Here is a 57671-nt window from a genome sequence, read left to right as displayed (position 1 = left end):
CCCTGGTTAATCAGCTTTTTAAAAGGCTCTTCCTGGTTAATGAAACCACGGTCTTTAAGGAACTTGTTCCAGAAACGGCTGTACAGCAGGTGGCCTGTAGCGTGCTCGCTACCGCCTATATAAAGGTCAACGTTCTGCCAGTATTCCTCTGCTTTGTCTGATACAAATTCATCGTCATTAAACGGATCCATATAGCGCAGCCAGTACCATGAGCTTCCGGCCCAACCCGGCATGGTGTTCAGCTCCAGCGCAAATACGGTTACGTCGTCTATCTTATCGGTGCTTACTACGGTGTTGGTGGTAGTGTCCCAGGCCCATTCGGTAGCGTTGCCCAGTGGCGGCTGCCCGTCTTCGGTTGGCAAATATTTCTCCACATCCGGCAGGCGTAACGGCAGGTGCTCGGTAGGTATAATTTGCGGCAGGCCGTTTACATAATACACCGGGAACGGCTCACCCCAATACCTCTGGCGGCTGAAAACAGCATCGCGCAGGCGGTAATTGGTCTTGCCTTTACCCTGTTCCATTTCCTCAAGGGCAGCAATGGCCTCCTTGGTAGCTTCCTTATAGTTAAGCCCGTTCAGGAAATCAGAGTTGATCAGCTTTACGTTGTCTTTGCTCGCATAAGCCTCCTCCGAAAGATTGGCGCCTTCAAAAATATTAGGTATTTCAATGCCAAAATGTTTGGCAAAATCATAATCGCGCTGGTCGCCCGCAGGTACCGCCATAACGGCGCCTGTACCATAGCCGGCAAGCACGTAGTCGCCTATCCATATCTGTACCGGCTCCTTGGTAAACGGATGCTCGGCATAAGCCCCTGTAAACACACCCGAAATGGTTTTTACATCGGCCATACGGTCGCGCTCGCTGCGTTTTGCAGTAGCTTCCACGTAGGCATCCACGGCAGCTTTTTGTGCAGGGGTGGTTATTTTGGCTACCAGGTCATGCTCCGGTGCAAGGGTCATGAAGGTAACCCCAAAAATAGTATCAGGGCGGGTGGTAAACACCTCTATATATTCGGCATTTTCAAGCGGCGAAGTAAGGTCAGATATAAACTCGCTAAGGTCGTTGCCGTCAGCGTCTATTTCTTCCTGGTCCATAATACGGAACTTCACACTGGCCCCAACCGACTTGCCTATCCAGTTGCGCTGGCTTTCCTTAAGCGATTCTGTCCAGTCGATTGTGTCAAGCCCCTGTAGCAACCTTTCGGCATAAGCCGAAATACGCATGCTCCACTGGGTCATCTTCTTACGGATAACCGGGTGGCCACCGCGCTCGCTTACGCCGTTTACAATTTCGTCGTTGGCAAGTACCGTGCCCAGGGCAGGGCACCAGTTTACCTCCGTTTCAGCGAGGAATGTAAGGCGGTATTTCAGCAGTATGCGTTCTTTTTCTTCTTTGGCCCAACTGTTCCAGTCTTCGGCGGTAAAGGCAGCAATATTATCATCGCTTACGGCATTAACGCCTGCGTTTCCGTTGGCCTCAAACTTCGCGATAAGCGTAGCTACGTCTTCGGCCTTGTCGGTATCTTTATTATACCACGAGTTAAACAGCTGTATAAAAATCCACTGCGTCCACTTGTAGTACTCGGGGTTGCTGGTACGCACTTCCCTGTCCCAGTCGAAAGAGAAGCCTATTTTGTCCAGCTGCTCACGGTAGCGGTTAATGTTGGTTTCGGTAGTTACCGCAGGGTGCTGCCCGGTTTGTATGGCGTACTGTTCTGCCGGAAGGCCGAAACTGTCGTACCCCTGCGGGTGCAGCACATTAAAGCCCTGGTGGCGTTTGTATCGGGCATAGATGTCGCTGGCTATGTAGCCCAGCGGGTGGCCTACGTGCAGCCCCGCACCGCTTGGGTAAGGGAACATGTCCAGTACGTAGTACTTAGGTTTATCTGATGTGTTTTCGGCACGGAAGGTACCGTCTTCTGCCCAGAATTTCTGCCAGCGGGCCTCAATTTCTCTGTGGTTGTATTTCATTTCTTCTTAGTTTCTGAGTTGCTTAGCTCCTGAGCCACTTAGCTTTTTTTGGCGCATTAGTGAAGGCCTGGTTAAGCCTGTGAAGGTTTGGCAACTTCCCGCAAATTTAGTGTTTTTTTTGAAAAAGCTTCTGAGCTTCTGAGCCGCTTAGCTACTTAGCTTTTTTTGCTCAGAAGCTAAGAGACTCAGAAGCTTTGTTAAGGCTTCTTCTTTTGGCTAAGCTCTTTAAATTCTTGTTCGGTTACCAATTTATCTTTGAAATAGTAGGTAACGGTTTTTTCATTGGTAACGGCATTATACTCCGTCCTTGGACCGTGCTTTACTTCACCGTCAAAGCTGGCCTCTATGTAACCTTTGTTATCAGGGCCGGTGTATATAAGCGTTTTTGTATGTTTGCCGCTGTTATCATACGTAATAACGTTACTTATTTTGTACGAGTTACCGTCTAACATTATAAGCTTGTGCTCGCCTACAGGCATACCTTTTTCGTTGTATTTCGCTTCGTGTATCATATTCCCTTGCGGGTCATAGAATTTTTTCGACGACGGCTTGCCCGGGGCGGCAGTGTAGGTTTCTATAACCTTTCCGTTAGGGTAATAGCTTTTATAGCTTTCCACTTCGTCATTCTTGTAGTTTTTTTCTGATTTCAGCCCGCCCGTAGTTTTATCATAGGTAACAGACTTACCCTCCTTTTTGCCGTTTACATAGTTGGTCTCCTCGGTCAGCACACCCTTGTAATAGCTTTTATAGGTCCCGTTCAGTTTCCCGGCTTTATATTGCATCTCCCTTTCCGGCTTGCCCGATTTATCGTAGTAGACCCACTGCCCCGTCCTGGCTCCGGTATCATCATAAAAACCTTCCTGCACGGTGGTGCCGTCTTCTAGTTTCAGTGTGTATTTCCCTATGTATTCGCCATCTTTGTAGTTGTTGCTGTAAAGCAATGTACCATCGGTTTTATAATACTCGGTAAGGCCATGGCGTTTGCCATCCTTAAACCTGAAGATACTTTTTAGCTTACCATCCTTTGTAAATTCTTTCTGTTCGCCATCGCGCTGTTCTTCGGCAATAATGGAAATTTCGGCAACTTTTATATCCTTAAAAAACAGCTCCACTACCCCGTGTTTCATATCGGGCGGATAGTAATACACAACACCGCGTGCATCACGCACCGTAATCTTCCCTGTAACCTTTCCGTTGTCAAAATTACCCTCAATACCACCTCCACGATGGGCATATATTTTCCGCAACCCGTGGAACTTATTGTTTTTATAAGTTGTTTCCGCTTTTAAAAAATCATCATCGTCATAGGCTTTGCCCACGCCATCGGCCATGCCGTTTACATAGGGGATTTCCTGGCGCAATTTCCCGTTGGTATGGTACAGCGTAGCTACCCCATCGGGGATGCCCTTTTGGTTGAAGGACTGTTTCAGCACCAGCTTATCGTTCTTGTAATGTTTGGCAATTATGTGGCCGTCCTGCACTTCTTCCACTAACCTGTAGCTTTTGCCTGTAGGCATCTTTTTAATGTCTTCCAGCTTTATGGAAAGGTCTTCAGGGAGCACCTCATCCCGGAATTTGAAAAAATTATCCATTTTGTCAAAGTCGGGCAAATCAATAGGGCGTGGCGGCTGTTGCTCCTGCGCCAATACATTAGCCGAGCAAAACAGCACTGCTGCCGCAACAGCCATTGGCCTTATAAAAACCTGAAAAGCAGTGGAGAAAGATGTATGCATACCGGGAATATTTGGGTGTTGGTTACTATCGTGAGCATCAAATTTAGTGTTTTTTTTGAGAAAGCTTCCGGGCTGCTCAGCTTCTAAGCCACTGAGCAATTTTGTCATAGAAAATACGTTGAATTAGTAGCTTGGCAGCTAAATTGCTAAGAAGCTTAGCAGCTAAGTTTCTCAGCAGCTAAGCAGCTTATTAAAAAATACTTTCTTATTTTTACGCCTAAATTCCGAAACACTATATGGCATCATCTTTTGAAAAGTTCCAGAGGCGCAGGGTTATATCATCATATTTCTCTGTGGTACTGTGTATTTTCATAGTGCTTACCCTGCTGGGGGCGCTTGGCCTTTTTGTAATCAATACCGATAAAATTTCGGGCTACGTTAAGGAAAACATCCCTATGGTGGTGTATTTTAAGCGTGAGGCAAACGATACCGTTACCAAGGCTTTTGGCGAACGCCTTAAAAACAGTGCCTATATTAAGGACTATAAATACGTAAGCAAGGAAGATGCTGTAAAGAACAGCCCCGACCTTATGGAAGGTTCTGAATTTTTGGAAGGCGAAAACCCGCTGCTGGATAATTACGAAATCCACCTGAAGAGCGCTTATGTAGATAAAAAGCACATAAAGGATATAGAAATAGAACTGCGCAGCGACCCTAATGTGGGCGATGTAAGCTATGACAATGTACTGGTAGACAAGGCGAATGAAAACATCAGCGCCATATCGTACTGGATACTGGTAATAAGCGGGGTGCTTGCCGTGGTAGCCATGCTGCTTATAAACAGCGCACTGAGGCTGAGCATCTATTCGCACCGCTTTACCATAAAGACGATGCAGCTGGTGGGTGCTACCAAGACATTCATCCGCCGCCCGTTTATATGGAAAGGCATACAGCTGGGGCTATTGGGATCGTTATTTAGCATGATAGCCGTAGTGTGCCTGGCCTATTGGCTGGACGGGGTATTCCCTGAACTGCACCTGTGGGCCGACTGGATCCCTACTGCCATAGTACTGGCGGGCGTATTAGCCACCGGGATAATAATTGCAGCCATAAGCACGTTCTTTGCCACACAAAGGTTCCTGAACCTGAGGACGGACGATCTTTATTAAGGCATCTTGGATTGTTGGATTTTTAGATTGTTAGTAAAGACGGCAAGATGACAGATAAAAGATAATAGACTGTCGGTTCTATTTTAAATTTTGAATGATGAATTTTAAATTATTTGGAAGAACGCTTTCAGATAATATGTATAAATAAATGATATGTGTTTGAGTGTTTCCGGTGCAAAACCTGACACGAGACGTTAGGCGAACTGGCGAAGCAAACCTGAAACTTTAAACCTGAAACAAAATAACAAATGGAAAACAACCCCTTAAAAACCGAGTTCCTTTTTGAAAGGGTAAACTACAAGATATTACTTATCGGCCTGGCTGTTGTGGCGGTGGGCTACCTGCTTATGAGCGGTGGCGGCAGCAACGACCCTAAGGTTTTTAGCGAAGATATTTTCAGCTGGAGGAGGATACGCCTGGCACCTACCGTGGTGCTTATAGGCTATGGTATTACCATTTATGCCATCCTTAAAAACCCTAAAAAGGGCGCTGAAACATTCCCTGAAGACCAACCGATAAAAACCAAGAAGTAATCCATGGATTTAATACAAGCCATTGTCCTTGCCATTATTGAAGGCCTTACCGAGTACCTGCCTATTTCATCGACTGCGCACATGATTTTTGCCAGTTCGGCTTACGGCATACAGGAAGATGCTTTTGTAAAACTGTTCCAGACTGCCATACAGTTTGGGGCCATACTTGCAGTAGTGGCACTGTACTGGAGGAAGTTTTTCGACCTAAGCCGTATTAACTTCTACATAAAACTGGCTTGTGCCGTAATCCCTGCCCTGGTACTGGGCAAGCTTTTTGACGATATGATAGACGATGTACTGGGCAAACCCATTCCTATAGCCATAATGCTTATAGTGGGTGGCGTAGTGCTGCTGTTCATCGATAAGTTTTTCCACAGCCCCGAGATTGTAAAGGAAGAAGATATTACTATAAAGAAAGCGTTTACCATAGGTATTTGGCAATGCCTTGCCATGATGCCGGGCACCAGCCGTGCCGCAGCCTCTATTATTGGCGGTATGCAACAAAAGCTTACCCGCGAGGTAGCTGCTGAGTTCTCATTTTTCCTTGCTGTGCCTACCATGCTGGCTGTAACCGTGTATTCTATCGTGCTTAAAAAGTACGAGGTAGCCGGTGCAGAAGTAAAAGGTTACGAAATGCTAAGCCAGGGCGATAACATGAAGGTATTCCTGCTGGGTAATGTCATTGCTTTTGTAGTGGCTATTATTGCCATAAAAGGCTTTATCGGCGTTATCAAAAAATACGGTTTTAAGCCGTGGGGCATTTACCGCATTGTAGCCGGCATACTGCTGCTGGTGTATTTTACTTATTTTAAATAATTACCATTGGCCTTACCCGAAGATTTTACCGAAGGCAAAGTACTGCTTATAGACAAGCCGCTTACATGGAGTTCGTTCCAGGCGGTTAACAAAATAAAATGGGCGCTGAAAAAGCACCTTGGCCTTAAAAAGCTTAAAGTAGGCCACGCCGGTACACTCGACCCGCTGGCTACCGGTTTGCTTATCATCTGCACCGGTAAGTTTACCAAACGCATCCCTGAACTGCAAGGTATGGTGAAGGAATACACCGGTACGTTCCACATAGGGGCTACTACGCCGAGTTATGACCTTGAAACCGAAGTAAACGAAACCTTCCCTACAGGGCATATTACTGAAGAGTTGCTACAGCAAACCATATCGCAGTTTTTGGGCGAAATTGACCAGAAACCACCGGTGTTCTCTGCCATTAAAAAAGACGGCAAGCGCCTGTATGAACACGCACGCAAAGGTGAGGAAGTAGAAATAGAAGCCCGCAAGACTACCATATACGAGTTTGAGCTGACCCGCATAGCCCTGCCCGAAGTAGATTTCAGGGTGGTGTGCAGCAAGGGCACCTACATCCGTTCGCTTGCGTATGATTATGGTGTTGCACTGAATAGCGGTGCGCACCTTACGGCACTGCGACGTACTAAGATTGGCGATTTTGATGTGGTAAATTCGGTTTCTCCTAACGATTTTGAAGACTCCATAACAACTGCCGAATAATGAAAAAATTGGCCTGTATACTCCTGTTGTTTCCCTGCCTGTTATTGGCACAGGTAACCCCGCAGGCGTTGCAGGACGGTGATTTTATTTTCCAGGATATGGACTGCGGCCCGCTGTGCGATGCCATAGAAGCCGTAACCGAAGGCTATCAGGGTAATGATTACAGCCATATGGGTATGGTATTCCACCGGAATGATACACTATATGTGGTAGAAGCTGCCGGTAGTGCTGTACGCCTTACCCCGCTAACCAAGTTTGCCAAAAACACCACCAAGCCCATGCTGGTGGCACGCCTTAAAAAGAAGTATACCAAACTGATACCGTCTGCGCTTGATTTTTCCCTGAAACAATTGGGTGTTCCCTACGACGATGAATACATTTACGATAACGGCTCGTACTACTGCTCTGAGCTGATATACGATGCCTTTAAGCATGCCAACGGCGGTAAGCCTTTCTTTGAGTTGACCCCCATGACGTATAAGCAGCCGGGTACTAACACATTTTTCCCGGCGTGGACAGACTACTACAAAACACTGGGCAAGCCCATACCCGAAGGCCTGCCGGGCTGTAACCCGGGCGGATTATCACTCAGTAATAAAATTGAGGTATTGGGCACGCTGGTTTTGTAAAATCGCCTCTAAAAAGGATTCTCCAGAATTATATCAAAAGCTATATAGCTGGCATCGGTAACTTCATGGCCGGTACCCATAAGGTCGTTCATATAACCGAGGTCAAACACCACGGGCAGCTGCTTTGGCTTCAGGGTGTAATACAGGCAAAAGCGGCTTTCGGTATATTCATAACTACCCCATTCCCCATCAGCGTCATATGGTACCGAAAACAAGGCTTCGGCACTGGCGGTTATGCTGTTGGTTTTGTCATTATCTATAGCGGCGTTAAGCTGCGTCTTCAGGCGGGTACGCAGTTGCAGGCTGTTTTCTATATCGCCAAATTCAGGGTTAAAAAACTTCCTCACCTCCTGCCTCAGGGTATTCTTCCACTTAAAACCCCCGAACGTAAGGCTGTATGATAATCTTCCATACGCACGGTATTCCTGGTGTACCTCGGTGTTGTGCACGGCATTGTCGTCGTAAGAATAGTGCAGCTGCCTGCGGTAGCTCAGGGCATAGCTGTATTGCCAGTTATGGCTCAGGCTGTGGTAAATTTCCTCATTCACTACAAATATCGATGGCTTGTCTATGGGATTTTCCGCATTAGGTCGACTGATGCGCCCGCTGCCAATGTAGGTAAGCGAAGTGTTTTTTGTGTCGAGTTTCTGGCTCACCCCCGCCGCGCTCCAGTAGGCCGAGTGGGTTTCACCAAGGCCGGGCGGGCTTATTTGGGCTGTGGCCTGTGCAGTAATAAAGATGCAGGTAATGCAGGTTAATAATTTCATCGTCATATTTTTCAGCAAATATTACCCCCGATTCCGGAAACATCCTGTAACAGCAAAAAATGTGTTGCAAAAAAAATCCCGCTCACTGAGCGGGATTTCCTGTATATAAGAGTAATGTTATTTTGCCTTATTTGCTTCTGCTATATATTTTTCAAGTGCCATGGTCATACTCGGTGTGCCCGGTGCAGGCGCCATAATATCTACACGAAGGCCGTGGTCCAGCGCTTCTTTTTGTGTAGTGGTGCCAAACACCGCTATGCGTGTGTTGTTCTGCTGAAAATCAGGGAAGTTTTTAAACAGCGATTTTATACCGGTAGGGCTAAAAAACGCCAGTACATCATAGTACACGTCTTTAAGGTCGCTAAGGTCGCTCATTACGGTTTTGTAAAAAGTGCCCGGTGTCCAGTCTACCTTCAGGGTGTTCAGTACCTGTGGTACGTCGTCGTTAAGCTGGTCAGACGATGGCAGTAAAAACTTCTCGTCTTTATATTTTTTAATCAGCGGAGACAGTTCGGCAAAATCCTTCTGTCCCACATATATTTTCCTTTTGCGGTACACTACATACTTTTGCAGGTAAAAGGCCACGGCCTCGCTTTGGCAAAAATATTTAAGTGTTTCAGGGACTTTGTATCGCATTTCTTCGGCTACGCGGAAAAAGTGGTCTACAGAGTTTTTGCTGGTAAGAATGATGGCGGTGTAGTTGTTAAGGTCTATCTTCTGTGCCCTTACATCCTTGGCGCTAACACCTTCTACATGTATAAAAGGCCTGAAGTCTACTTTAACCTTCAGTTTGTTCTGAATTTCAAAGTACGGTGAATTTTCTACTTTAGGTTCCGGCTGCGAAACCAAAATTGTTTTCACTTTCATAAATTATATTATTAACTAGCGATTGGTAAACCAATAATACAGGAAAAAATAGGGCGCTATTTCGAGTGCGCAAAGATACAAAATAAAGTAAAACAATTTACTGAGTATCAATTTTTGATAAATCCTCAACGAAATAAGATAAGAGAGGATACTGCCCGCTGCTATAAGCCCTAAAATTATGTATAGTACAAATGCTTTTGGGGCCAGGTTGTAAAACAGCACCACGTTAACCGGCAGCAGCAGCATACCGATATATGCGCGGTAGTTCACCTTGTGCAGGTTAAACTGCTCGTTAAACTCCTCTATATCAAAAGCGGTGGCTATAATTTTTTCTATCAGGTATTTTGCCAAAACAAAACTGCTTATCAGCGTAAGCAGCTGTATAAACTTCAGGAAGCCGCCCTGCAGCTCTTCGCCATAGGAATATACCAGTATAAATTGCAGTAAAAACGTATACGATATTACCTGCACAATGAAGAATGAAATGGTAAACCAGCTTTGCAGGTTGCTGCTATCCTTGTATATTTTCATATACTTATCAGACCACGCCAGTTTGGCAAACTCGGCAAAGCGCACCTCAAAAACCGTACGGTTTACGGCGATTATGGCAAAGCAAAGCACAAAGAGGTATGTGGCCCAGTCGTGTGCCCCCGTAATGCGTTCGTGCAGTGTAAAATTGTCCATTGCGCAAAATTAGTATTTTTTATTCGCGCGTTCGTTAATTCTCATTTAATTGTTTTTTAAGCGTTAATAAATGCCTATTTTTGCACAAAATTTTAACCGGGAACATGAACGACGGAATCGTAATAATCCCTACATATAACGAAATAGAGAACATAGAAGCTATTGTACGGGCGGTATTTGCCCAGCCGGTAGCCTTTGATGTAATCGTGGTCGACGACAATTCGCCCGACGGCACCGCTGCAAAAGTGCAAGAGCTACAGGCCGAATATCCCGCGCTGCACCTTGAGGTAAGGGCAGGGAAATCAGGGCTGGGCACAGCATACGTGCACGGCTTTAAATGGGCAATAAAAAACAAGTACGAATACATCTTTGAGATGGATGCCGACTTTTCGCACAACCCGGCCGACCTTGCGCGGTTGTACGAAGCCTGCCACAAAGGCGCCGACCTGGCCATAGGGTCGCGCTACGTAACCGGGGTAAATGTGGTAAACTGGCCGCTAAGCCGCGTACTTATGAGCTACTACGCCAGCAGCTATGTACGTGCCATTACCGGAATGACCATCCGCGATGCCACTGCCGGTTTTATCTGCTACAAACGAAAGGTGCTGGAAAGCATCAACCTTGACCGCATAAAATTTGTGGGCTACGCGTTCCAGATAGAAATGAAATACCGCACTTATGCTAACGGCTTCAATATTGTAGAAGTGCCGATTATTTTTACCGACCGTACAAAAGGCGAAAGTAAAATGAGCTCGGCCATATTTAAAGAAGCTATATTTGGCGTAATACGCCTGCGATGGAAAAAAATGCTGAACAGATTATAATAAAACCAATCAATGAACAGGATACTTATAAGGAATGCCAAAATTGTAAATGAGGGTACAATTTTTGAAGGCGACCTTTATATAGAGGACAAGTATATTAAGGAAATTGCCGATTACATAAGCCCGAAATCTGCCGATGTGAAAATCATCGATGCTGAGGGTAGCTTCGTTATCCCAGGGGCCATAGACGACCAGGTACACTTCCGCGAACCCGGCCTTACCCATAAAGGCGACATCGAGTCGGAATCGCGTGCTGCCGTGGCCGGTGGGGTTACTTCCTTTATAGAACAGCCAAACACAGTACCCAATGCGGTAACCCAGGAAATCCTTGAGGAAAAATACCAAAGGGCTTCTGAGGTTTCGTATGCCAACTACTCATTTATGCTGGGCGGTACCAACGATAACATAGAGGAGATAATGAAAACCAATCCACGTAATGTGGCGGGTATCAAACTCTTTTTGGGCTCATCTACCGGTAACATGCTGGTGGACGACGAGCAGGTGCTTGAAAAAATCTTCAGCAGTACCAGCATGCTTATTGCGGCACACTGCGAAGATGAAACTACCATCCGCGAAAACCTTGAAAAATACAAAGCCGAATACGGCGACGATATCCCGGTGAAATGCCACCCGGAAATCCGCAGTGCCCAGGCGTGTTATATATCATCGTCGCGCGCTATAGCACTGGCGAAGAAAACCGGTGCCAGGCTGCATGTATTCCATGTGTCTACAGCTATAGAAACCGATTTGTTTACCAATAAAATCCCCCTTGAGGAGAAAAAGATAACGGCCGAGGTATGCGTACACCACCTGTGGTTTAGCGATGCCGACTATGCAACTAAAGGGTCGCTTATAAAGTGGAACCCTGCCGTAAAAACCGCTGCCGACCGCGATGCGCTGTGGAAAGCCCTGCTGGACGACCGCATAGACGTAATAGCTACAGACCACGCACCCCACACGCTGGAAGAGAAGAAGAAACCCTATACTTCTTCGCCAAGCGGAGGCCCACTGGTACAGCACAGCGTGGTAGCCATGTTTGAGGCCTACCACCAAAAGAAAATATCGGTAGAGAAAATCGTGGAGAAAATGTGCCACAACCCGGCAAAATTATTCCAGATAGAAAAGCGCGGCTTTATCCGCGAAGGGTATTATGCCGACCTGGTTATCATCAATCCGGGGCTGCCGTGGAACGTAAAAAAAGAGAACATCCTGTACAAGTGCGGCTGGTCGCCATTTGAGGGGATTAACTTTAAATCGCGCATTACACATACTTTTGTAAACGGCCAGCTCGTTTATAATAACTTTAAGGTGAAAGACATCCGCTGCGGCGAAAGGCTGCTTTTTGACCGCGGGTAAAAAATAAGCCACGGATTACACCGATTTTGCTAATTTTAAATTACAAAGTTGGTGTAATTTTTGGCTAAACACCCTGAACCGAAATAAAGTATACATTTGCCCTATGAAAAAACTGGCTGTACTGATACTGGCGCTTATGGCAATAGCCTGCAAGGACGAGGTAGTACCCGAACCGAAGCATGTTATAGCTGAAAATGAAATGGTAGACATATTGTATGATATGGCGCTGATGCAGGCGGTAAAATCATACAAGGCTTCGGCACTGGACAGCAATGCCGTAGACCCAAAGACCTACATTTACAAAAAGTACAAAATAGACAGCCTTACCCTGGTACAAAACCACACCTGGTATGCTACAGACCTTGAGAAGTACGAGAAGATGCAGCGCAAGGTTACAAAACGCATAGAGCGCGAACAGGCAAAACTGGGCGTAAAGAAAAAGCCTGAGGCTAATGTAGCCGACCCGGCAAACCCATCTAACCCTGCAAACCCTAACCGTTTTGACAACCCTGCTTCAAGCGGCGGCGGCACCCCACCAGCGGGCAATCCTGCCGCAGTACCGGGAAACAGGCAGCTGCCACAGTAGTGAGTAAAAATCTGATTATATAATGTATCCCAATATACAGTGAGGCTGAGCATGCCGAAGCCGATTGTATATTGGGATAATTTTTTTATAAACTAAGCAACAGAAATGAATTATCATTTTCAGTATTCCGTAAGTTATTAAACTTCATTAAATTTGGTTGTGCCCTAAAAGCAAATCAAAATCAACCAAATTATGAAACCAGTACTTAAACATCTCCTTTGGGTCGTTCCGTTAGCCGCCCTTATATTTTTTATATCATCGTTAACGTCTATGACGGCAGACCTTATTGGCAAGGTTAATAATACAAAATATACACTTACCGATACAAAGTTCAAACTCGTAAAGACAGACGGTACAGATACAATTGTGGATTTAAAAGGCGACAGGGCAAAGTTCTTTCATTTTTGGGGGACTTTTTGCAAACCCTGTATCGCCGAAATGGATTCCATAGAAAAGTACAGGAAGCATTTTGGTGCGGTAGACTTTTATATGGTTTCCCCTGAAAGCCCTGAAAAGGTGCGGAAATTTATGGAAAGCAGGAAATTAAACATACCGGTGTATTGTGCCGATACCACCCAGTTTCCGTTTAAGGAAAAAGGCATCCGTTTTTTCCCTACTTCAGTTGTCATCCAGCATGACTCTGTAGCCGAAACTGCTGTAGGCCCGATGGAATGGCGTGCTGTAAAATTTTAATTGACACAACAACATAAGCTCCGCAATTGCGGAGCTTTTTAATTTTATGTACTTGAGATTTCTCGACTACACTGCGTTCCGCTCGGCTCAAGGGCTTGCCCGAACTGGCGAAGCACATGGAAGAGGAATCAATGCTTTATATATTCAGTAGCGAGTTGCTCCAGGTAGGGTTTCATATCTGTAAACGTATAGCCCAGCGCCTGTTTTATTTTGGTATTATCAAAGGGTTCGGTAGTATAGGCAGTATGCGCCATGTGCTTTGTAAGCATGCGTTTACGCATCAGTAGTTTACCCAAAAGCCAGTCAAACCGCCATGCAAAAGCCATCATCAGCTTGGTGGCAAACATTACCGGGCCGGTTTTGCCCATGCCTTTTGCTATGGTGTCCAGCATTTGCTTAAAGGTTATGTTTTTGGCTACGAGGGTGTAACGCTCGCCACTTAGCGGACTTTCCATGAGTTGCACCATGATATTTACCACATCTTCCACGGCTACTATACCACAATTACCCAGCGTATAAAAGTACTGCCCGCGCTTTACAGCCTTAAACACCGCACCGCTGCCCTGTTCCCAATAGCCTTCGCCAAAAATAAGCCCGGGGTTTACAATTATCATATTAAGCCCTTCCTGCCAGCCACGCCATACTTCCATTTCGGCGCCGTACTTGGTTATCTGGTAGTCGCTGTGGTAGGCTTCGGGGTTCCATTCGGTTGCCTCGGTAATGGTGCTGCCGGGTATAGTGGGGTCGCCCAGCGCCGCTATAGAGCTTACATGGCAAAACTTCTGCACGCCATAAGCCAGTGAAAAGTTTACCATATTGGCCGTGCCCTCTATGTTTATCTTGCGCAGCGCTTCCTCATCCTTCGGGTCGAAAGAAACATTGGCGGCGCAGTGGTACACGTGGGTTACGCCTGTAAAGGCTTCCTCCAGCGCGGGGATATCGTTAATATCGGCCTGCAGCCATTCTATCCCGGCAAACAATTCCTGTTTGCTGTAACGTGAAAAAAGCTGCCGTGTTTTGTCTATATTTTGCTTGTTGCGGTATATGGCGCGCAGGGGTGTGCTGCCCCCGGCAAGCTTCAGCAGCAGGTGGCCGCCTACTAATCCTGTTCCGCCGGTAATTAGTATCATGGTAACAAATATAAACATTTTGTGTAGTAAGGCAGCAGCCGGGCGGAGGCTTAACATAAAAGGAAGGCTAAATTATTGCCGAAAAATATTCAGTAAAGTTGATTAGCCTTTGTATTTTTGCAACCGCATTAAAATCACTAATATGAAAAATTTTGTAGCCGAATTACAATGGAGGGGCATGGTGCACGACATTATGCCGGGAACGGAAGACGAACTTCTTAAAGGTATGACGACTGCGTATATTGGGTTTGACCCAACGTCGGACAGCCTACACATAGGCAGCCTTGTGCCTATAATCATATTAGTGCATTTGTATCGCAGCGGGCACAAACCCATTGCCCTTGTGGGCGGCGCTACCGGTATGATAGGCGACCCGTCGGGCAAATCAGACGAGCGTAACCTGCTGGATGAAGCCACTCTTGAAAAGAACGTAAACGGTATTAAAGGCGTGCTGTCGCGCTTCCTTGATTTCGATTCGAAAGAAGCTAATGCGCCTATACTGGTAAATAACTACGACTGGATTAAGGAGTTTTCGTTCATCAGCTTCGCACGCGACGTGGGCAAGCGTATTACCGTAAACTACATGATGTCTAAAGACTCTGTAAAGAAACGCCTTAGCGGTGAAGCAGGTTCGGGTATGTCATTTACCGAGTTCACCTACCAGCTGATACAGGGGTACGATTTTTACCACCTGCATAAAACCTACGGTGCCAAGCTTCAGCTGGGCGGCAGCGACCAGTGGGGTAACATTACTACGGGTACCGAGCTTATCCGCCGTATGAACACCGAGGAGAGCCTGAAGGAAGCTTATGCCATGACCTGCCCGCTTATTACCAAGGCAGACGGCAGCAAGTTCGGTAAATCTGAAGGGGGTAACGTATGGCTTACCGCCGATAAAACATCGCCATACAAGTTTTACCAGTTTTGGGTAAAAACTACCGATGTGGATGCCGAAAAGTACATTAAGATATTCACCTTCCTTGGGGAAGAAGAAATAAACACGCTGATTGAAGCGCATAAAGAGGCGCCACACCTTAGGCTGCTGCAAAAGAGGCTTGCCGAGGAAGTAACTACTTTTGTGCATGGTAAGGAACAGTATGAAGAAGCGCTGCGCCGCAGTGAGTTTGTATTCTCTAAATACAACTACGAGCAGCTGAACGCGGTAAGTGAGGATTTCTTTACCGATATTTTTGGGGAGTTCTTTTATGCAGACATAACCAAAGAAAACCTAAACGAGGAGCAAGATCTTGTAGAACTGCTTTCAGATGTCACTAAAATATTCCCATCAAGAGGCGAAGCAAGAAAAGGTATTGCTGCAAACGCAGTAGCGGTTAATAAAGAAAAAATCACTGCTGATTACAAAATATCTGAAAAAGACCTGATTCTAGGAAAGTACATACTGATAGGGTTTGGTAAAAACAAATCGTTTGTACTGACACTGAAATAAGAAAAGAGGCTTAGGCCTCTTTTTTGTTGCTTAGTAGTGTTGTATGTCGTCCGGTCCTTGCGAGGAATGAAGCAATCCCACAAGGCAATTCGTCTATCAATGATGAGACTGCTTCGTTCCTCGCAGTGACGGCGTGTAAAGAATCTATGCCCGCAATAAAGAAGACACACCCCCAACCCCTATAACTCCAAATGATATTTTGTTTTTGAGTCGTTGAATCTCCGATTTCGGAGAGGGGAGCAGCTTCACTCGTATCCATTATACTGGACTACGGGTTCAGCACCTTAAAGCGCTCCTTTATTACTTCAGGGCCTCCGGTAGCCATATCCACTGCGTGCAGGTAGGCGATTTCGTCGTTGCCGGCTTTAAGTTCTTCAATCACATGGTCGGCAAAACCCGAAACCGGCGGGAAGTTGTTGTGCAGGCCAATGCCGCCAAGGTCGGTATTCAGTGCAGGCGGTATCAGTTCTATCACTTCGATGCCCTGCTTACCCAAAAGGTAACGGCTGCTCAACGTAAACGAGTGGAAGAATGCCTTGGTAGCGCTGTACACCGCAATAGCCGAAGCCGGGACAAATGCCAGGCCACTGGTAACGTTTACCAATGTTTTTATCGACGGTAGTTGCGCAAACAGGTTAGTAAGGTGAATGGGAGCCTCAATGTTTGTTATAATTTCAGCTTTGGCACGGGTAAGGAAGTCGACATCGGTAATGTGCATCCAGTTTTGTATGCCCGCGTTGTTTATAAATGTGGCAAGGTCGGCATGGTTTTCAGCCACCCAGTTGTACAGGGCCACGCGCTGCTCCTCTTTAGACAGGTCGCACACCTTAGTAATAATGTTCGGGTTGTTAGCGGCGGCTTCGGTCAATATGCTCTCGCGCCTTCCGCTTATAATAACGGTATTGCCCATAGCGGCAAAGCGTTCGGCAAGGGCCAGGCCTATACCGCTGCCCCCGCCTGTAATCAGGATTTTACTGTTTGATAGTTGCATAATAGTGTATCATTTTGTTGATACAAAGTTGGCACAAAACAACGCCTGCACGTTTGCAAACATCAATCCAATAGTTGCGAAAATCAAATCTGCGCTATAACCTGTAGGCAGCCGGGGATACCGTCGTTTCCTTTTTAAAGAAATTAGAAAAATGCGCCACTTCCTCAAACCCCAGCGAATAGGCTATCTCACTAATGTTCCAGTCGGTTTGGCGCAGCAGTATTTTGGCTTCCTGCAAAAAGCGGCTTTTAATGAGCGCCGTGGTAGTATGTCCGGTCTGTTCCTTAAGCACCTTGTTCAGGTGGTTTACGTGCACGGCAAGCCTGTCGGCAAAGTCAGATGCAGTGCGCAGGGCTATCTTTTGCCCCGGCGCTGCTATGGGGAACTGCCGTTCCAACAGCTCGGTAAAAATAGATGCTACACGTGTGCCGGGCGTGTTCCCGGTATAGAGTGCGGTATCGGGTTGCAGCTTTTGTCCGTAGTGGATCAGTTCCAAAAGGTAGTTGCGCAGCAGGTCGTATTTAAAGGCATAATCGCCCGAAAGTTCGTTGTACATTTTGCTGAACAGTTGCTCTACCTCAGCGGCCTGCGCATCGGTAAGGTTAAATACGGGGTAACCGCCCGGGGTGAATATGGGCAGTTCATCCAGTACCAATCCGGTTTTGCCTTTGGCCAGAAACTCATCGGTAAATATGCAGAAAAAGCCGTCCTGGTTTTCGTCCAGCGGCAGCCAGTGGTACGGCACGCGCGGAGTGGCAAACAGCAGTGTATACTTACCCAGCTCTATCTGCTTGTCGGCATACTCGGCACGGTTGCGCCCCTTTATAAAGCTGATCTTAAAATACAGCCTGCGGTTATAAGGCATAATGGGCTTTTCGCGGTAGCGCGCTACCATTTCGCCAATGTTGAATACATTAAAATGGCCGATGTCCTTGCTGATGCCTTCGGGCAACAGGCCGCCTCCTGCCCCACCGCCTTTGTATATTTCCTTATCGTAAAACTGTTCGAGTGTTGTGGTTTCCATAACGGATATATTTGCAAAAATCAAAGGTAGGTGTTTTTTTTGGTGATGCGGTTATTTGTTAATTCGTGTATTTGGTTGTTGGTTGTCAGTTGTTGGTTGTTGGGAGCATCACTCTTGGAATTAGTTTTAAGGTACTTCCATGTCGACCGAAGCGTAGCGGAGTGGAGACATCTCTCACTTTGCGTCTTAGCGACTTTGCGTGGAATTGTAACACAGAGTTTCACGGAGGAGTCACAGAGACACACAGAGAAGCTATTATCCAAAGTTTTTCATTCATAATATTGAAGAACACAGAGCATTCCTGCGGAATGAAGAGAAGCACGCAGAGTTTTCAATCACATTTTCTGGCTCTTCCATGTCGACCGAAGCGCAGCGACACGAGGGCTTTGCCCGAACTGGCGAAGCAAATGGAGACATCTCTCGCTTTGCGCCTTAGCGGCTTTGCGTGGAATTGTTACACAGAGCCCACGGAGAAGTCACAGAGCTGCACATAGAAAGCTATTACCCAAAGTTTTTCATTCATAGTATTGAAGAACGCAAAACATTCCTGCGGAATGGAGAGAAGGACACGGAGTTAATAGGCTACTATGGCTGAAAGCTGACCGCTGATAGCTAATCGCTAACAGCTTCCTTAAGATTCGCTTCAGAAAAGTTTAAACAGAAAAATCGGCATGCTTTCTGTTTTTAACACCGTGAAACACCTTACTGATGAAAACACTGTTTAAAAAATACCTGTTGGCCAAAGCGCCCTTTACCGAAAGCGAACTGCAAACCCTGCTAAGCGCCGTACAGGTAAAACGTTATGCTAAAGGCGAAACCATTTTTGCGCAGGGCAGCTACTGGAACTTTAACGGATTTATGTGCCGCGGCCTGGCCTGTACCCTGCAAAATGAAAACGGGCTTAACAACGTGGTTTCCTTTGCGCCGGAAAACCACTGGATAGGCGACCGCCACAGCCTCCTTACCGGCAAGGCGATGCCCTGTACTTCCGTAGCCTTAGAGCCGACTACCGTACTGCTGATAGCCGAAGATGATTTTGAACGCCTGCGTGTACTGGTACCCACCTTTAACGACATGATGTACGCCCTGATACAAAGCACGCTGCTGGCTACCCAAAAGCACATTTACCAGGACGCCATACTAAGCGATGCCGACAGGTTTAAGAACTTTGATACGCAACGCCCGGGACTGGCACAACGCCTGCCTGCCCCACTGCTGGCATCATACCTTAAAATGAGTGTGGCACGGCTGAAGGATATTATGGGTGGTGACTTTCCGTTGTTTCGGTTGCGCAACGGTGTGAGGGTTTCTGCGTAACGGGATATGGTTTAAATATCTCCCATAAACCAGTCAAACCCAAAAATGTTGCGATACTCGGCAGGCGGTTCTTTTAAAAGAACAGGCTTGTGCTTATTTTCAGGATAACGCTGAAGGATGTATTGCTTACTTATAGTATCTATAGAAACCGTCTCTACAGTATCTAAAGCCATTCCGTTAAAGCGGTATTTGTACATAGGCGTTAGCCCTGCATAGCCATAATAAACCCCACGCACTACTTTCTCGGATGGGGAAAACGTTGGGTTTTCAACCCGATAAGGCTCTGCGAAACCGGAGCCATCGGGCTTGTACAGGTACAATTCGCAAAAAGCTTTAAGGCAACACCCCGAACTGCCGTAGGTATGTATAAGCAGGTCGTTATACCCGTCGTTGTTTACATCTTTAAGCGTATCGCCGGTATGCTCCAGTGCAGAAATTTCGTAATTGACCAATTGCTTATACCCGGTTTTACCTTTTTGCAATATTTTTATATTCACGCCATTCCATGAAATTTGCCTGATAAAAACATGCCGCCCGGTTTTATGGAATATTGGCCCCGCATTTATATACGTCTGTATATGCCCTATTACAGACCCCGGAATTTCAAGGCTGTCTGTAAAAACAGCACTCCCTGATCTTGCATCATATTTTGCCAGTAGCTTATCCACTTCAGCATTTAGGAGGCTGTCCTGGTCTACATTTGCGTAACTATCAATAGTGTCGTTATTGTTAGCTGCCACAGCTGTATCGGCCCACACCGGTTTAGTTGTTGTTACGGCCTTGTTATGGCAACTTGTGGTAAGTGCCAAAAGCAGTATAATAGAGAATAAAAGCGGTTTCATAAAACAGCTGGTTTATGGAGTGAAGGTAGCAGATTTTTAGCTGCAATTCACACCTGCCTTTTAAAATCTTTCAGGAGTGATGATGCTAAAAACACCACGCATAGCATATCGATTAAAAACAGGTAAAAGCCGTATTTTATTTGCCACCAATATTCCAGCAAGCCGCAAGAATAATGCAGCGCTACCGAAAGCAGCAACAGGCCAATGTTTACCAAAGCGAGTTTCCTTAACGCCCTGTATTTTGATTTGAATGCTTTTACCGCCATGCTTACCGACAGCATCATTATGAAGAAATAGGAAAGATAAATGTACGTCCAGGCATCTAAGAGTTTTGGCTTGCTAAAAACACAACACGCAATCAGATAAGCACTTAAACTTTCTTTAGTATAGAATATAGATTGCCGGTCTGCGTCACTCACTGATTCAATTGCTGCCGCTTCTGTGGAAATATCCTGCAAAGCCATCGTATCTATAACCATAGCATTACCTGTTGTAGGTTCAGCAACTTCTGTCTCAGGGTAACGCATAGAATGGCTGCACATCTGCACAAAGGGCAGCATAAAAATCAGGAAGCTTGCCAGGGTAAGGACACGGATAAGGGTTGATTTCATATACAGTTGGGTTAGGGTTGTATATGAAAGACTGCTGTTTGTAACGAATGTTACAGTCAATCACCCCGCCCTGTGGGCACCCCTCCAAAGGATGGGAATAGCTTCACTCATACCTTAAACCAAATACACAAATTAACACATCAACGAATCACCACATAACCTCTTAATCCCTCTCCTCCAGCACTTTTATCATCCGGAAGGATTTCAGCAGGTGGATAAGCCCAGGGATAATCAGCGCGCCGCCTATGATAAGGCTGATGCCCAAAACATCCATAACACGCCCGGGCGCTACGTGGTCCAGCAGGCTGATGGGGCCTTGCTTGGTAATGATAAGGTTAGGGAAGTGCGTACCAATGGCAGCAAACAATATCAGCAGCACCTGAAGCCCGGCAAGGAACCTGCTCCAGATAACGCGCCCTATGCGGATTACCTTCCATAGCGGGTACAGTAAGACTCCCGATAACGCCACAGCGCCTATCGCCAGCGGGTTCGATATAAATTCTTTGGTAAACTCATTGCCCTGCACATAACCTATAAGTATCGTGGCAAAGCCTATCACCACCACGGCAATAATGGCCACGGCGGCCTTTCGCATGTACATACGCTTTTCGTAGTCCTTTGCTTCGCCAATAAGGAACGTCGCGGCAAGGAACACACACAGCGTACTGAAAAAGAACCCCGTGAATATAGGGAATGGCTGTAGCCAGGGTTCTATGTAGAGTTGGGTAAAGGAAGCATTCGGAGCCTGTTCAAGCGTTTGTACATCACCGTTGAGCAACGCGCCGAAGGTCATCCCCAGGAAAATGGGCGTAACCAGGCAGCTGAATTCAAACATGCGGTCGTACAGGTTTTGGGTATGGTCTTTTATGGCATCGTAATGGCGGAACACAAACGCCACACCACGCAGGGTAATGCCCAGCAGTATCAGCGTAAGCGGTATGTGCATGTACACGATAATGATGTTATAAAACCCCGGGAAGCCTATCCACAGCACTACGATGAGGATGATGATCCAGATGTGGTTTGCCTCCCACACCGGCCCCATAACACTGTACACGGTTTTCTTGATACTCTTTTTATGGTCGGGTCCCGAAAAGAGTTCGAGTGTACCTGCGCCAAAATCGGCACCGCCCAGCAGCACGTATAAAAAGAACGAAAGGACTACAAATAACAATACTACGTAAAGCATATTAATAGGTTATAATTTTTAATACCTACAAGGTCTTGGAGACCTTGCAGGAGATTCAGGCACTAATCCGGTTATGCAACCTGCAAGGTTTTAAAAACCTTGTAGGTTTGGGCGAGCCTTAATCGTGGCTCACAGTGTTCAACACTTTAATCTGGCGGCCCATAAGCCAGGCCACCGCTACGGTAAGCACGGCATACAGCACTATGTACATATAAAAACTGTACACCATGCCCGGCATGGGCGTTACGGCTTCTTTGGTACGCATAACGTTGTGGATAATCCACGGCTGGCGACCCACTTCGGTGACTATCCAACCCGCTTCGAGGGCAAGGAAACCTACGGGAGCCATCAGGCTAAAGAACAGCCAGTAGCGCGCGTTGCCCTGCCACGATTTCTTTTTCAGGCTGATGAGGAAGACAACGGCGGCCAGTGCCAGCAACCCTCCCAAACTCACCATCACCTGGAAGGCATAGTGTGTTATGGCTACAGGTGGGTGGTCTTCTTCAGGGAAATCATTCAGCCCCTTTACTTCTGCATCAAAATCGCCAAAAGCCAGGAACGACAGCATTTTTGGCAAGGCTATTTTATGGGTAACGGTCTTGGTTTTTTCGTCGACAATACCGCCTATGTACAGCGGCGCACCCTTTTCGGTTTCGTAATGCGCCTCAAGGGCAGCAAGCTTTACAGGTTGGCGGTGGGCAATATCCTTGGCGGAAAGGTCGCCACTCAGCGGTTGCAGCAGCGCGGCTACCGCCCCGAATACTATGGCGATGTTAAACGCTGTTTTGTGCACCAGCGTGTTGCGCCCGCGGTATATTTGCCATGCGTGGATGCCCGCCACGGCAAAAGAGGTGGCGGCAAAGGCGGCGAGCGTCATGTGCAGCGCCTGGCTGAACCACGCATCGTTCATAAAGGCTTTTACAGGGTCTATGTTAAGAAACTGCCCATTTACGTAGTCGAACCCCGCGGGGCTGTTCATCCAGCTGTTGGCCGACACCACCAGTATGCCCGAGGCAATGCCCGAAAGCCCCACGATAATACCGGTAATGAGGTGGAAACGCTCGGGTATCTTGTTCCACCCGTAGAGGTAAAAGCCCAGGGCCACGGCCTCTATAAAAAATGCGGCGCCCTCCAGTGAAAACGGCATGCCGATGATGGGCCCGGCGTACTTCATAAAGCCCGGCCACAGCAGCCCCAGCTCAAACGACAGTGCGGTGCCCGATACGGCGCCGGTTACAAAAAATATGGCTACGCCCTTTTGCCACGCCTTGGTAAGGGTAAGGTATTCGGGGCGGCGGGTGCGGAGGTATTTGGCATGGCTGAGTACCATAAAAAAGGGCATTACCATACCGATACAGGCAAATACAATGTGGAAGATGAGGGTGAATGCCATTTGCATCCGTGCGGCATCTAAATTATCCATTTTTAACAGGGTTTAATTTAAGGCAGCATAAAGGTAGGGTACAAAACGATGCGATAAAAGTTTTGTTTAAAGTTTAAGGTTTAAAGTTTAGCTTCACTCTTGTGGTACAGGGGATGTGGATATGCACGAGGGGCGTTGCCCCACGCTAATATACGTGACCCCCGTGGGGTCGATGATACGGAATGTGCAGAAAACATCCCAATCCGGCACGTCATCGCGAGCTGAGGTACGGAGCGTGGCAATCTTGGTGTTTGTAATGATAGATAGAGTTGTCAATGCTTATTATAAACCTACCTACTTATAGGTATTTTTTACTTTTCGACAACCTTAATTTACAATCAGAAAAATTAAATATTAACTTTAACCCAACCAGCAAACATAAATCATGGAAATAAGACTTAAAGCCTCAAGCTATACATTTAAATTAAGTGGTAAAGATCTAATCAAGAACTTTTTTGATTTCAATTTAGGCACAGCGATTACTGACATCGTAACTGCCGAGAATGATTTAGAGATGATAGCATTTTCACTGCTATACAATACTGCTATAAAAACTAACATCGATTTAGCAAAAAAGCTTGACCAAGCGAAAGTAAATACAAATAGTAGTTTTGTTCTAAATGCTGATATTGCTGAAGACGTTAAAGAGTTTCTTGAACAGGATATTATAATTCGAAAAGAATTTTTTGAAGACATTATTACTCATTCACCAGCCTATTTAACCAAAGCGTACATACTGTTTAAGAAATTTATTAAATTATTACAAATCGTTATTCCTGAAGATTTTGAATACACATATTACAAGACCTATAGGGATAACCTTAACTTAGAATATTCATCTAATCGGGAAAAATATGAAAAGTTAGTTAATCATTTTGACAATGTGATTTTTACGCAATCTGAAGCCATAGATAAACTTTTAACTTATTATCTAAAGATAAAAAGTCACTTCACAAATCTTTTACAACCTAACAGGACAGAGTGTAAAGAATCCTTGAAAGATTTATATGTAGAGCCATACTTCCAAGTCTTAAGCCGGAATTTACAAGACTCTACGGATTATCATTACTTTGTAAAGCTTAAACAGCAAATTACTTTACATGATTTCTTAAATGATTTCTTCTTCCAAGACAAAAAGTTATCTGTATTTAGAGAAAAATACAACATGATATTTATACTAGGGCAACCTGGGCAGGGAAAAACATCTTTTTGTTATAAAACAATATATGATTTATTACATATACACCAAGGCTTACCACCTTATGAACTTTGTTTCGTTAAAATCCGAGATTTAGTCGCTACAGATTTTATAAGAGCCCCCTTTGATGAAATCAACAAATTACTCAAACTTAATTGCGATTTTTCAAACTCAAAAATAGTTCTAATATTAGATGGTTTAGATGAAGCCTATATGGGAGGAGGGATTAGCGATAATGATTTAAGGATATTGTATGAGCGTTTAAATAAAGCATGTAGAAGTAATAACAATTTAAAAATCATACTTACGTCAAGGGCAAATTATCTAAATGTAAATGAACCTTGCATTGATGGAACACTAGTAGTGGAACTTCAACCTTTTGATGACAAAAAAATATTAGAATATGTATCTAATTTCAAAAAATTTTATCCAAAAAATAAGTTCGCAAAAAAAATCAAAACCATTTTAAATCAGAAAGAATATAAACATATAAAGGAACTTTTACAGCAGGCAGTTGTAATTTATTTTATATCAATAGCTGACATTAATGTTCAAAAAGGAGACTCTAAATCAATAATATACAGTAAGTTATTTTCAATTTTATCAAAAAGAGCTTGGGATGAAAATGGGCAATTAGATTATATCAACCCAAAAATTAAAGATAGTCATTCATCGTACGAAAAATATTTACGCGAATACATTAGAAATATTGCATTTGAAATATATCAGTCACCTAATCTATTTATAACTTTAGAAAACTTGCTTGAATTAGAATCAACCAAAAATTTTGTTAAAAAATGTTTTAGTCCTGACATACTTAGTTCACCTGAAAAAATCAAAGAAATAAGCAAATATTTGCTTATAAGCTTCTATTTTCAAGAATCAAAAAATGATAATGCAAAAGACACTGCAATTGAATTTTTTCATAACTCATTATGGGAATATTTGACTGCTGAATATATGTGGGAAGAAAACAAAAAAATTCTTCTTAAAAGAGATGAAGATAATGACTTGGTATATATAAACAAAGAGACGTATTTTGATTTACTATATAGATTAATCGGCACTCAAGAATTTAGCTACTCTGTGTTTAAAAACCTCCAAGAAATAATTTTAAATGAACCTTCATCTATTAAATTGGATATAGTCAATCAATCTAAAAGTATTTTCTATAGTCTTTCAAAAGATGAATATTTAATTTATTATAATAGAGACTCAAAAATTACACCGTTTAAAAAAGCAGTTTCAATTTTTGAACTTTTCTGGATTTTTTACTCAACATCAAATTTAGTTACGGGTGAACTTCTTGAAGTCACAGAAGAAGTTGAATTATTTCTATTTAAATTATCAACTATGTTTAATATAGATGGAACATTTGCTAATCTTAACTTCAATAGTTACAATTCTCATTTATATTTAATTGACTCTAACAGCTTTACAAATATTCTAATTCAAGAAGAAATAGTTAATTGCACTATTAATGGGAATAGTTTTATCGATTGTTCATTTAATATCGACTTTACAAATTCAATAATTATAAATAACAATTTTTGGGGTTCAAATTTTCATTCTTGTTCATCCTATGAGAGCGTTATTTGGAAAAATAATAAGTTTGAAAAATATAATATTACATCATTAAAGTTTTCAAATGAAGAGAATTTGAAAACTTTTTTAAAAGACAACAGCTTTGACGTACCTATATCTGAAAATCACAAAATAGAAAAAAGACTTGAAATAATGTATAATAAAGTAAAAAGAGAAAACTTTTTTATTGTTAGTAAGAATACTTAAACTTTTCTATTCTACTAAAAATTTCCACCCCAAAAATTGTGGAATATCTCCCTGATAATCCACAACCCTAAAAAACTAAAACACTGTTTTACAAAATATTACAAAAAAGATATTCCACAGCATTTTGTATAAAAACGTACAAAAAGTGGATTATTCGGCATGCCATAGGGTGGTTTTGGTACTGTGGGAGGTATTTCGTATCTTTATAAATAGTGCCTGTAGCACAGCCTGCCAAAGTTACCCCAACATACCGCTGTAGCTCGCTACGGCTGGGGCTTCAGGGGTAAAAGGCCGGGTGTAAGGTGCTACCCCGTTTTTGTTTGCAGTACCCGCTGCAAAGTAGGGCACCACCCAAAAAACCAGTTTTGCACCCCCGCTACGGTGTGGAATATTCGAGGTAGTTTTCAGTAATTTTTCGCCACAAGGCACAAAAAAAGCCACCGGCTTCCCGATGGCTTTACTATAAAAGTGTAATACGTTCTTTACTCTACTGTAACAGATTTGGCAAGGTTACGCGGCTGGTCTACGTTGCAACCACGCATCACCGCAATGTGGTAGCTTAGCAGCTGTAGCGGTATGGTGGCCACAAGCGGACTAAGCGCATCGCTGGTTTCTGGGATTTCTATAACGTGGTCGGCAAGGCTTTTCACCTGGGTGTCGCCTTTGGTTACCACGGCTATAATCTTGCCGCTGCGGGCTTTAATCTCCTGTATATTGCTCACAATTTTGTCGTAATGCTCCTGCTTCGGCGCTATGATAACCACCGGCATTTTGTCGTCAATCAGTGCTATAGGCCCGTGCTTCATTTCGGCGGCAGGGTAACCCTCAGCATGGATGTAGCTGATTTCCTTAAGCTTCAGCGCACCTTCCAGCGCCACCGGGAAGTTAAATCCACGGCCCAGGTACAGGCAGTTTGGCGCATCTTTATAGATAGACGCTATCGTCTGAATCTCAAGGTTGGTTTGCAGGGTTTGCTCTACCAGTTGCGGTATACGCTCCAGCTCCTGCAGGTAACGGAAGTAATCGGCACGTGCCATGGTACCTTTAGCCCTTGCTATACGCAGCGCCATAAGGGTAAGCACGGTAATCTGCGTGGTGAATGCCTTGGTAGAAGCCACACCAATCTCAGGGCCGGCGTGGGTATATGCCCCACTGTGTGTTTCGCGGGAGATAGACGAACCCACCACGTTACACACCCCGAATACAAAGGCGCCGTGTTCTTTAGCCAACTTAATAGCGGCAAGGGTATCGGCAGTTTCACCCGATTGTGATATGGCTATAACCACATCATCCGGGCGGATAACCGGGTTACGGTAACGGAACTCGCTGGCGTACTCTACCTCTACAGGGATACGGGCAAATTCTTCAAATATATATTCCGCTACAAGGCCTGCGTGCCATGAGGTACCACAGGCTATGATAAGGATACGGTTTGCATTGATAAACTTCGGCAGGTTGTCTTCCACACCGCTGATTTTCACGATACCCTCCTCTACCCTTATCCTTCCGCGGAAGGTGTCTTTAATAGCATTAGGCTGCTCGTAGATTTCCTTTAGCATAAAGTGGTCAAAACCGCCTTTTTCTATCTGCTCCAGGCTCATTTGCAGCTCGTGGATGTAGGGTTCTACCAGCGTATCGTCTTTTATTTTGCGCACCCTTACGTCTTTGCCAAGGCTTATGATGGCAAGCTCGCCATCTTCCAGGTACAAGGCATTCGGGGTATATTCTATAAACGGCGAAGCATCTGAAGCAATGAACAGTTCGCCCTCGCCCACACCTATAGCCAGCGGGCTGCCCAGGCGGGCCGCAACAAGCTCATCGGGGTTGTTTTTATCAAAAACGGCTATGGCATATGCGCCCACCACATTGTTCAGGGCTATCTGTACAGCCTTGCCCAGCTTAATGCCTTCCTGCTTTTGCACCTCTTCTATAAGGTTTACAAGTACTTCGGTATCGGTATCGCTCTTAAAGGTATAGCCACGTTTTATAAGTTCTTTCTTTATAGGCTCATAGTTTTCTATGATGCCGTTGTGCACTATAACCAGGTTACCCGAGTTAGAAACATGCGGGTGGCTGTTTACGTCATTCGGCACACCATGCGTAGCCCAGCGTGTGTGGCCTATGCCTATGGTAGCGCTTTTATCTAGTTCGGCATCGGCTTTGGCTTCAAGGTCGCTTACCTTGCCTTTTGTTTTGCACAGGTGCAGTTCGTTGTTGTTATACAGTACCACACCGGCGCTGTCGTACCCACGGTACTCCAGCCTTTTAAGCCCTTTTATTATTACGGGATAGGCCTCCCTGTGGCCTATGTATCCTACAATTCCACACATAATTAATCTTTTTTAGTGTAAAAAATCTCCAGTCGCATGCGCTTGTTGTAATCAGGATCGCCTGCCGGAATGTTGCTGCCGTACAGCACCACACCCTGTGGGTGGCTTATGTGCGCTGTAGGCACGGTTTTTACCGTAAATTCCGGAATGTCAGGATTTCCTAAAATAGCCGGAAGTGTAAACGGTGTACGTAGCATAGCGTTTGAAATAACCGTTATATCATTGGTTAATACAAGGCCAAGCCTGATATTTGTAGAGTCCTTGCGGACAAGGTTATTAATATGGTTTGTAAGGCTGATGCGGTAATATGGTGCAGAAGAATCTTTAAGTATACCATTATACACATACTTACTTGCCCTTGTATTTGCAGAGGTAGTAGCATCCAGGTAATAATCATACAGCGGCCTTTTATTGGTAAGGTCGTACAGGTAGATACGCGGCGGCAATGACGATAGTGGCATATTCTGCCTGTCTACATAAATTTTAAGGCTGGCCTGGTTTATCAGTGCCCTTACACTATCACTGTCACTTTCACTAAGGTCTTTTAACGCATCTATATCGGCCTGGTTTATATTTACAGTGGCCATACTGCCCGCTCCACCTTTTAGGTACAGCCTGTCATCGCCATTGGTTTCGTCAGATGAGTTTACCGCATTAAGGTACTGGTCGCCATTTTCGTTTTGCAGCACATTTACATGCGTACCCGTAAGGTTAATAGTAAGGCTAAGGTGTTCGCGCTTTATGTTGCCGTTTTCGTATTGCAGGTTACCGTCTTTGTCCAGGTCGTCCTGGTCATACGTTATTTTTATATAACCGCTGGTAAACTTAGGGGCTATAATGCGGCTGTTAGTGCCTATTTGCTCGGCAGTAAAAGACACGCCACGGAAATAATCCTTAAAAACATTGTTGTTAACCAGCTGACCCTGCCCTGCCGGCCCCAGTAATATTTCCTGGAAACGCTGTGGGCTAAGGTACTGGAATATACCCGGCGCAAGTGTTTCTACCGTATCTACCGTTGCTGTAGTGTCGTCGCCGTGCACGTATGTGGCAAGGCGGCGTATTTCCTTATCGCTGATTTTTGCTTCTACATCAGCAGCATCGTTAGCCAGCAGGCTTATACCCTGGTTAGCCAATAATGTATTGTCATCAGAATAGTAATATTGCGTTTCGCTACCGCCCGATGAAGCATCGTTACTGCGCAGGTAAACATTATTGCGGCGTATTTTCAGCCTGTACGACTGGTTTTCATCCTCGCTGCCATAACAGTCTACTAATGAGTAATGGGTTTCCCTTATGCTGTTATTGTTTGTAACACTATCTGTAACGGCATTGTAGGGCACATATACCCATACCGAATCTATTACCGGGTTGCTGGTAAAAGAAGGGTTTGTAATGGCCAACTGCGCCTGCGTAATATAGCTGGCAGTAGTCTTGCCAAATACATCGCTGTTCAGCACGCCCAGGTAGTTTACGTCAAGCCCGTTTACCTGCACGGCACCCAGTGGGCGGTCATAGGCCACCAGCTGTGCATAGGTACGGTTAAGGGAGTTATGTATATCGCCGTCTACCACATCGCTGCCCAGCTCGCTGTACTCGTCATCACACGCTACAACTGCCGCTACGGCTGCAAAAGCAAAAAGCAGGTTTTTCAGGAACGAAAAGTTTTTCATTTACAATTTTTTATACGGTTTTGCTATAAAACCTCATTTTTATAGAAATTAGTATACGCAGCCGCAAAATTATCTTTATCCACGTACGGAAGGAACGGTTTGCCCGAAGCCTCAGTATAGGCTATAAGGCCTTCAGACACGTTTGGCGACGCTATAATGGTAGCATCGCTGTGGCTTATGGCCGCCTTCATTATATTTTCATAATCAGGCGTGGCAAGCATGTTTACAGATGCCTCCGGAACCTGGTCAAACAATACTTTGCCCAGCATGTTCTGGTCCAGCGTACCTTCAAAGCCCGGTCCGTATACCGATGTAACTATTTTAGTATCGGCAAAAAGCGCCTCATTTTTGTAGTAATGCTTCATGTACACCGGCAGCAGGCTAGCCAGCCAGCCGTGCACGTGGATAATATCGGGTACCCAGTTCAGCTTCTTTACGGTTTCCACTACGCCTTTTGCAAAGAAAATGGCGCGTTCGTCATTATCAGGGTACAGGGTACCATCTTCGTCGGTAAACGTAGCCTTGCGCTTAAAGTATTCGTCATTATCTATAAAGTACACCTGTATACGCTCTTTCGGTATACTGGCCACCTTTATAATAAGCGGCATATCCATATCGTTTACCACAAGGTTCATCCCGCTAAGGCGGATAACTTCGTGCAACTGGTGCCTGCGCTCGTTAATGTTGCCATAGCGTGGCATAAAAATGCGTATCTGCCCGCCCTGGTCGTTAATCATTTTCGGCACGTCAAATGACATTAAAGAAACTTCATTTTCAGCCAGGTAAGGCACTACCTCAGACGATACGTATAATATCCTCTTATCCTCCATCGTTGTTTTTTGAATTAGTTCCGGTAAAAAAACCATGCAAAATTAAACATTTTTGCGCAGTTTATAACTATATATTAATTTTGCGGGGTTTTAAATAGCGTATCAATGCTCATTTTCAGTAAAAAAGACCAGCTACAGGCGCATTTGGCACCGTACTGGCACACCGCAAAAACCGTTGGTTTTGTACCTACCATGGGGGCGCTGCACAGCGGCCACCTCAGCCTTATGCAGCAATCGCTTGCCGCAAACAGCATTACTGTGGTAAGTATTTTTGTAAACCCCACCCAGTTTAACAACCCCGAAGACCTGGAGAAATACCCGCGCACCCTGGAGGCCGATGCCGCCAAGATAGCAGCACTTAACCCCGGTATTATCATCTTTGCCCCGGAGGTAGACGAAATGTACCAGGGCCAAACCCAAAGCGTGCATTATAACTTCGACGGGCTGGAAAACCAGATGGAAGGCGCACACCGCCCCGGCCATTTTGACGGTGTGGGCACCATAGTGAAAAAACTGTTTGAAGCCGTAAAGCCTACCAATGCCTATTTTGGCGAAAAGGACTTCCAGCAGTTGCAGATTGTAAAGAAACTGGTAGAGAAAGAGCATATGGCTATAAACATAGTGGGCTGCCCCATAAGCCGTGAAGACAGCGGCCTGGCTATGAGCTCGCGCAATGAGCGCCTTACCAGCACAGAACGCCACGATGCCGCCCTGATATACCAGATATTACAGGAAGCCCGCCAGCGCTTTCAGCACGAAACCATAGACGGGGTGAAAAGCTATGTACAGCACGCCTTTGAAGGCCATCCGGAGTTTAAGCCGGAGTACTTTGAAATAGCCGATGAAGACACGCTGCTGCCTGCCACGTTAAAAGAAAACAGGAAATACAGGGCTTTCATTGCAGTTTTTTTAGGCAACGTTAGGTTAATAGACAATATTTCATTAAATTGATTACCTTTGCGCCATGCAAATTCAAGTTGTAAAATCCAAGATTCACCGTGTAGTGGTGACCGGGGCCGATCTTAATTATATTGGGAGCATTACCATAGACGAAGCGCTTATGGAAGCTGCGAATATTATTGAAGGTGAAAAAGTTTCGATAGTGAACATCAATAACGGTGAACGCCTTGAAACTTATGCGATAAAAGGAAACCGCAACAGCGGCGATATTACCCTTAATGGGCCTGCCGCACGAAAAGTGCAGCGCGGCGACATTATTATAATAATCTCTTACGGCATACTCGATTTTGAGGAAGCCAAGCAGTTTAAGCCCACTATAGTGTTCCCTAACGAAAAAGACAACACGCTCACCTAAAGGGCAATGAAACAAAAAATAATAAAAATATTAAGTATACTACTCCCGCTCGCTGTGGGAGTTTTTTTAATTATATACACCTATAACAAGCTTAGCCCCGAAGAACGCCCCGAAGTAGAACATAGTTTTACTTCGGCAAATTACTGGTATGTGGCCCTGGCATTGTTTGCCGGCATTACAGGTTTCTGGGCGCGTACCTACCGCTGGAAGTATACCCTGCAGCACATGGGCTATACCGCACCGTTTTTTGTGCGCTTTACCGCCGTGTGCGCTACTTATATAATGAACATGCTTATACCCCGCAGTGGCGAGGTGGCACGCGCAGGGGTAATAAACCGCTACGCCGATGTGCCTTTTGACAAGTCACTGGGCACCATAATAAGCGAACGGGTGGTAGACCTTATACTGCTTATATTGTGTACCAGCCTTACCATAGCCCTTAAATTTGGCGAACTGAAAGATTACCTGGTAACCGTACCGTATGAAAAGCTGCTGCTATACGGCAGTATAGTACTCATATTAGGCATATGCGGGTTGTTATACTATATATATGGTAAGGCGAAATGGCTTACCAAATTAAAAGGTAAGCTAAGCGGTATTACCGAAGGCGCACTGAGTGTTTTTAAAATGCCAAACAAGTGGCCGTTCCTGCTGCTGTCTATATACATATGGTGTACGTATGTACTTATGTTTTATATTTCCACCTTTGCCATACCACAAACAGCGGGGCTTAGCTTCGGCACCATACTGGTTGCATTTGTAGTAGGCAGCCTCGCCATAACGTTTACAAACGGTGGTGTGGGGTCGTTTCCTTTAGCGGTAGCTAACGTACTGATAGCCTACAATATACCCTTTACTTCGGGTATTGCTTTCGGTTATATCGTTTGGGGTTCGCAAACATTACTGACTATTATTTTAGGAACTTTCTCATTTTTAGCACTTTCGCTGTTCCATCGTAAAAAATAATCCGTATCTTGTCCTGCATTTTTATCCCCTTAAAAACTGTAGAACATGAAATACGTGTCACTACTGCTACTGTTTTTTGCCTCGATCCCCCTCGGTGCACAAGTAAAAACAGAGGAGTTGACCAGCAAAATACTGGGCGCTCCGCGATCGATACGGGTAGTAACGCCCCCGTATTATGAGGCTGACAAAGAAAAAAAATATCCGCTGCTGTTATTGCTGGACGGAGAGTATATGCTTGAGCCTTTTTCAGGCGACCTTTCTTATGCCTATTACTGGGATGAACTGCCAGAAACCATTATTGTGGCCATAAACCACATAGACCCAAAACAGCGCGCTGCCGATACCGAAATAGATGAAACTACCGGCCTGCCCGTAGGTACCGGCGATAAATTTTTTCAGTTTGTAGCCGATGAACTACTACCCTACCTGGACAAGAACTACCGTATTTCGCCTTTCCGTATTATAGCCGGGCATGACGTTACTGCGCGGGCAGCTAATTTTTTTCTGTACAAAGAACCCACACCGTTTAGGGGGTATATAAACTTCAGTCCCGAAATAGCGCCCGATATGGAAAACCGCATATTCGAGGTGCTAAAAAACACCAAGCAGAATATTTTTTACTACGTATGCAGTGCCGATGGTGATATACCCCGCCTTAAAAAGAAAATAAAAGAGCTGGATACTAACCTTAAAACCATACAAAACCCAAGCCTTAAGTACCTGTATGAAGAATATACCCAAGGCAGCCACTATTCGCTTATACCCTTTGGGGTGCCGGGTGCGCTGTACGGTATATTTGCATCGTACAGGCCCATATCTCCTATAGAATACCAGGAAAAGATTGCCACCCTGCCGTCGGGTTACGTAAAATACCTTACCGATAAGTACGACATTATAAAGCAGGACCTGGGCACCGATATGCCCGTGCGCCTTACCGATTTTAAGGCCATAGAAGCCGCCATAATGAAAAACAGCGCATACAACGAACTGAAAGACCTGGCCGATGTAGCCCGCAAAAGCTACCCGAAAAAGACCATAGGCGAATACTACGAAGCGATGTACTACGAAATGATAGGCGAATATGCCAAAGCCAAAAGGGTGTACCTCAACTCTTATTCGCTGGATCCGGTGGGTGAATACACTAAGGATTTTATGATACAGCGCGCTGAAAAACTTTAATTAGTTTACAGTTATAGTTGCACACTCTGTTCTGAATGAATGAAAACTTCGGGAAACTTCGCGCCTCCTTTAAGGGACTTTGGGCAATAACTTTCTCCGAGTATCTCTGTGAAACTCCGTGTTACAAACCCTCAATAATAACACACCCCTAACCCCTCTCGGAGAAGGGAACAGCTTCACTCATGCCGAATCGCTCCGTGATCTTCTCTTCATTCCGCAGGAATGCTCTGTGTTCTTCAATATTATGAATGAAAAACTTTGGGTAATAACTTTCTCCGTGTATCTCTGTGACTTCTCTGTGAAACTCCGTGTTACAAACTTCTCAATGAAAATAACACACCCCCGGCCCCTCTCCAAGAGGGGAGCAGCTTCACTTATACCAACATTGAGTGAAGCTTCCGGCAACCAACAACTAATAACCAACAACTAATAACCAACAACCAAATACACAAATTAACACATCCACGAATTAACAAATAACCAAATCACCGCATAACCCAAAAAATCCTACCTTTACAGACTATTATCCCATTATTAGGAAATGGCCAAAGTAAAAACCGCATTTTATTGCCAAAACTGTGGTACCCAGTATGCCAAATGGCAGGGGCAGTGCAATGCCTGCCGCGAATGGAACACCATAGTAGAGGAACTCATAGTTAAGGAAGACAAACCGGGCTGGAAAGCACCCACAGGCGAGGCCAAAAAAGCCCCCAAGCCGTTACGCATTACCGAGATAGACAGCGCTACCGAAATACGGATGGATACCGGCGACGGCGAACTGAACCGTGTGCTGGGCGGCGGGTTGGTCCCTGGGTCGCTGACGCTATTGGGTGGCGAACCGGGTATTGGTAAAAGTACGCTGTTGCTACAAATATCGCTGAAGCTGCCGTTCCGCACCTTATACGTAAGCGGTGAGGAAAGCCAGAAGCAGATAAAAATGCGTGCCGAACGCATTACCGCACAGGCCGATAATTGCTTTATCCTTACCGAAACCAAAACGCAAAACATCTTCAGGCAGATAGAGGCCATAGACCCTGAAGTGGTGATTATCGACTCCATACAAACACTACATTCAGATTATATAGAAAGTAGTGCGGGCAGCATCAGCCAGATACGCGAAACCACCGCCGAGCTGATAAAATTTGCCAAAGAAAGCAACGTACCCGTAATACTGATAGGCCACATTACCAAAGACGGCGCCATAGCGGGGCCGAAGATTTTAGAACACATGGTAGATACCGTACTTCAGTTTGAAGGCGACCGCAACCACGTGTACCGCATACTGCGCGCGCTTAAAAACCGTTTCGGCTCTACCGCCGAACTGGGCATCTACGAAATGCTGGGCAACGGCCTGCGAGAGGTGGCCAACCCAAGTGAGATACTGATTTCGCATAAGGAAGAAGAACTGAGCGGCACCGCCATAGCCACCACCATGGAAGGCATGCGCCCGCTTATGGTAGAAATACAGGCGCTTGTAAGCACCGCAGTATACGGCACACCGCAGCGCAGCACCACAGGCTACAACGCCAAAAGGCTGAACATGCTGCTGGCCGTACTGGAAAAACGTGCCGGTTTCCGCCTTGGGGCGAAGGACGTTTTCCTGAACATTACAGGGGGCATTAACGTAGACGACCCCGCCATAGACCTGGCCGTAGTAGCTGCCATACTCAGCAGTAACGAAGACATCCCGGTGGGCAAAGGCTACTGTTTTGCAGGCGAAATAGGCCTTAGCGGAGAGGTACGCCCGGTAAACCGTGTGGAACAACGCATACTGGAAGCCGAGAAGTTAGGTTTTTCTACTATTTTTGTATCGAAATACAGCAAGGTTTCGTTAAAAAACACTTTGATTGACATAAAACAGGTGGCACGAATTGAAGATGTGGCAGGCCACCTTTTCGGATAACGGATGAGAAGGAAACTCAATTATAAAAAAATAGCCCGCAGGCTGCTTATCACCCTGGCAATACTGCTGGCACTCTTTACCATACTGTTCTTCGCCTTCAGGAATATGGCGTTGCAGAAGGTAATTACCCGCGTTAAGGACAAAGCCGCCGAGCGCAATGCTACCTTTGAGGTACGCGAAGCCTCGTTTGACGGCATTACCGGCGTGAGACTTAAAAACGTAAGCCTTACGCCGAATGGCCAGCCTGCGTTTATGAGCGTGGAAGAAATAAATACCAGCATAAGCCTGGGCCACCTGCTTGTGGGCGATGTGCAGTTGGGCACACTCCACATGAAAAACGGCTATGTGCAAATGGTGCGCGACAGCCTGGGGTGGAACTTCCGTAGCCTGCTGCATTCTAAAAAAGAGGTAAAAGAGGAAACCGATAACGATACCGATTATGCCGACCGCGCCTACAGCCTGATAAACCGTGTGCTGAACCTTATCCCTACCGATATGGAGCTGCACAACCTGGAACTGCGCGTAGACGACCTGGGGCATAAGCTGAACCTGAAGCTGGACAATACCCGCCTGGCCGATAACCAACTGGAGAGTACCCTGCGTGTTACCGAAGATACCATAGTGCAAACCTGGAAGGTAAGCGGTATGGCCGACCCGCGTGGGCACCAGTGCGACCTGAAATTCTTTAATGCCGATACGGGCCGTATTGTGATTCCGTATGTGGCAAGGCGTTTCCACTTGAAAAGCGGGTTTGATGCCATTAACCTGAAGGTGGATAAGATAGACATGGACGGCGGCGAACTGCACGTAGACGGCTACGCTTCCATCAAAAACTTTATGGTAAACAACCGCCGTATAGCAAGTAAAGACGTGGTGATAAACAACGCCCGCTTTGACTACCACTTCCGCTTTGGCGGCGAATACATAGAGCTGGACAGTACCAGTACCGTTCAGCTTAATAAAGTAAAACTACATCCTTTTGCACGCTATAGTGTAGAGGGCGATACCATATACCAGTTTAAGACAAACATCCCGAAAATGCAGGCGCAGGACTTCATTACCTCGCTGCCTACGGGCTTGTTTACCAACTTTGAGGGTATGGAAGCCAAAGGCAACTTCAGCTACAGGCTCGATTTCTTATTCAACAAAAACAAGCCGAACGCACTGGTGTTCGACAGTAAAATGGATAAGGAAGGCCTGGAAATCATTAAGTACGGTGCCGCCGACCTTGCCAAGCTGAACGGCCCTTTTACGTACCGCGCCATGGAAGACGGCCGTGCACAGCGCGCCATTACCGTGGGCACTTCAAACCCGTACTATACCCCGATTACCGATATTTCGCCATTTTTGCGTAAGGCTGTACTTACCAGCGAAGACCCTTCGTTTTTCCGCCACCGTGGTTTCATTACCGAAGCGTTCCGACAGAGCCTTATTGCCAATATAAAAACCAAGAAGTTTAGCCGTGGCGGCAGTACCATAAGCATGCAGCTGGTAAAGAACGTGTTCCTTACCCGCGAAAAAACCCTGTCGCGCAAGCTGGAGGAAATACTGCTGGTATACGTACTGGAAAACCAGCGTGTGGCCGGTAAGGAGCGTATGCTTGAGGTGTACTTCAATATTATAGAATGGGGTCCGGATGTGTACGGTATCGGTGAGGCGTCGCGCTATTACTTCGACAAGCACCCTAGCGAGCTTACACTGGACGAATGCGTGTACCTGGCGAGCATTATCCCAAGCCCTAAAAAGTTCATGTACAAGTTTGACGGCACGGGTAACCTGAAAGGCTTTGCCTTAAAACACGACAACTACATTAAAAATATAATGCTGCGCCGCGGCCTTATTACCGCCGAAGATACCATAGCCCAAAACGGCCACATCAACGTTATAGGCCGCGCCCGTAACCGACTGCCGCTAAGCCGTGAGCACATCTTTGCCAACGACTCTATAAACGTAGACGAGTTCTTTGAGAACCTTGGCAAACTGGCGTACTAAAGGGTTATTCGGTGATGTGGTTATTTGGTTATTCGGAAAAAAACAGCAGCCACAAATTCTACTAATTTTCACTAATGCATTGGTGGCAATTCGTGTAATTCGTGGCTAAAACAATCAGAAAAATGGAATTTGCAAAAGTTATACTCAATAAAGGAAAAGAAAAATCAGTACAGCGAAACCACCCGTGGATTTTCAGCGGGGCGGTATACGGCGTAAGCGAGGAGCTTACCGACGGCCAGATGGTACACGTTACCGACCACCAGGGCAGCCTGCTGGCTACGGGCTTTTACAGCGACAAGGGCAGCATAGCCGTACGCGTGCTTACCTTTGCCAATGAAACCTTTGACGGCACCTTTTGGGCAAAGCGCTTTAAGGCGGCGTGGGAACTGCGTACCAAACTTTTTTCTATTGAGGAAACCAACGCATTCCGCCTGATACACGGTGAGGGCGATGGCATTCCCGGGCTTATCATTGATTATTACAACGGGCACTTTGTGGTGCAGGCGCACTCTACCGGTATTTACCTTAAAATACAGGAAATAGCCGATGCACTTAAAGCAACCTTCCCGGAGTATTGCCAGACGGTGTACTGCAAAAGTGCGCAGACTCTGCCTAAAACGGGTACCGACTTCCATGTATACGGCACTGCCAATGATACTGTAGCTAAGGAAAACAACATACAATTCCACGTAAACTGGGTGGAAGGCCAAAAAACGGGCTTCTTCCTGGACCAGCGCGATAACCGTAACCTGCTTAAGAAATATTCGGCGGGAAAAAAGGTGCTGAACACGTTTTGCTATACCGGCGGTTTCTCTATTTATGCAATGAGCGCGGGTGCCGAACTGGTTACGTCAGTTGATATTTCAGAGAAAGCGGTAAAGCTTGCCGACGAGAATATGCAGCTGAACTTCCCGGGCAGCAACCACCAGGCCGTAGCTTCGGATGTGTTTGACTACCTGAAAGAAAATAAAAACCTGTACGACGTTATTGTACTGGACCCACCTGCTTTTGCCAAGAACATAAAAAGCAAGCATACCGCCACACAGGCCTACAAGCGCCTGAACATAGCCGGGCTTAAAACCATTACCCAGGGCGGCTTCCTGTTTACATTCAGCTGTTCGCAGGTTATAGACGATGTATTGTTTTACAACACCGTATCGGCAGCAGCCATAGAGGCCGGGCGCAAGGTACGCGTACTGCACAAGCTTTCGCAGGGCCCGGACCACCCGGTAAACATCTTCCACCCAGAAGGTTCGTACCTTAAAGGGCTGGTGCTGTATGTGGAGGAATAGTTTTTTTGGTTATGCGGTTATTTGGTAATTCGGTTATTCGATTGGTACGGTTTCCGGTCTGTCATGGCGAGGAATGAAGCCATCTCATAGTGTCTGCTTATATCAGCTTTAAATAGAAGTTAATACCCAAAGTCTCCCAAAGGAAGCGCAAAGTTTCACAAAGTTTTTCAGTGTTTAAAGCACACAGGGCATTCCTGCGGAATGTAGAGAGATAACAGAGTGGTACGCAAGAGTGAGCAACTGAAAACTGTGACTGCGACTGAAAAATTAAAACTACACCTCCCTCACCACATACGTAACGATTCCCCATACGGTAAGTTGATTATTTTCAGTAACTTTTAGTGGTTGAAAATCGGGGTTCTCAGGCATCAGGTACAGGCAGTCTTTTTCCAGCTTAAGGCGTTTTACGGTAAACTCACCATCGATGAGGCACACGGCAATTTTACCATCGGCGGGTTCCAGGCTGCGGTCTACTACCAGCATGTCGCCGTTAAAAATCCCTGCGCCCTGCATGCTGTCGCCATCTACGCGTATGTAAAACGTGGCGACGGGATTGCGCGCCAGGTGGCGGTTCAGGTCAATTTCGTATTCCATGAAATCGAGCGCAGGCGACGGAAATCCCGCCTTTACCCCATCGGGAACAAAAGGCAGCGCAGTACCGGCCTCAAAATCGGGCTTGTAAAACGTGAGCTTATTTTTGGGTTTCCCTATCGGCATTGTATTACCAGTATATCTTTTAAATCGGTGGTGTAGCGTGGCGAAAGCATGTCCTGCTTCATGTTCCAGGTTTTGGCATCGGTAGTGCCCAGACGTATTATGCGACTGCCGTTTTTGGTATTAACCTTATCTATAGCCTTCATCAGGGCCAGGTGGCGCGGGTCTTCGTTGGCAAACATATCCAGCTGTCGGGCGTTTTCGGGTACCAGTTCGGTAACCACCACACCGGCTTTTTTAAATACGGTACCCTGGGCATCGTGCATAATTTCCTTCAGCCCCTTAAGGGCAGCATTGTTTATAGTAATCGCCGAGTTACTGGCGTAGGGCAGCGTAATAGCGCGGCTGTAATGGTAGCGGCCGTTGTGCGCCTTATGCTTATCGGCTATGAGCATTACAATAACCATGTGGCACGCCGACTCCTGCTTGCGGAGCTTCTCGGCGGTAACGCTGGCAAAGGTACTTACGCGTTCGCGTATCAGGTCGAAATCAGATATCTGCTTCGGGAAGCTGCGGGTGGTGGCTATGCTCTTTTTCTTTTCGGGCACCTCGCCGTCGCCTATGGCGGGTTTGCCTTCCAGTTCCATTTTTATACGCAGGCCTATCACACCCATATTGGTTTTTATCCAACCCTCAAAATGCGGCTGTATAAAATCAAGTGCAGTTTTTATGTTGCGTGCATGCAGCTTCTTCGCGGTACGCCAGCCCACTCCCCACACATCTTCTATCTTCAGCCATTTCAGGGCTTTCAGGCGTTTTTCATCGGTATCTATAACATACACACCGTCAGTGCGGTCCTGGTATTTTTTGGCAATACGGTTGGCGGCTTTCGCCAAAGTCTTGGTGGGTGCTATCCCTACGCAAATGGGTATGCTGAGCCATTTGGAGGTACGCTTACGCATTTGCTGTCCGTAGTCGTAATAATCGGCTACGGCTACACCGCTAAAATCCAGGAAGGCTTCGTCTATGCTGTATACTTCCACATTCGGGGTGAAATCTTCCATGATTTTCATTACCCTGTCACTCATGTCGCCGTACAGCGAATAGTTGCTGCTGAACACGTGTATGCCCTCCTGTTTCAGTTGGGCACGCACCTGAAACTCCGGCGCCCCCATGGGAATGCCCTTCTTCTTGGCTTCCTCACTGCGGGAGATGATGCAGCCGTCGTTATTAGACAGCACCACAATGGGTTCCCCTACCAGTTTCGGTTTGAAAACCCGCTCGCACGAAGCGTAAAAGTTATTGCAGTCTACCAGTGCATACATAGTTACAAAGGTAGGTTTTTTGGGTTATGTGGTGATGCGGTTATTTGGTTATTCGTCCGCTATAGGATCAGCAAAAAACTCCAGCATCTTTTCCAACGCATCTTCCTTTTGTATCATGGCTGAAAATTCCAGTGCCTCTATGGTAGATTCCTTCCCGCGGGTAAGCATATCTTTTTCGTAATGAACCAAGGCATCATATAGGGTATCAAACTGCCCGTTGGTCAGGGCATCGGTAAGCACAAGGGCATCGAGCATGGCCTGGTTTACCCCCTCGCCTGATGGCGGTGTGCGGTGCGCGGCATCGCCCAGAAGGGTTACGTTGCTTTGTGTTCCCCAATACTGATCTTCCGGAAAATGGTATTGCGGACGCGGGATAAAATGGGTGTTTTCATTCCCGAAAATCTCCAGCCACTGCTCACCCCAACCTTCGTATCGGGAAATGAACCACTGCTTTACCTGGGCTATATCATTAAAATCGATTCCTGATGTTTTTACCCAGTCTTCCGTTTCCGGAGTGGTGGTATAGGCGTTTAGCGTGCCGTCGCCCTTGGCACTAAGCCAAAGGGTTTTGCCGTTGCCCAATACAAACACCTTTCCGCCACTGGTAAGTTCCCAGAGTTTTGGTGCATTTTCTTTCGCATTGTAAATATTGCCCTCTACTATAGTACATCCCGAGTAAATCGGTTTTATATCGGTTACATAGTTACGGACTTTAGAGTTGCCGCCGTCTGCTGCCACAACCAAATCGGCATAGGCAGAGTTACCGTTTTCAAAAAACAGCTCCCAGCCGTCTTCAAGGGGTTTCATTTCGGTGAATTTGCAGTCCCAAATCACAGTACCTTCGGCAAGCGAATCAATAAGCATATCGCGCAGCGGGCCACGGTCTATTTCGGGGCGCGAATACGGGCTGTTAAAGTCGAGTACGGGTTTGTTGCTGTGCTCGTGTTCACTGTAAAATATTTCGCCCTGCCCGTTTACAATACGTATTTTATCGGCTCCGGGGCGGTAGTATTGGGTAAATTCCTCAAGCAGGTTTGCCGCGCCCAGTGCCGCCAGTCCCGAATCGTGGTGCAGGTCGAGTGTGGCGCCCTGCTGGCGTATGTGCTTGTTTTCGTCGCGTTCGTATACGTTTACCGTTACGCCTTTTTGTTGCAGCAGGCGTGCTAAGGTGAGCCCGCCGGGGCCGCCGCCTACTATGGCTACCTTTTTATCTTTAAGTACATTCATTTTGCTCAATGTTTAAATATTACATGGCAAAATTCCGATATGGGTGCATGATAAAATAGTAAAAAACGGTCGTTTTTCAGGAATCGAGATTTTTCAGCGCAGAGATAATGGCAAAGCGGTTATCCGTGTTTTTGCTGAGTTCTTTTGGGGTTACTCCGGTGTATTTTTTAATCTCCTTTATAAAATGGTTCTGGTCGGTATAGTCCAGTTCAGGGAACAGCCTGCCCTCGCTGATGTGGCGAAACGAAGCGCTCATACGCACGATGTTGCAATACGCCTTTAACGACAACCCAAACCAGTCGTGGAAATACCTATTAATTTGCCTGCTGCTCCATCCTGATTTATCCGAGAGTTCCTGTACCGTTAGCGTACCGTTTGAGGAGTAAATGTTTTCAAACAGTAACCGCTTCCGCGGATCTAACGGTTTTATCAGGGCCAATAACGCTGAGGATATTTTTTGGCAAAATACATCAAAACTGTCAAGGTCGTTTTCTGTTATGCCCCACCAACCGGCGGTTAATGGTTCGCCGCTGTTTGCCAGGGTACTGATGCTGCGCCCAAACAAATACTCCACTGCGGGCAACTTAAAGTTTACGGCAAAATATTCGGCCTGGGGAGGTATGGTACCCGGCCCAGGTTCGGTATCGAGCCCGCGGAGTACGCACTGCAATCCGTTTTCGTTGCGGGAATAAATAACGTCCACCCTGCCATCGGGTACTATAATGGTGTTATAATCAGCATCCGCAGCGTTGTGAAACTTCCAGTAACCCGACACAAAATCGGTAAGCGCTTCGGGCGGGGATTGCTGTTGCCAGTTCATTTTTGGGTTATTCGGTGATGCGGTTATTGGGTTATTTGTAACTGGGTTATGCGGTTATCTGGTTATACGGTTATTCGTTACTTTACATTATTAAAGATAACTATTTATATTATGCTTTGCTTTTTCGAATCACCGAATAACCGCATAACCCTAAAGAGCCACCCGGTACACCTTAAACGGGTAACTCACCTTATCCTGCCCGTTGTTCCATTTGGCAATGCGATTCAGTTGCACCACACTAAAGTACAGGTAGCCATCGCTGCCTATGCCAAAGCTATCGGGCCACACCAGGCGGTCGTCAGTAACAAGTGTATGTACTTTACCATCGGGGCTTACGTAGCGTATGCTGTGGCTGGGCGAATGGCCGTAATACACATTGCCTCGGGCATCGCATTCCAGTCCGTGCGACACCCCGGCGTCTTTGGCTACGGTTTGCACTTTGGCACTTAGCTCCTTTGCGGAAAGCGATGCATCGGCCAGGTATTTCGTTTCAATACGGAACAGTGCATCTTTGTTAATCGGCTTGTAGTAGAAGTATGTATTATCGGGCGTAAGCGCTATACCGTTTACATCGCTTTTAAAAGGGTTGCCCTTTTCATCCTTCATTTCCCGGCCACCTATTTTCAGTATATATCCTTCATCGGCAGTGGTGCTAACATCGTTTTGCAGGGCAAGGCGCACGGTGTCGTTGGCCAAATCCAGTACCACAATAGCCTTTTGTGCAGGGTCGCTCAGGTAGGCCCGGTTGCGCGAAGTATCTACGCGTACGTCGTTCAGGCCGCTTTTGGTTTTGTCCAGCCCGCCGAAGTAATACACCTTTTCTACCTTATTATCGGCAAGTTTTATCTTAACCAGCTTGAACTTCCCTTCCTCCTTTTTACCGTCATCGCCAAACACCGATGCACTGCCCGACGGCTTACTGTCCAGCACCCACAGATAACCTTTATCATCGGCATATAAATCCTGGACGTTGTAAAAGTGGGTAGCATATTCGTTTGGCAGGTACCAGTTCCAGGCCGTGTTGGGGTACGGTACACGTTTGCCGTCCTTTATTTCTGTCAGGCCATACAAAAACGGCTCACTATGCGGGAACGACACAAACAGCCTGTTGGTTTTGGTTTCCACCGCCACACCTATGGGCTGGTTTTTACCAAAGGAAGCGACTTCCTCCAGCTTGTTTTGGGCGAAAGCTGAACTTGCTATTAATAAAGAAAGAAAAATATTTTTCATATGTTATGTATATGGAACGCTGATGCCGCGGATTTTTTGTAGAGACGTTGCAGTGCAACGTCTATCGTACGGGCACATCTTTGCGGCTTGGCTATGTTTTATCTGTACCGAGACGTTGCAATGCAACGTCTCTACTTCCTTGTTCGCATTGAGGCTACAATTACCAGCGCCAGTAAACACCAGGCCAATAGCTGCCACGTAACTACATCCCAGCCGCCAAGTCCCCAACATTGTATACCGGTAAAGCTGCCCAGGGCGCCACCTATAAAATAGCTGGTCATGTACGCGGTATTAATGCGGCTGTGCGCCGTGGCATCGAGGGTGTAAATGGTAGCCACATTGGTTACCTGCGTGGCCTGCACACCTACATCGAGCAGCAGGACTGAAATTACAAAAGCCGGTACCGAATGCGGAAATATTTTTATTAAAACTATGCTAATTAACACCGTAAGCCCGGATATGAATTGGCTTTTGGCGGGGTTGCCCTTATCGGCCAGCTTACCGAATACCGGCGCCAGCAATGCCCCGGCTATAGCCAAAAACCCAAACAGGCCTATCACCTCCGGGCCGTAGTTAAACGGTGCGCCACTGAGGTGGAAGGTAAGCGTAGTCCAGAACGAGCAGAACAGCCCGAACATCAGTGCACCCAGCAGGGCCGCGCGGCGCAATACTGGGAAACGCTTCAGTTGTTCCAAAGACGAACCCAGCAGTTTGCCATAGCTGCCGTCGAAACCGGCTTTTACATCGGGTAACGAAAACTGTACCATAGCCATACAGCCGATAACCATGACTGATGAAATACCGTACACATACCTCCAGCCGAGCCAGCCGGCCACCAGCCCGCTGAATACCCGCGCCGAAAGGATACCCACCAGTATACCGGTAAAGATGATGCCTACAGTACGCCCGCGGTTTACGGTGTCCATACTTGCAGCCATGGGTAGTATTACCTGTGCAGCCACACTCATAAGCCCGGTAAGCAGGCTGAAAAGGCACAGCATGGTAAAGCTGTTTATAAATGTGGTGCCTATAAGTACCAGCACCAATATCCCCATAAGGGAGAGTATCAGTTTTTTGCGGTTTACCTTATCGCCCAGCGGGGTAAGGAAAAACAGCCCCAGCCCGTAGCCCGCCTGTGCCAGTACCGATATAATGCCGGCCTTGCTTTCGGGGATGGAAAAATTATGGGCTATATCTTTCAGTATGGGTTGGTTATAATAGATGTTGGCTACGCATACGCCCGCGGCAATGCTCATAACGCCAATTTGTGTTTTTGTGATGGTGTGTTGCATAGTGTAAATTTCGGGAAAATAAAAGCTGTGTGGTTGTAAATTTAAAACATAGGCTTGTAAAAATAATGCACCGTAATTTTGCATTTAAACAAGTTAAACGATTTCACAAAACCACATTCAATTTGTTTTATAAATACAATGTAATTAAATAGTAATTAAACAATGCTTCGAAATGAGTCACATGTTAAATTTATCTGTTTTTACGACTATTTAAGTGAAAAGCAGCGAAATATTCTTCTTAAAATCACAAAACAACCAATTGCCTTTTTAAGAATTAATATAAATTTATGACAAAATTAACAGTAAAATAAAGGTGCTTAGTGATAAAAAATCGTGAAAAAAACGTTTGATGTTATAAAAACATAAAAATACATCACAAAACTCCATGCGTTTGTTAAATATCTATTTTTGTTTGCTTAACGAAAAAATAGATGATAGAAAATTACACACCTTGTACAGAAGACCAGACTTCTGGGCAAAATCTATGTGAGTTAAAACGGTCCGGAAACGGATTATTGAGTAAACTCAAAACCAGGCTTGTGCTCCCCGTAGCATCTTCATTCCCCCTGTCTTACCCTGCTTCGGCAAAAGACAGTTTTACCAATTATTTAGCGTACTTATTCATTGCCCTTATCTCACTTATGGGCAACAGCCTTATGGCGCAAAACATTACTAACTACACCTGGTCTACCAATACTGACGGTTCACTGGCTGCAGATATGAACAGCAACGCCATAAACCTTGCTTCGGGTACAGACCTTTTAACTACCGGGATTATCAATGACGATAACGCATCACCGGTAACCAATATTGGTTTTGATTTTTACTTTATGGGTGCACGTTATACCCAGTTCAGTATCAACTCTAATGGTCAGTTGGCATTAGGAAGTACAGTAATTGCAGGCGGCGCCTACACTACACCTGATTCTTCTATACCGCTACTTGCCCCGATTACAGGCGACAATTCCTTACAAAATGCGGGTACTGTAAAATATGCCGTATTTGGCTCGGCGCCAAACAGGGTTTTGGTAGTAGAATGGAACGGCCTGCGTATTCCTTACTCCACCTCCGAAACATCGGGCGGCACATACAGCCGCTTACAGGCCAGGTTATATGAAACCACCGGTATTGTAGAATATGTATACGGAGGTATGTACAATATGAGTACATCAGCTAGTTCAAGGTCTGTAGCAATAAGTTCAGGCTCTACATCAACTACATCTGCAAGGGTTGCAACAATTAGCGCCACACCTGCATTTGCAGCAAATACAACCTGGACAACCACTTCGTTCACGGCATCATCAAACATGGCTAACCTTAACAGTGCTGCCGATGGCAGCCGCCGTTTCTTCAGGTTTAACCCTCCCGGAAACGCAGGTAACACTATAGCTACTACGCTTGCGGCACCTACCGCCCTTGCTTTTTCGGGCACAACGGTAAGCGCTACCACCCTTAACTGGACAGCTGCTTCCCCTACTACGGGTGTTGTACGCTATGCTGTTTTTGCATCTACAGATAACAGCACATTTACCTTTAGTGGTACCAGCGCTGCAGGAGCTACAACCTACACTGCCACAAACCTTACGCCCGGCACCACCTATTACTGGAGGGTATATTCTTTGAGCGAAGGTAAACTGAGCAGCACTTACGCATCTGGCAGCCAAACTACTGCTACCTGCCCTACCGGTAACCTTACCTTTACCATTAACAGTGGCAGCGCTACAGGCGGCACTAACTTTGCCTCGTTTACAGATGCTGTAAATTACCTTAACACGCTGGGTGCATGTACACTTGGCACCGTAACCTTTAACGTATCGGCAGGGCAAACCTTTACCGAAAACGTACCGGCGATAACCGCAAGCGGCACCGCTGCTAACGGTATCTTTTTCCAGAAATCAGGCGCCGGGGCTAACCCGGTTGTTACACCTACCACGGCCTCTACAACATTGGCCGGTATACGTATCAGTGGTGGTGACTACATAACGTTTGACGGTATAGATGTCACCTTTAACGGCACAACTGTTGTAAACTACGGTTACTATATAACCAACGCAACTGCAACTAACGGTGCGCAGTACAACACCATTAAAAACACCACTATTACCCTGAACAGGACAAACACTTCTACAAGGGGTATTTACCAAGCTACAAACGCTACACCAAGCAGTGCTGCGGGTGCTAACTCGTATAACAAATACTACAACTTTACCATTACCAACTCTTATGTCGGCGTTTACCTTAATGGGGGCAGCACTACATATTTAGACCTTGGTGCAGAAGTAGGCACCACATCAGCCGCTACATTTAACACCATAGGTGCGGCGGCTACCGCCAATGATATAGGAAACGGCAGTAACTCTGTTTACGGTATTTACGCCTATTACCAAAGCGGTGCCAAGGTATTTAATAACGACATACAAAACCTTACGGCAACCGGTAACAGCGGTATTGTTTACGGTATTTACTTTTTAAGTACTTACGGAACATCTACCGTTTATAACAACAAAGTACACGCTCTGAGTGCTGTAGGTACAGGAAACAATAATTCCACATACCTTTACGGCCTTTATTTGGCACCGGCAAGTAGCAATACCATAACTGCATATAACAACTTTGTATACGGTTATGCACATGGAAAAGGTAATCCAAATGCAGCCACAACCATATATAACCGTGGTATACATGCAGCTACAGGAACCGTAAACCTGTACCATAATTCGGTAAACCTTAATGTAACTTCTACTCTTGCAGGATCTACAGCTTCTAACGCTTCAAGTACCGCACTATATACCGATAGCGGCACCATAGTAGCAAGGAATAACATTTTTGTTAATACAGGCACAGCCCTTACAGGCGTTAACAAATATGCCGTGTACAGGAGCAGTGGTACCTATACATTTGACAATAACGACTTATATGTAGTGGCTGGTACTACTAACTATGTAGGTTATTATTCATCAACTAACAGGACTTCCCTTGCCGACTGGCAGGGTGCCGCTACAGGCCTTGATGCCAACTCTAAGAGCGTACTGCCTGCCTTTACTTCGGCTACTGACCTGCACATACCGGCAGCCTCAAGCAGCTTGCTGGAATCGGGCGGTGCAGCAACTTCTGTAACCAACATTACTACCGATATAGATGGCCAAAGCAGGCCGGGTCCTACTGCTGTAAACGGTGGCGGTACAGCCCCGGATATAGGTGCCGACGAATTTGACGGTGCACCGGGCGGCCCATGCCCTACCCCAGATGCTGCTGCTTCGGTAGCGGTAGGAACCGTTACGGCAGCCACACTGCCACTTACCATAACAGCACCTGCTTCGCCTACTACAGCGCCTACAGGTTACCTTGTTATTTACAGCACGGCAACATCGCTTAGCGCCACCCCTACAGATGGCACAAACTACACGGCAGGTACTGCTTTTGGCGGTGGTACTGTAGCATACAGCGGTACATCGCTTACACCTACTATAAGTAGCCTTACTTCTAATACACACTACTATGTATTTGTATATGCCGCCTACACCGGTTCTTGTACCGGCGGGCCAAAGTATGCCGCCACGGCAGTAACTACAAATGCCATTACCTGTGTGGCCGCGCCAACAGTTTTTGCAAGTTCGGCACTGTCGTATACCGGCGCCACTGTTTCATGGACAGCATCGGCAGCAGGAGGATCGGCAGCACCTATAAACTACAGCGTTGAGGTGTTTACCGATGCTGCTTACACTACCGCCATACCGGGCTCTCCGTTTAACGCAGGTACGGCAGTAACATACACCCTTAACAGCCTTACGCAGTCTACACAATATTATGTACGTGTAAGGGCAAACAACACCGCGTGTAACAGTGCTTACCTTACCGGTAACTTTGCTACCCTAAGCCCTAACCAGCTGGGTTCGGGCTTAGGTACCAGTACATACCTGCCTGTGTACAGCTTTTTTGGATACAGCTACTCACAGCAAATTTACCTTGCCAGCGAAATTTCGGCAGTAACAACAGCCGGCAACACCTATATTACCAAAATAAGGTTTAAGCCAAACACGACCACTAACGGTGATACTACGAATACCACTACAGCATTAGGCAACTCTAATAACTGGACGATATTTATGGGTAATACAAGCCAGTCGTCATTTAGTTCTAATACTAACTGGGTTGCTTCAACCGGGCTGACCCAGGTATTCTCAGGCAACCTTACATTTACAGCAGGCAGCTGGGTAGAAATCACCCTGTCATCACCATTCATTTGGGACGGCACCAGCAACATCGTAGTTGGTGTAGATGAAAACACTAACGGATATGATGCTTCTCCGGGTACAGCGTGGGCTTCTTATAATGCAGGCTCTAACCGTGGAATGGTTTATTATTCTGACGATACAAACACTGACCCAGCAGCTCCGGGTGCAGCAACAATGACATATTCCGGCCCTACAGCCAATATCCCGCAAATGCAAATGGTTATCTCGGCCCCGCCAAGCTGTTTGCCACCTACCGGCCTGAATACATTACCGGTAAGCTTTAACAGCGGCACACTAAACTGGACGGCCTCTACATCGGCTCCGGCTAACGGATATGAGATATACTATAATACTACCGGCGTAGCACCTACAGCTGCAACAGCAGCAATAGGTACTACAGACACGAGTACAACCACGTTTGCGTTGTCTTCGCTTACTGCAGACACCACTTATTACTGGTGGGTGCGCTCTGCATGTAGCGTATCTGAAAAAAGCGACTGGGCGGGCACAAGCTTCTACACCGGATATTGCGTGCCTAACTCTTCCCCTACATATGAAGACTGGGACTGGGGTGAGTTCTATAATTTTTATATTAGTAACTTCACCACAACCGGTGGCTTTACAAACATAAACAAGTCCTCTACTTACGATACCACAGGCTACTCTAATTACAGCAGCAGCAACTTTGTAAGCGGCCTTGCTAACAGCACAGTTAACTTTACCGCTACACTTGACGCAATAGACTATGGGGCAGGCGTATCTATCTGGGTAGACTGGAACAACAACCTTGTTTTTGAAACTACCGAAAGGGTATACACTTCATCTTCTTATATATATACTTCGGTTACAGCCAGCTTCCCTATACCTGTTGGGGCTACCTTGGGTAACCACAGGATGAGGATAATGGTAGACGCAGACACTAACTCACCATCTAACCCATGTGGAGCAGGATTCTACGGCGAAACAGAAGACTACACCCTTACCGTTGTAGAAAACTGTACTGTAACTGTAACATCTGTAACAGGAAATTCACGTTGTGGCAGCGGTACTGTAGACGTTACTGCTACCGGAAATGCAGAAGTTACCCAGCTGCGCCTGTATACTGCTGCTACGGGAGGTACACTTCTGGACACTTCATACAGTACCGATGGTGATTTCGGAACGCTTACAACACCTTCTATAGCAGCTACCACTACTTATTATGTAGCAGCTTATAACGGTACCTGCGAAAGCCTTACCCGCACAGCAGTAACCGCTACAATAAACGCTGTACCTACAGCTATAACTATAACCCAAACTGTTTCGCCGGCCGGGGCTACAGCCTGTACGCAAGATTATGTACAGCTTACTGCTACCGGTGGTTTAGCCTTAACCACTGCCGCAAGCCTTAATTTTGAAAACGGCTATACTGATGGTGTATTAGGCTCAAACTGGACCAGGAACAACAGTTCTACAGGTGGTACCCTTGCAAATGCAGCCTTTACCATAAGGGATAACGGTTACGTATATAGTTCTACGACCTTTAATTCTAACGACAACAGTAAATTTGTTTTGACTAACAGCGACTCGCAAGGTAGTGGTGGTACTACAGATACACGCCTGAAATCGCCTGCATTCTCTTTAGTTGGGTACTCAAATGCTACGCTGTCTTTCTACCACTACTATAACTATTACAGTGGCGACAGCGGTAAGGTACAGGTGTCAGTTAACGGTGGTAACTTTACCACTATTGCTACAATAAATACTGATACGGGTACATCTACCGGTTTTGTGCAGCGAACAGTAGACCTTACACCATATGTAGGCAATGCCAGTGTAGAAATCAGGTTTAAATATGATGCAGCATATGCTTTTTACTGGGCGCTCGATAACATCAGCGTTTATGGTGATGCCCAGTCAATTACCTGGGCTCCTGCCACCGCCCTGTATACCGATACTGCCCTTACAACTCCATATACAGGAGGTGTAACAGGAACAGTATATGCTTTGCCAAACGGATCACAGGTATACACCGCTACGGCTACCACAGCTGCCAGCTGTACTAACACGGGCACTACAACAGTAGAAAACTACTCTAAACGCTATGTGGGTACCGACAGCGACTGGTTTACTGCAACAAACTGGAAACCTGCGGGTGTGCCAACTGCTGCTAACTGTGTAACCGTACCTACAGGTAAAACCGTAGCAATAGGCTCAGGCACAGCAAATGCCGCAAGCCTTACAGCCCTGGGAACAGCTGCAATAACTGTAAGTACAGGTGCTACGCTTAACGTAGAAAACGCACTTAATGTTAACAGTGCAGCTACCCTAACGGTACAAAACAACGGTGCACTACTACAAGGTGCCTCTACAGTAACCGATGCTAACAGCGGTAAAATAACCTTCCACAAAACAAGTAACCCACTGTTCAGGCTGGATTATACATTGTGGTCGTCTCCGGTAGCTACATGGACCGTAGGGCAGTTCTCGCCTGCAACGTCAAGCAACCGTTTCTACGAGTACATTTACACTACTGAAGGTGTAGGTGCTTACTCACCGGTAGCTACAACAACTGCATTTACAGCGGCCAAAGGTTTCCTTATCCGTATGCCAAACGTACTGAGCGGAAACGTGGTAGGTACCACAGGAGACCAGGTAACAACACCTGCAGAATACATAGCAGGCAGCGACAACTACTATTTCGACGGTACATTTACAGGTGCACCGAACAACGGTACCATAACCTACCCTATAAGTGCAGGTGCTGAAAGGTTTACCGCAACAGGTAACCCATACCCGTCGCCAATTAACCTGTCGGATTTCTTTACCGCTAACGGAAGCGTGATTAATACCACATCGGGTATCTACCTGTGGAGGAAGCGTAACAATACGGCCAACTCATCGTACGCAACACTAAGCCAGGCTGGTTACGTAGCTAACCCGCAGGATGGTGGTGTAGTAGACATGAGCTCGTACTTCTCAGGGGTTAACACCTATACCAACTGGACTATAGCGCCATCGCAGGGCTTCTTTGTAAAAAATGCAGCTGCCGTAACATCGGGTTCTATAACCTTTACAAACGCCATGCGTCGTGCAGCACCGGGTGCTTCACAAGCCTTCTTTAAGTCGGCTGCAAGCAGCGCTTCACGCCTGTGGCTGAACATCGCTGCCGAAAACGGCACTGCAAGCCAAACCATGGTAGCTTATATGGAAGAAGGTACACTGGGACTTGACTACGGTTTTGATGCCACCAAGTTTACCGATGGCAACTCGCTATCTATCTACTCGGTAGCCGAAACAACCCCTCTTACCATACAGGCAAGGCCGGGCTTTGAGGTGACCGACGTAGTACCGATGGGCTTCAGCGTGCCAAGTGCCGGTACATTTACCGTAACCCTTGACCACGTAGACGGGCTGTTTGAAGACGGACAGAAAATTTACCTGAGGGATAACCAGGAAGGCATAGTGCGCGACCTTACACAACTGGATTACACATTCAGCAGTGAGGCGGGTGCATTTGAAGGGCGTTTTGATGTAATCTATACAACCCAAGCCCTGGGTACAGACAACCCTGTACCGGATGCCAACAAGGTTATTGTATACACCGAAGGTAAGGTAATAGGCATCAACAGCGGAAACGCAATGATGAACAACGTTACCATCTACGACATACGCGGGCGTATGCTGTACAACCAAAACGGAATCAACAACACCGAACTGAAAATAAGCAACCTTACTGCAGAGCAGCAGGTACTTATTGTGGAAATTGATACCGTAAACGGAAAAGTAAGCAAGCGAATCGTGTTCTAAAAGTTATAAAATTGTCATAATTTTCTAACAACTGTTACAAATATTTGAAAGGCAGTGGGCAAAACCCACTGCCTTTCTGCATTTATAATTAAAAAATAAATCATAGCCGGAATATTTTGTCCAAACCCGATGCCAACAAAACGGTTTTTAATCAAAATATTAACATAAAATTGCTATTTTAAATTCTTAAATTAGATTAAAATATTGAATTATTTTCATTAAAAATGTTATTTCAAATAAATAAGTAATTTTTAATCACTAATTACAACGATTTCAGTAAAAATTTCCCTAATAATGTTAAAGACTCGTTAACGGATTGTTAAATTAATTAAGTTTATAACCTTGAAATCTTGTACAAATGGAAAAAAATTACGCGAATGTCCCCCGCGCCACAGTAATGGCGAGGCTGCGGGGTAGTGCCGGATCGTCATCCCCCGGATCCGGAACTTTGTTTGAGCGTACCCGTTATTGGGTAGTGCTTTTATTAGTAACCCTGTGCACGCTACCGGCCTTAGGCCAGGTAACGATAGGTACCGGAACCAGCACCCAGGTTTATCCTCTTGGAAACTATTATGGGTTTGAGCGCTCAGCTTCACTCTACACAGCAGCCGAAGTAGGCACTACGGGAAGTATAACAACAATTTCGTGGTATGCAAATACCGCAGGCGGCACACGCCCCATTGTTATATACTTAAAAACAACTACGTCAAGCACCTTAAGTGCCGCTACATGGGCTAACACCATTTCGGGCGCCACCCAGGTATATTCTGGTTCTGTTACCCCGGTAGTAGGCTGGAATAGCGTAACACTAAGCACCCCTTACAACTACCTGGCAGGATCTGACAACCTTTTAGTGCTTGTAGAAGCGAACTACGGCGGCAGTGGTAACGGAATGGGTACAGGCGGTAACGCCGTAAGGTATAGTACCGCTACCAGCAGGCACATGTTTGTACGGGCAGATACTACTGCCCCTACCGGCAATACAACTGTTACTAACAACAGGCCAAACGTACAGCTTACACTTACCCCAATTACCACACCAACAATAAGCGCAGGTGCGCTTACTGCATTTGGTAACAATTGCCCTAACACTACAGTAGGGCCTAACTCATTTACGGTATCGGCAGCAGCCCTAACTACAGACCTTACTGTAGGCGCGCTGGATGGCTACACCTACTCTACCACATCGGGCGGTACATATACAAGTACACTTACGCTTACCCCTGCAAGCGGCAGCGTATCGCAAACCGTTTATGTGAAATTTACACCTACAGCAGTACAAACCTACAATGGTAACATTGTTTTGAGCAGTACCGGAGCTACAACAGTTAACGTTGCCGCCTCAGGCGCCGGGGTTAACCTTGCCCCTACAATTAGCGCTAACGGTTCGACCGGGTCTGTAACACTTACATCGGCTGCCATAACAGGCGCCACCATAAGCGGAACAGGCTGTAGCCCTATATCAGATTACGGCATACAGTACAGTACATCGAGCACTTTTGCCAGTGGCAACGTAAGCGTTAGCGGCACCGGTTTTAGCGGTGTTGCAGGCGGCACATTTAACGCCAGCCTTACCAGCCTTGCCAATGGTACACAGTACTACTACCGTGCATACGCTACTAATACCGGTGGCACCACTTACTATGGCACTACAAGTAACTTCTACACCCTTACACCTAACCAGTTGGGCGCCGGCGCAGGCACATCTACTGCCCTGCCAATACAATCTTGTTTCGGGTATAACTATTCGCAGCAAATTTACCTTGCAAGCGAAATATCGGCTGTGGTATCTGCAGGAAGTAACCTTATCACCAAAATAAGGTTTAAGCCTACGGTTAACGGTGCTACGCAGGCTAACTACAACCAGTGGGTTGTATACATGGCCAATACAACCAAAGCTGCATTTACCAGCACTACAGACTGGATTCCGGGTACAAGCCTTACGCAGGTATACAGTGGCACCCTGCCGGCAATGAGTGCAGGAAGCTGGGTAGAAATACCGCTTGTAACACCATTTGTGTGGGACGGCACCAGCAACCTTGCTATAGCTGTAGACGAAAATGTTGCCGGTTTTAGCTGTACTGCTACATGGCAGTCTTACGGCTCCGGGACTAACAGGAGTATTTACTACTATAGCGATAGTACAAACCCGGCTCCGGCTTCGCCTCCTACGGCTACAAGCTACAACAGCGCCACACTGGCACAGGTACAGTTTGCCATACAGGTAGCCCCAGCGGCATGTAGTACACCTACTGTTGCTACTGACTTTTCTATAGGTACTATTACTTCTACAAGTATGGTGGGTACTATAACTGCCCCTGCTACAACCCCAACAGGTTACCTTGTAGTACGCAGTACATCATCTACACTTAGTGCCTCACCGGTAAACAACAACTCATATAGTGCAGGAGCCAGTTTAGGTGGCGGTACAGTAGTATACAGCGGCACTGCCCCTACGTTTACTGCTACAGCATTAAACCCTAACACTAACTACTACTATTTTATATTTTCATATAACTACGACAGCACATTTACAAGCTGTTTAGGCCCTGTATACAGCACCTCATCAATATCAGGCAACAAAGCCACCTGTGTGGCCGACCCGCTTGTGGTAGGTGCCAGTAACGTAAAGAACGACCAGGCAAACCTTAACTGGACATCTTCAATAGGCGGTGGCTCAGAATCTGTAACCTATGATGCACAGCTTTATTCAGATGCAGGATACAGCACACTGGTAAGTTCATCTACAGCCATTACGGGCCTACAATACCATGTAAGCAGCCTTGTGGCAAATGCTGACTACTTCTGGAGGGTAAAAGTAAACTCGGCTAACTGTACTTCGGGCACCTGGGTAACCGGTACTTTTAAGGCAGAAAACACCTATACACCAATAGACGTGGCCGGTTATAACTATGACGTTATTGCAAACGGCGTAGGCCCTGCAGCAAGCTCTACAACAAATGCTGTAGATAACCCTACAGTGGGCTCCGGCGCAAACTTTGCCTATATGGCAAATGACTATAAGCTGAACCTTAGTGATGCAGCCATAACATATGCACTTCCGCTAAACCGTGTAATGAACAGTGCGGCTACAACGGGGCTTAAGTTTTTCCTTGGCGACTACAACTCTAACAATTCACTAAAACTGGGCGCGCAAAACGAAACCGGGCTACTTACTTTTGTAACCCCTACTAAGCTAACCGACATTTACCTTGCGGTAACCGGTGGCAGCGGCGGCCCTACAATGGAAATAACCGTAAACTTTGAAGACGGCTCGTCTCAGGCTCCTGTTACTACGGCCACCTTTACAGACTGGTTTGGCGCAGGTACCACTGCTGTACCGGCACTTATCAGTAACATAGGCCGCGCATCTCGCGACAGTGG

The 57671-nt window shown here is 46.1% G+C and carries 42 protein-coding genes (2 of these 42 only partly in view); 21 read left to right on the top strand and 21 right to left on the bottom strand.

Annotated elements, in window-relative coordinates; genetic code table 11:
* Positions 1–1973: the 5' portion of a leucine--tRNA ligase gene (gene leuS / locus ACZIX4_RS06950; RefSeq protein WP_463334894.1), read on the bottom strand. The gene continues 910 nt to the left of window position 1, outside the view; 1973 of the gene's 2883 nt are visible here — the first part of the coding sequence; the start codon lies at positions 1971–1973; its stop codon lies beyond the left edge, outside the window.
* Positions 1974–2170: 197 nt separating this feature from the next.
* Positions 2171–3706: a toxin-antitoxin system YwqK family antitoxin gene (locus tag ACZIX4_RS06945; protein ID WP_463334893.1), complete on the bottom strand. Its 1536-nt coding sequence runs from the start codon at positions 3704–3706 to the stop codon at positions 2171–2173.
* A gap of 236 nt (positions 3707–3942) precedes the next feature.
* On the opposite strand from ACZIX4_RS06945, the gene ACZIX4_RS06940 reads away from it, so the two are divergent.
* From ACZIX4_RS06940 to ACZIX4_RS06920, 5 genes are all read left to right on the top strand, one after another.
* Positions 3943–4815 carry a cell division protein FtsX gene (locus tag ACZIX4_RS06940; RefSeq protein WP_463334892.1) on the top strand — a complete coding sequence of 291 codons (873 nt, stop codon included), beginning with the start codon at positions 3943–3945 and terminating at the stop codon, positions 4813–4815.
* A 248-nt stretch (positions 4816–5063) separates the two neighbouring features.
* The gene (locus tag ACZIX4_RS06935; protein WP_463334891.1) at positions 5064–5348 is read left to right on the top strand and encodes a DUF3098 domain-containing protein; all 285 of its coding nucleotides are present in this window, start codon (positions 5064–5066) and stop codon (positions 5346–5348) included.
* 3 nt (positions 5349–5351) lie between these two features.
* On the top strand, positions 5352–6164 hold the full coding sequence (locus tag ACZIX4_RS06930) for an undecaprenyl-diphosphate phosphatase (RefSeq protein ID WP_463334890.1): 813 nt from the start codon (positions 5352–5354) through the stop codon (positions 6162–6164).
* Positions 6165–6170: 6 nt separating this feature from the next.
* Entirely contained in the window at positions 6171–6869 is a 699-nt protein-coding gene (truB, locus tag ACZIX4_RS06925; protein WP_463334889.1) for a tRNA pseudouridine(55) synthase TruB, read from the top strand.
* Entirely contained in the window at positions 6869–7498 is a 630-nt protein-coding gene (locus ACZIX4_RS06920) for a YiiX/YebB-like N1pC/P60 family cysteine hydrolase (RefSeq protein WP_463334888.1), read from the top strand. Before truB ends, ACZIX4_RS06920 begins: the two co-directional genes overlap by 1 nt.
* 8 nt (positions 7499–7506) lie before the next feature.
* Here the strand turns inward: ACZIX4_RS06920 and ACZIX4_RS06915 are convergent, their stop codons facing one another.
* The 3 genes from ACZIX4_RS06915 to ACZIX4_RS06905 all read right to left on the bottom strand — a co-directional run bounded on the left by ACZIX4_RS06915 (position 7507) and on the right by ACZIX4_RS06905 (position 9816).
* Positions 7507–8265, bottom strand: a complete 759-nt coding sequence (locus ACZIX4_RS06915; protein ID WP_463334887.1) for a DUF2490 domain-containing protein — start codon at positions 8263–8265, stop codon at positions 7507–7509.
* A gap of 117 nt (positions 8266–8382) precedes the next feature.
* The gene (locus ACZIX4_RS06910; protein ID WP_463334886.1) at positions 8383–9132 is read right to left on the bottom strand and encodes a uroporphyrinogen-III synthase; all 750 of its coding nucleotides are present in this window, start codon (positions 9130–9132) and stop codon (positions 8383–8385) included.
* Positions 9133–9147: 15 nt separating this feature from the next.
* Complete coding sequence (locus ACZIX4_RS06905; RefSeq protein ID WP_463334885.1) at positions 9148–9816, bottom strand: DUF4271 domain-containing protein; 669 nt, start codon at positions 9814–9816, stop codon at positions 9148–9150.
* A gap of 104 nt (positions 9817–9920) precedes the next feature.
* Between ACZIX4_RS06905 and ACZIX4_RS06900 the strand changes: the two genes are divergently transcribed.
* From ACZIX4_RS06900 to ACZIX4_RS06885, 4 genes are all read left to right on the top strand, one after another.
* Positions 9921–10640, top strand: coding sequence for a polyprenol monophosphomannose synthase (locus tag ACZIX4_RS06900; RefSeq protein ID WP_463334884.1), 720 nt, complete (start codon positions 9921–9923; stop codon positions 10638–10640).
* 12 nt (positions 10641–10652) lie between these two features.
* Complete coding sequence (locus ACZIX4_RS06895) at positions 10653–11996, top strand: dihydroorotase (RefSeq protein WP_463334883.1); 1344 nt, start codon at positions 10653–10655, stop codon at positions 11994–11996.
* 103 nt (positions 11997–12099) lie between these two features.
* Positions 12100–12582, top strand: a complete 483-nt coding sequence (locus ACZIX4_RS06890) for a DUF4296 domain-containing protein (protein WP_463334882.1) — start codon at positions 12100–12102, stop codon at positions 12580–12582.
* 192 nt (positions 12583–12774) lie between these two features.
* Positions 12775–13275, top strand: coding sequence for a TlpA family protein disulfide reductase (locus ACZIX4_RS06885; RefSeq protein ID WP_463334881.1), 501 nt, complete (start codon positions 12775–12777; stop codon positions 13273–13275).
* A gap of 128 nt (positions 13276–13403) precedes the next feature.
* Here the strand turns inward: ACZIX4_RS06885 and ACZIX4_RS06880 are convergent, their stop codons facing one another.
* Positions 13404–14405, bottom strand: coding sequence for an NAD-dependent epimerase/dehydratase family protein (locus tag ACZIX4_RS06880; protein WP_463334880.1), 1002 nt, complete (start codon positions 14403–14405; stop codon positions 13404–13406).
* 142 nt (positions 14406–14547) lie between these two features.
* Between ACZIX4_RS06880 and tyrS the strand changes: the two genes are divergently transcribed.
* Positions 14548–15852 (top strand): tyrosine--tRNA ligase, encoded by a 1305-nt coding sequence (gene tyrS, locus ACZIX4_RS06875; RefSeq protein WP_463334879.1) that lies wholly within the window; start codon positions 14548–14550, stop codon positions 15850–15852.
* A 268-nt stretch (positions 15853–16120) separates the two neighbouring features.
* Here the strand turns inward: tyrS and ACZIX4_RS06870 are convergent, their stop codons facing one another.
* A complete protein-coding gene (locus ACZIX4_RS06870) occupies positions 16121–16843 on the bottom strand; it encodes an SDR family oxidoreductase (protein ID WP_463334878.1) in 723 nt (240 codons plus the stop codon).
* Positions 16844–16937: 94 nt separating this feature from the next.
* Positions 16938–17867 (bottom strand): helix-turn-helix domain-containing protein, encoded by a 930-nt coding sequence (locus tag ACZIX4_RS06865; RefSeq protein ID WP_463334877.1) that lies wholly within the window; start codon positions 17865–17867, stop codon positions 16938–16940.
* Between the two features lie 708 nt (positions 17868–18575).
* Between ACZIX4_RS06865 and ACZIX4_RS06860 the strand changes: the two genes are divergently transcribed.
* Positions 18576–19184 (top strand): Crp/Fnr family transcriptional regulator, encoded by a 609-nt coding sequence (locus tag ACZIX4_RS06860; protein WP_463334876.1) that lies wholly within the window; start codon positions 18576–18578, stop codon positions 19182–19184.
* Between the two features lie 11 nt (positions 19185–19195).
* Here the strand turns inward: ACZIX4_RS06860 and ACZIX4_RS06855 are convergent, their stop codons facing one another.
* The 4 genes from ACZIX4_RS06855 to ACZIX4_RS06840 form a co-directional block, all read right to left on the bottom strand.
* Positions 19196–20026 carry a hypothetical protein gene (locus tag ACZIX4_RS06855; protein ID WP_463334875.1) on the bottom strand — a complete coding sequence of 277 codons (831 nt, stop codon included), beginning with the start codon at positions 20024–20026 and terminating at the stop codon, positions 19196–19198.
* 47 nt (positions 20027–20073) lie between these two features.
* Positions 20074–20637, bottom strand: a complete 564-nt coding sequence (locus tag ACZIX4_RS06850) for a hypothetical protein (protein WP_463334874.1) — start codon at positions 20635–20637, stop codon at positions 20074–20076.
* A gap of 163 nt (positions 20638–20800) precedes the next feature.
* A complete protein-coding gene (locus ACZIX4_RS06845) occupies positions 20801–21826 on the bottom strand; it encodes a cytochrome d ubiquinol oxidase subunit II (RefSeq protein ID WP_463334873.1) in 1026 nt (341 codons plus the stop codon).
* Between the two features lie 118 nt (positions 21827–21944).
* Positions 21945–23249, bottom strand: coding sequence for a cytochrome ubiquinol oxidase subunit I (locus ACZIX4_RS06840; RefSeq protein WP_463334872.1), 1305 nt, complete (start codon positions 23247–23249; stop codon positions 21945–21947).
* Positions 23250–23634: 385 nt separating this feature from the next.
* Between ACZIX4_RS06840 and ACZIX4_RS06835 the strand changes: the two genes are divergently transcribed.
* Positions 23635–26238 carry an NACHT domain-containing protein gene (locus ACZIX4_RS06835; RefSeq protein WP_463334871.1) on the top strand — a complete coding sequence of 868 codons (2604 nt, stop codon included), beginning with the start codon at positions 23635–23637 and terminating at the stop codon, positions 26236–26238.
* Positions 26239–26720: 482 nt separating this feature from the next.
* Here ACZIX4_RS06835 and glmS read toward each other — a convergent pair whose 3' ends face one another.
* The 3 genes from glmS to ACZIX4_RS06820 are packed head-to-tail and all read right to left on the bottom strand — an operon-like array spanning position 26721 to position 31068.
* Complete coding sequence (gene glmS / locus ACZIX4_RS06830; RefSeq protein WP_463334870.1) at positions 26721–28568, bottom strand: glutamine--fructose-6-phosphate transaminase (isomerizing); 1848 nt, start codon at positions 28566–28568, stop codon at positions 26721–26723.
* A gap of 2 nt (positions 28569–28570) precedes the next feature.
* Positions 28571–30238, bottom strand: coding sequence for a DUF4270 domain-containing protein (locus ACZIX4_RS06825; RefSeq protein ID WP_463334869.1), 1668 nt, complete (start codon positions 30236–30238; stop codon positions 28571–28573).
* 23 nt (positions 30239–30261) lie between these two features.
* Entirely contained in the window at positions 30262–31068 is an 807-nt protein-coding gene (locus ACZIX4_RS06820) for a glycogen/starch synthase (RefSeq protein ID WP_463334868.1), read from the bottom strand.
* A gap of 105 nt (positions 31069–31173) precedes the next feature.
* Here ACZIX4_RS06820 and panC point away from each other — a divergent pair, with 105 nt between their 5' ends.
* The 7 genes from panC to ACZIX4_RS06785 all read left to right on the top strand — a co-directional run bounded on the left by panC (position 31174) and on the right by ACZIX4_RS06785 (position 39715).
* A complete protein-coding gene (gene panC, locus ACZIX4_RS06815) occupies positions 31174–32019 on the top strand; it encodes a pantoate--beta-alanine ligase (protein ID WP_463334867.1) in 846 nt (281 codons plus the stop codon).
* Positions 32020–32032: 13 nt separating this feature from the next.
* Positions 32033–32383, top strand: coding sequence for an aspartate 1-decarboxylase (gene panD, locus ACZIX4_RS06810; RefSeq protein ID WP_463334866.1), 351 nt, complete (start codon positions 32033–32035; stop codon positions 32381–32383).
* Between the two features lie 6 nt (positions 32384–32389).
* Positions 32390–33349, top strand: coding sequence for a lysylphosphatidylglycerol synthase transmembrane domain-containing protein (locus tag ACZIX4_RS06805; RefSeq protein WP_463334865.1), 960 nt, complete (start codon positions 32390–32392; stop codon positions 33347–33349).
* A 45-nt stretch (positions 33350–33394) separates the two neighbouring features.
* Positions 33395–34528, top strand: coding sequence for an alpha/beta hydrolase (locus ACZIX4_RS06800; RefSeq protein WP_463334864.1), 1134 nt, complete (start codon positions 33395–33397; stop codon positions 34526–34528).
* 541 nt (positions 34529–35069) lie between these two features.
* A complete protein-coding gene (radA, locus tag ACZIX4_RS06795) occupies positions 35070–36431 on the top strand; it encodes a DNA repair protein RadA (RefSeq protein WP_463334863.1) in 1362 nt (453 codons plus the stop codon).
* A gap of 3 nt (positions 36432–36434) precedes the next feature.
* On the top strand, positions 36435–38423 hold the full coding sequence (locus tag ACZIX4_RS06790) for a transglycosylase domain-containing protein (protein WP_463334862.1): 1989 nt from the start codon (positions 36435–36437) through the stop codon (positions 38421–38423).
* Positions 38424–38545: 122 nt separating this feature from the next.
* Entirely contained in the window at positions 38546–39715 is a 1170-nt protein-coding gene (locus ACZIX4_RS06785) for a class I SAM-dependent rRNA methyltransferase (RefSeq protein WP_463334861.1), read from the top strand.
* Positions 39716–39988: 273 nt separating this feature from the next.
* On the opposite strand, the gene ACZIX4_RS06780 is transcribed toward ACZIX4_RS06785, so the two are convergent.
* The 6 genes from ACZIX4_RS06780 to ACZIX4_RS06755 all read right to left on the bottom strand — a co-directional run bounded on the left by ACZIX4_RS06780 (position 39989) and on the right by ACZIX4_RS06755 (position 46227).
* The gene (locus ACZIX4_RS06780; protein WP_463334860.1) at positions 39989–40432 is read right to left on the bottom strand and encodes a LexA family protein; all 444 of its coding nucleotides are present in this window, start codon (positions 40430–40432) and stop codon (positions 39989–39991) included.
* The gene (locus tag ACZIX4_RS06775; RefSeq protein WP_463334859.1) at positions 40423–41694 is read right to left on the bottom strand and encodes a Y-family DNA polymerase; all 1272 of its coding nucleotides are present in this window, start codon (positions 41692–41694) and stop codon (positions 40423–40425) included. Before ACZIX4_RS06775 ends, ACZIX4_RS06780 begins: the two co-directional genes overlap by 10 nt.
* Before the next feature lie 48 nt (positions 41695–41742).
* A complete protein-coding gene (locus ACZIX4_RS06770) occupies positions 41743–42921 on the bottom strand; it encodes an FAD-dependent oxidoreductase (protein WP_463334858.1) in 1179 nt (392 codons plus the stop codon).
* A 76-nt stretch (positions 42922–42997) separates the two neighbouring features.
* On the bottom strand, positions 42998–43741 hold the full coding sequence (locus tag ACZIX4_RS06765) for a DUF6597 domain-containing transcriptional factor (RefSeq protein ID WP_463334857.1): 744 nt from the start codon (positions 43739–43741) through the stop codon (positions 42998–43000).
* Positions 43742–43891: 150 nt separating this feature from the next.
* Complete coding sequence (locus tag ACZIX4_RS06760; RefSeq protein ID WP_463334856.1) at positions 43892–44971, bottom strand: SMP-30/gluconolactonase/LRE family protein; 1080 nt, start codon at positions 44969–44971, stop codon at positions 43892–43894.
* Between the two features lie 131 nt (positions 44972–45102).
* Positions 45103–46227 carry an MFS transporter gene (locus ACZIX4_RS06755; RefSeq protein WP_463334855.1) on the bottom strand — a complete coding sequence of 375 codons (1125 nt, stop codon included), beginning with the start codon at positions 46225–46227 and terminating at the stop codon, positions 45103–45105.
* A gap of 575 nt (positions 46228–46802) precedes the next feature.
* On the opposite strand from ACZIX4_RS06755, the gene ACZIX4_RS06750 reads away from it, so the two are divergent.
* Together ACZIX4_RS06750 and ACZIX4_RS06745 are read left to right on the top strand one after the other, a co-directional pair.
* Complete coding sequence (locus tag ACZIX4_RS06750; RefSeq protein ID WP_463334854.1) at positions 46803–54287, top strand: fibronectin type III domain-containing protein; 7485 nt, start codon at positions 46803–46805, stop codon at positions 54285–54287.
* A 358-nt stretch (positions 54288–54645) separates the two neighbouring features.
* Positions 54646–57671 carry the 5' portion of a GEVED domain-containing protein gene (locus ACZIX4_RS06745; RefSeq protein ID WP_463334853.1) on the top strand. Its footprint extends 5362 nt past the window's final position, so only the first 3026 of its 8388 coding nucleotides appear in the window; it begins with the start codon at positions 54646–54648; the stop codon falls past the right edge of the window.

It is taken from the genome of Flavobacterium niveum, assembly GCF_055231775.1.
This window is presented reverse-complemented; position numbering and strand designations above follow the sequence as displayed.

What these genes read in the sequence shown, in the direction of transcription:
- ACZIX4_RS06945 (WP_463334893.1), bottom strand. Translation starts at nt 3,706, where the DNA reads ATGCATACATCTTTCTCCACTGCTTTTCAGGTTTTTATAAGGCCAATG.
- ACZIX4_RS06940 (WP_463334892.1), top strand. Translation starts at nt 3,943, where the DNA reads ATGGCATCATCTTTTGAAAAGTTCCAGAGGCGCAGGGTTATATCATCA.
- ACZIX4_RS06935 (WP_463334891.1), top strand. Translation starts at nt 5,064, where the DNA reads ATGGAAAACAACCCCTTAAAAACCGAGTTCCTTTTTGAAAGGGTAAAC.
- ACZIX4_RS06930 (WP_463334890.1), top strand. Translation starts at nt 5,352, where the DNA reads ATGGATTTAATACAAGCCATTGTCCTTGCCATTATTGAAGGCCTTACC.
- ACZIX4_RS06920 (WP_463334888.1), top strand. Translation starts at nt 6,869, where the DNA reads ATGAAAAAATTGGCCTGTATACTCCTGTTGTTTCCCTGCCTGTTATTG.
- ACZIX4_RS06915 (WP_463334887.1), bottom strand. Translation starts at nt 8,265, where the DNA reads ATGAAATTATTAACCTGCATTACCTGCATCTTTATTACTGCACAGGCC.
- ACZIX4_RS06910 (WP_463334886.1), bottom strand. Translation starts at nt 9,132, where the DNA reads ATGAAAGTGAAAACAATTTTGGTTTCGCAGCCGGAACCTAAAGTAGAA.
- ACZIX4_RS06905 (WP_463334885.1), bottom strand. Translation starts at nt 9,816, where the DNA reads ATGGACAATTTTACACTGCACGAACGCATTACGGGGGCACACGACTGG.
- ACZIX4_RS06900 (WP_463334884.1), top strand. Translation starts at nt 9,921, where the DNA reads ATGAACGACGGAATCGTAATAATCCCTACATATAACGAAATAGAGAAC.
- ACZIX4_RS06895 (WP_463334883.1), top strand. Translation starts at nt 10,653, where the DNA reads ATGAACAGGATACTTATAAGGAATGCCAAAATTGTAAATGAGGGTACA.
- ACZIX4_RS06890 (WP_463334882.1), top strand. Translation starts at nt 12,100, where the DNA reads ATGAAAAAACTGGCTGTACTGATACTGGCGCTTATGGCAATAGCCTGC.
- ACZIX4_RS06885 (WP_463334881.1), top strand. Translation starts at nt 12,775, where the DNA reads ATGAAACCAGTACTTAAACATCTCCTTTGGGTCGTTCCGTTAGCCGCC.
- ACZIX4_RS06880 (WP_463334880.1), bottom strand. Translation starts at nt 14,405, where the DNA reads ATGATACTAATTACCGGCGGAACAGGATTAGTAGGCGGCCACCTGCTG.
- tyrS (WP_463334879.1), top strand. Translation starts at nt 14,548, where the DNA reads ATGAAAAATTTTGTAGCCGAATTACAATGGAGGGGCATGGTGCACGAC.
- ACZIX4_RS06870 (WP_463334878.1), bottom strand. Translation starts at nt 16,843, where the DNA reads ATGCAACTATCAAACAGTAAAATCCTGATTACAGGCGGGGGCAGCGGT.
- ACZIX4_RS06865 (WP_463334877.1), bottom strand. Translation starts at nt 17,867, where the DNA reads ATGGAAACCACAACACTCGAACAGTTTTACGATAAGGAAATATACAAA.
- ACZIX4_RS06860 (WP_463334876.1), top strand. Translation starts at nt 18,576, where the DNA reads ATGAAAACACTGTTTAAAAAATACCTGTTGGCCAAAGCGCCCTTTACC.
- ACZIX4_RS06855 (WP_463334875.1), bottom strand. Translation starts at nt 20,026, where the DNA reads ATGAAACCGCTTTTATTCTCTATTATACTGCTTTTGGCACTTACCACA.
- ACZIX4_RS06850 (WP_463334874.1), bottom strand. Translation starts at nt 20,637, where the DNA reads ATGAAATCAACCCTTATCCGTGTCCTTACCCTGGCAAGCTTCCTGATT.
- ACZIX4_RS06845 (WP_463334873.1), bottom strand. Translation starts at nt 21,826, where the DNA reads ATGCTTTACGTAGTATTGTTATTTGTAGTCCTTTCGTTCTTTTTATAC.
- ACZIX4_RS06840 (WP_463334872.1), bottom strand. Translation starts at nt 23,249, where the DNA reads ATGGATAATTTAGATGCCGCACGGATGCAAATGGCATTCACCCTCATC.
- ACZIX4_RS06835 (WP_463334871.1), top strand. Translation starts at nt 23,635, where the DNA reads ATGGAAATAAGACTTAAAGCCTCAAGCTATACATTTAAATTAAGTGGT.
- glmS (WP_463334870.1), bottom strand. Translation starts at nt 28,568, where the DNA reads ATGTGTGGAATTGTAGGATACATAGGCCACAGGGAGGCCTATCCCGTA.
- ACZIX4_RS06825 (WP_463334869.1), bottom strand. Translation starts at nt 30,238, where the DNA reads ATGAAAAACTTTTCGTTCCTGAAAAACCTGCTTTTTGCTTTTGCAGCC.
- ACZIX4_RS06820 (WP_463334868.1), bottom strand. Translation starts at nt 31,068, where the DNA reads ATGGAGGATAAGAGGATATTATACGTATCGTCTGAGGTAGTGCCTTAC.
- panC (WP_463334867.1), top strand. Translation starts at nt 31,174, where the DNA reads ATGCTCATTTTCAGTAAAAAAGACCAGCTACAGGCGCATTTGGCACCG.
- panD (WP_463334866.1), top strand. Translation starts at nt 32,033, where the DNA reads ATGCAAATTCAAGTTGTAAAATCCAAGATTCACCGTGTAGTGGTGACC.
- ACZIX4_RS06805 (WP_463334865.1), top strand. Translation starts at nt 32,390, where the DNA reads ATGAAACAAAAAATAATAAAAATATTAAGTATACTACTCCCGCTCGCT.
- ACZIX4_RS06800 (WP_463334864.1), top strand. Translation starts at nt 33,395, where the DNA reads ATGAAATACGTGTCACTACTGCTACTGTTTTTTGCCTCGATCCCCCTC.
- radA (WP_463334863.1), top strand. Translation starts at nt 35,070, where the DNA reads ATGGCCAAAGTAAAAACCGCATTTTATTGCCAAAACTGTGGTACCCAG.
- ACZIX4_RS06790 (WP_463334862.1), top strand. Translation starts at nt 36,435, where the DNA reads ATGAGAAGGAAACTCAATTATAAAAAAATAGCCCGCAGGCTGCTTATC.
- ACZIX4_RS06785 (WP_463334861.1), top strand. Translation starts at nt 38,546, where the DNA reads ATGGAATTTGCAAAAGTTATACTCAATAAAGGAAAAGAAAAATCAGTA.
- ACZIX4_RS06780 (WP_463334860.1), bottom strand. Translation starts at nt 40,432, where the DNA reads ATGCCGATAGGGAAACCCAAAAATAAGCTCACGTTTTACAAGCCCGAT.
- ACZIX4_RS06775 (WP_463334859.1), bottom strand. Translation starts at nt 41,694, where the DNA reads ATGTATGCACTGGTAGACTGCAATAACTTTTACGCTTCGTGCGAGCGG.
- ACZIX4_RS06770 (WP_463334858.1), bottom strand. Translation starts at nt 42,921, where the DNA reads ATGAATGTACTTAAAGATAAAAAGGTAGCCATAGTAGGCGGCGGCCCC.
- ACZIX4_RS06765 (WP_463334857.1), bottom strand. Translation starts at nt 43,741, where the DNA reads ATGAACTGGCAACAGCAATCCCCGCCCGAAGCGCTTACCGATTTTGTG.
- ACZIX4_RS06760 (WP_463334856.1), bottom strand. Translation starts at nt 44,971, where the DNA reads ATGAAAAATATTTTTCTTTCTTTATTAATAGCAAGTTCAGCTTTCGCC.
- ACZIX4_RS06755 (WP_463334855.1), bottom strand. Translation starts at nt 46,227, where the DNA reads ATGAGCATTGCCGCGGGCGTATGCGTAGCCAACATCTATTATAACCAA.